Origin of the sequence: Streptomyces sp. NPDC101118, from assembly GCF_044759445.1 — a bacterium.
Lineage (GTDB): Bacteria > Actinomycetota > Actinomycetes > Streptomycetales > Streptomycetaceae > Streptomyces.
The window spans coordinates 1-57671 of sequence record NZ_JBIVZG010000034.1; the positions used below are offsets into that span (position 1 = coordinate 1).

Below are 57671 nucleotides of genomic sequence, written 5' to 3' on the forward strand. Positions count from 1 at the left end.
CGGCTCCACGCACCTCCGGCCGAAAGCCCCTCGCCCTGACCCCGCCCCAGTGTCGATTAAGCGCAACTCCGGCCGGAGCCGGCGGCCGGCGGGGCTCAGTGGCCGGGACGCGGCGGTGGGCCCGTGGCCGGGTTCCGGGGGACCAGGCGGAAGCCGGTGATCAGGTCCGGCTGGATGCGCAGCGTGCCGTGGGTCTCCTCGGCGACCCACGGCGTGAGGGTCCGCGCGTACCGGGCCGCCGTCTCCGGGTCGGCGACCGGGAGCGCGTACCCCGTGGCCACGACGCTCCAGCCGAGCCGGGTGCGCGGGTCGATGACGTCGGCCTCGTAGGCCACCACCACGCCCTGCGGGTCCGACGGGGTCATGAGGGAGGACAGCGCACCGTCCCCGTGGACGCGGACCACGATGGCGTCGCCGTCCATGAGGTGGTTGACCGGGCGCACCATCGGCAGCGCGTGCTGGGTGAAGACGATCCGGCCGAGCTGGACGGACCCGAGCAGCCGTAGCGCCTCGGCGCGGTCGAGTTCACGCAGGCCCCGGGGCCCGGGCCGGTGGCAGACCGGTCGGCTGGTCGTACGGTTCATGGTCACATCCTTCGCTCGCCCGGGCGGCCGGCCCCGCGGCCGCACCCTGCCAGCGTCGCAGTGGCCCGCCCGCCGCGACCAGGGCCGAAAGGTCCCGTCACGACGGCCGGTAGGCCAGGACCCGGTCGGCGCCGAGCAGCCTCAGGGCCACGGCCGTCAGCTGCGGCACGCCGGTGAGCCGGAGGCGTGCCCCGGCGGCGCGGCAGCTGTGGTCCAGGTCCAGGAAGAGGCCGATGCCGGAGCTGTCGCAGAAGGTCAGGCCGGTGATGTCGAGGACGAGGTCGGGCCCGCCGGGCGCGATGCTGCGCGTCAGCGGGCCGCGGACCTGCGCCGCGGTGAGTATGTCGAGTTCCCCCGAGAGCGCCATGCGGGTCATTCCGTCGCGGTCGACGGCGGCTTCCAGAGCGATGAGGTCCGTGATCATGGCAGCTCCTTGCCGTGCCACCCGGCCGCCGTGGGTGGGCGCCGGAGGTGGTTCGTGGGTCTGACGCCGCCCACCCCATCGCACGCGAGGGGGAGTCGAGAAGGACCCCTGGGGCCCGGATACAGGGCCGAAGGTCCCTGTTCGGCCGCGGGGTGAAGAGGGACGTACGGCCCTGTCCGTTCGTCCCGCGGGCCGCCAGGATGACCCCGGGTGCCCGTCCAGGCGGGAGGGGCACCGCCGGAACGGAGTGCTGGGATGACCTACGACGATGGCGCCCCCGGGGCTGCAGCCCCGGTGCGGGTGTTCCTGCTCGACGACCACGAAGTGGTCCGGCGGGGGGTCCTCGACCTGCTGGAGGCGGAGCCCGACCTGACCGTGGTCGGCGAGGCGGCCACGGCCGAGCAGGCACTGGCCCGGGTGCCCGCGCTGCGCCCGGACGTCGCCGTCCTCGACGTGCGCCTGCAGGACGGTGACGGTGTCTCAGTCTGCCGCGAACTGCGCTCCCGGATGCCGGACCTGGCCTGCCTGATGCTGACGTCGTTCGACGACGAGGAGGCCTTGCTCGACGCGATCATGGCCGGGGCGTCGGGTTACGTGCTGAAGCAGATCCGGGGCACCGACCTGGTCACCGCGGTACGCACGGTGGCCTCGGGGAAGTCGATGCTCGACCCCGGTGCGACCGCCCGCGTGATGGCGCGCCTGCGCGGCGAGCGCCAGCGGGAGGAGGAGCCGGTGCCGGCGGGCCTCTCGCACCTGAGCGAGCGGGAGCGGGAGGTGCTCGCGATGGTGAGCGAGGGCCTGACCAACCGCCAGATCGGCGACCGGCTCTTCCTCGCCGAGAAGACCGTCAAGAACGTGATCTCCCGGCTGTTCGCGAAGCTCGGCGTGGAGCGCCGGGTCCAGGCCGCGGTGATCGCCAGCCGGCACCTGGGCGGCGGGGCCGGGGACCCCGGCGAGGATGCCGAGCGCGCGGAGCGGCGTACGGGGAGCATGGGGACCACGGGGACCACGGGGGCCATGGGGATGCGGCCCGGGTCTTGATGCGGCCGATGCGTGCGGGGTGCTGCCCCGGTGCTCTCCGGGTCCTGCCCCGGTGCTCCCCGCGGGGAGCACCCGCGGGTGCTCCCCAGGTCCTCCCGGGTCCTGCCCGTCTTGATCCGCACGTCGTCCGGCCTCGTCGGACCTCGTCGGGCCTCGGCCCTGTTCAGGTGGGCTGACCCCGCCTGAACAGGGGTTTGGGACGACTTCGGGTGTGCGGGGCGGGTCAGGTGTGCGGGATGACGGCCACGGGGCAGTGCGCGTGGTGGAGTGCGGCGTGCGCGGTCGATCCGATGCGCGGGCCGACCGGGGTGCGCCGTACCCGTCGGCCGACGACCAGCAGCGAGGCGCGGCCCGAGGCGGACAGCAGGACCTGGCCGGCGCTGCCGATCTCGACGTGCTCGGTCACCTGGACCTCGGGGAACCGCTCCCGCCAGGGTGCCAGGACGGTGCCGAGCGCCTTGCGCTCGTACGGTTCCAGCCCGCCGGCCTCGTCGGCCAGCGCCAGGGAGCCCGGGCTGTAGGCGTACAGCGGCGGCAGGCTCCAGGCCCACACGGCGCGGAGGCGGGAGCCCCGGGCCCGGGCGGCTTGGAAGGCGAAGCGCAGTACGTCGGCGCTTTCGTCGGCGCCCCCCTGCACCCCGACCACGACCTCGCCGTCCGCACCGGGCCGGAACTCCTCACCGCCGGGCGCGTGACGGCCCGGCCCTTCGGTGCCGGACACCTTGCCGCCCGGCCCCTCGACGCCGGACGCGACACCGCCCGGCCCCTCGACGCCGGACGCGACACCGTCCGGCCCCTTCCCGCCGGAGGCGTCACGGTGCGGGCCCCCACGGCCCGGCGTGGCGTGGTCCGGCAGGTGGTTCATGTGGGCCTCGGACCCGGCGGGGCGGCGGACCGACACCACCGGGCAGTGCGCCTCGGCGATGACCTGCTGCCCGTACGAGCCCAGCAGGAAGCCCAGCACCGCGCCGTGGCCGCGGCTGCCGAGCACCAGCAGCTCTGCGTCGCGGGACTCGCGCAGCAGGGCCGGCACGGCGTGCTCGGGTACGACCGTGGCGGCGACCGCCAGCTCCGGCCGGCGGGCGCGGACCCGGGCCAGGGCCGCTTCCAGCAGCACGCGCGCCCGCTCGGCCTCGGTCTCCGGGTTCTGTACGAGCGGCAGGTCCAGCGGCTCCCAGCGCCAGGCGTGCAGCAGCCGCAGGCTCGTCCCGCGACGCGCCGCCTCGTCGGCGGCCCAGTCCGCGGCGGCCAGGCTCTCCGGGGATCCGTCCACGCCTGCGGTGATGCCTCGGGTGGTCATCGTGCTGCCCTTCGGGTCGTCGGGTGCCCTGCGCCCGTGCGGTCTCGTGCCCGTGCGGTCTCGTGCTCACGCTCACGCTCGCGCTCGCGCCGGGTCTCGTGCGGAGGGGCAGACGGGGGAGGCGCCCCTCCGCACCACCAGCCTGTCGCTCCCCCGCGGTGCGGGCACCGGCCCGAAGGTCCCGGGAAGGGGGACGGTGTTCCCTTGCCGGTGCCTGCGCGCTGTGCGAACCGTGCGGGCTCGCGGGGGGATGGGAGGAGGTGCGGCCGAACGTATGTACCCCAGCCCGGAAACCCCGGCTCCGCTTGCGCGGGAAATCGAACAAGTGGCCTAATTTCGTCATGGCGCGAACCACCTTCCCCGATGACCTCCTGCTCACCCAGATCCATGTGATCCGGACGTACGCCGCCCTCGCGGCGCTCCCCCCGACCGTCGGCGCCACCGCGCTGCGGAGGCGGCTGGTCCAGGAGCTCCGGTGCCTCTACGCCCACCCGTACTGGTCCGAGCCCGGCCACTCCTCCGCGTCCCTGGTGGAACTCCGCCGTCAGGCCCGCGGGCTCGCCTGGACGGTCGCGGCCTGAAACCGCTCCCCTCGGTACCGCCTCCCTCGGTACCGCCCCCTCCGCGGCCCCGGCCCCGGCCGGCCCCGTCCTTCCGCGTCAGCGGCGCGTAAGGAGTCGGGGGGCCGGCGTCAGGGCGGCGTCAGGGGTGCACCGGATGCGGGACCCGGGAGTGCCCGGCCGGGCATGGTGCCGGTTGTGCGCCCCGCACCGCCTCCCCGCGACCGGGACGCCACCCTGCCGTCACCGGCCCCGAGGAGGCCCCCATGTGCACGTTCCGGTACGACGACGACCCCGACCCCGACCCCGACCCCGAGGAACGGACCCCGGCCGGACCCCTCTGCGTTCCGATCCGGCCGGGCACGCGCGAGGTCGCGGTACGCGTGTTCCGCACCCCGCTGGGCGAGCGGACCGCGGTGGGGTTCACCACCCCCGCCCGGCTCGCCGCGACGCTCGGCGCCGGGCAGGCCTGGATCCGGCTCTCGGAGGCCGCGCTCCGCGCGATGACGGAACCCCTCGGCGTCCTCCTTCTGACGCTCGACCCGACGTTCACCGCTCCCGCCGTGACCCCCGCCCCGGCCGCGCGGCCCGTTCCGGGCGGGGCCGCGGGCACGGGTGAGGACGGGCCGCGCGACGGCGCCGTCGCCGCACGGGGAGCCGCCTCGTGACCGCCGGTCTCGTCGCGGCCCCACCCACCGGCACGGACGCGGGGCCCGCCGTCTGGCCCGCGTCCACCGCGCCCCTCCCCCGCGGGGGCCTGTCCGTCGGCGGGGTGGACCTCACCGAGGTCGCGGAACGCTTCGGCACCCCCGCCTACGTGCTGGACGAGGGCGAGGTGCGGGCGCGCTGCCGCGCGTACCGGGCCGCCTTCCCCGACGGCGACGTGCTCTACGCGGCCAAGGCGTTCCTGTCGCGCGCGATGGTCCGCTGGGTCCTGGAGGAGGGCCTGGGGCTGGACGTGTGCTCGGCCGGCGAGCTCGAACTCGCCGTCAGGGCGGGCTTCCCGCCCGGTCGGACCGTGCTGCACGGCAATGCCAAGTCGCCCGCCGACCTCGCGGGCGCGGTGCGGCTGGGGGTTGGCCGGATCGTGGTCGACAGCATCTCGGAGATCGCCCGGATCGCCGCCGCCGTCGGCCCGCGCGGTTGCCAGAAGGTGCTGGTCAGGGTGGTGCCGGGGGTGTCCGCCGGGGGCCACGCGAAGGTCCGTACCGGTACCGAGGGCCAGAAGTTCGGGCTGTCGGCGGCCGACGGGTCGGCCCAGGACGCGGTCGCCCGCGTGCTGGCCCGGCCGGAGCTGGAGCTCGCCGGCCTGCACTGCCACATCGGTTCCCAGATCGCCTCGGCGGAGCCCTATCTGGCCGCCCTGCGCCGCATGACCGGACTGCTCGCCCGGATACGGGACGACCACGGCGTCGCCCTGCCGGAGCTCGACCTCGGCGGCGGGCACGGCATCGCCTACCGGCCCGGTGAACCCGCCCTCGCCCCGGATGCGCTCGCCGCGGCCCTCCGTACGGAGCTGGCCGTGCGCTGCGGTGCCGCCGGGCTGCCCGTACCGAGGCTGACCGTGGAGCCCGGCCGCGCGGTCGTGGGGCCAGCCGGGGTCGCGCTGTACCGGGTGCTGGCCGTGAAGCGCACGGGCGGCACGGTGTTCGTCGCGGTCGACGGGGGCATGAGCGACAACCCGCGGCCCGCCCTGTACGGGGTCCGCTACGCGCCCCGCCTGATCGGCCGCGCCCCGGGGGCCGCCCCGCCGGTCACGGCCACCGTCGCGGGGCGCCACTGCGAGGCCGGCGACGTACTGGCCACGGACGTGGAACTGCCCGGGGACGTCCACCCGGGAGACCTGCTCGGCGTCCCGGCGGCCGGCGCGTACCACCTCTCGATGGCCTCCGCCTACAACATGGTCGGCCGGCCCCCGGTCGTCGCCGTCCACGAGGGCGCCGCCCGCCTCCTGGTCCGCCGCGAGACCCTCTCCGACCTCTGCCTCAGGGACGTGGGCGACTGAGGGTCTCCGGCGGCCGTCCGGATCCGGCCGGTCAGGCCTTGCGGGCCAGACGGGCCGGTCAGGCCTTGCGGGCCAGACGGGCCGGTCAGGCCTTGCGGGCCAGCGGCTGCCCGGCGAAGCTCACGCCGCCCAGGCCGTGGGCCACGAGGCTGCGGATGTTGGCGTGGTCGGTGTCGTCCGGCGTCGCCACCACCTTGCGGTAGTGCTCACCGAAGGCCAGCAGTGCCTCTTCGTCGCTCAGCCCCTCCAGCACGGCGAGTCCGAGCGTCTTGCAGGAGCCCTCGTTCTCACCCGCGGCATTTTCGACGTCGCCGTTGCGGAACGCCTGCGGCTGGTACTCGTAATGCGCGGCGACGAAGGCCAGGGTGTCGGCGAACTCGTGCTCACCCGACGCAAGGCTTGCCCGCAGCGAGTTCAGATCAGTCATGTTGGTTCCCCTGGGTTGAGCAGACGTTCCGATTGCCGTCCGTGACCGGACGACAATACCCGACCGGCTGCGGACCGGTGGGCCCGGGTATCCGCCGCACGCAGAAGGCGCCGGAGAGGAATTCTCCTCTCCGGCGCCTTCCGGCCGGGCCGCTGGTCACTTGCCGAGCTTCTTCTTCACCTCGGCCTTGATGTCCTTCTTGATGTTCTTCACCGTGCCGCCCTTGCCCGTGCCGTCGCCGCCCACGGCGGTGGCGTCGCCGGTGTTCACGGCGTCCGCGCTGGCGTTGCCGCCGGTCGCGTTGCCCGTGGTGATGGTGCACTTGCCCTTGCAGCTGCCGACGCCGCTGTTCGCGTCACCGCCCTTGGCCTCGCCGCCGACGGTCGTGTTCTCGGCATTCGCGTCGCCGCCGGTACCGATGCCGTCGGCGCTGTCCGCCGGGGCGAGCGTGACGACCGACTGCGGGGCGGGCGCGGCCATCGCGGTCGCGGGGAGGGCGATGCCGCCGCCCAGCAGGGCGAGGGAAGAACCGGCCAGGGCAACGCGACGGGTCAGAGAGATCTGGAACATCGGAATTCTCCATTCGGTTTCGGAAGAAGATTTCGAACCGCCCCCGATCGCCGGGGGAAATTCTCCGGCCCCCGGTTTCCCGGGGAGGAATTCCCTGGTGGGGCCGTGCTTCAAATAAACCCCGAACGGGGAACCCGGTCACGCCACTGCAATACGTGGCTTGACGCCGGGGAGCGGTGTTGTTAAATTCCGCCGGCCGCGGGCGGGGACGGCAGCGGGTACCGTGCGCGTATGAAGATCATCGACCTGGAGCCGGGCGACCCCCGGCTCATCGCGGACCTGCTGCCGGTGCTGCGCGAGCTGAGGCCGCACCTCACGGAACCGCTGCTGAAGAGCGTGTACGAGGAGGGCCACCCGCAGGGGCTGCGGTTCACCGCCGCGTACGACGCGGACGGGACGTGCGTGGGGGCGGCGGGCTGGCGCACGATCGCCAACACCGTCGACGTCCGGAAGCTGTACGTGGACGACCTGGTCACCGCCGAGCGGGCGCGGTCGGGCGGGGTGGGGCGGGCGCTCCTCGGCTACCTGGAGGCCCGGGCCCGGGAGACCGGCTGCACCCTTCTGGACCTCGACTCGGGCACGCAGCGCCTGGAGGCCCACCGCTTCTACTTCCGGGAGCGGATGGCCGTCACGGCGTTCCACTTCGGGAAGGATCTGGTCTAGAGGGCCCGGGCCGGAGGGCCCGGGCCGGCGCGGGGCGCCTCAGGGGGCGATGGGCAGCTGCCGCTTGTGCTCGGTGGCGCGGTAGCGGTTCACGATCGTCGCGAAGGCGCGCTCCTCGACCGGCTTCCCCTCCAGGAAGTCGTCGATGTCGTCGTACGTGACGCCGAGGGCGTCCTCGTCGGCCTTGCCCGGGTCCAGGGTCTCCAGGTCGGCCGTCGGGACCTTCCACACCAGCTCGGCGGGCGCGCCCAGGGCGTCCGCCACGGCGCGCACCCGGCGCTTCGTCAGGCCGGTCAGCGGAACCACGTCGGCCGCCCCGTCGCCGAACTTGGTGAAGAAGCCGGAGACGGCCTCGGCCGCGTGGTCGGTACCCACGACCAGGCCGTTCTCGGCGCCGGCCACCGCGTACTGGGCGATCATGCGCTGGCGGGCCTTGATGTTGCCGTGGACGAAGTCCTGGTGGTGGGCGTCGCGGAAGGTCACACCGGCGGCGAGCGTGGCCTCCAGGGCGGCGTCGCTCGCGGGCTTCACGTCCACCGTCAGCACGTGGTCGGCCCGGATGAAGGACAGCGCGAGCTGCGCGTCGCGCTCGTCCGCCTGCACGCCGTAGGGCAGGCGCATGGCGTGGAACCGCGCCTCGTGCCCGGCGGCGCGGGCCCGCTCGACGGCGAGCTGGCAGAGCCGGCCGGTCGTGGTGGAGTCGACGCCGCCGCTGATGCCGAGCACCAGGGAGCGCAGACCGGAGGAGGTCAGCCGCTCGGCGAGGAAGGCCACCCGGCGCTCGATCTCCCGCTCGGCCACGAAGGTCTCGGCGACCTGGAGTTCCCTGGCGATCTCCTGCTGCAGGGCGATGGACGCCGGCTCGCTCACTTCTGCTCCCTGTTCCGGGTCGGGGGTGCCGTGCACCCGGTGCTGTCGGGCCCCACCCTACCCAGCCGTTCCCCGGGGTCGTCGCCGGTCAGAACCAGGTGACCGTGAGGGGGAACGTGGTGGTGGCCGTGGTGGGGGTGGTGTCGGTTGCCGTGGCGGTGACCGGGAGGGTGCCGGTGGCCCAGGGTCTGCCGGTGATGCGTCCGGTGCTGGTGTCGAGGGTGAGGCCGAAGGGGAGGCCGGTGGCGCCGTACTTCAGGGGTGGTGTGCCGCCGGTGGCGGTGAGCTGGATGGTGCAGGGCTGGTTGAAGCGGCAGCTCTGGGGTCCCGGGCTGGTGATCTGCAGGTCGCCGGTGGGCGGGGGCTCCGAGCCGTCGCAGCCGGGGGTGGCCTGGGCGGGCAGCGGGATCCGCCAGAGCTGGGGGTCGTTCTCCGACCCGGCGAGGAGGGTGCCGCAGGCGGCGTACGTGACGGTCTCGCCCTGGGGCTGGGCGGGCAGCGGCACCTGGGCGATGCGGGTGCCGGCGGCGTCGTGGACGTAGGCCGTGTCGGCGCCCAGGGGGCCGCCGCTGCGGATGACGTACGACGTGCCGGTGGGCGCGTACGCGCCGTCGGTGGCGAACACCGGGCCCGGGCGCACGGGGGTGAGGGTGTTGACCTGCCCGGTCAGCGGGGGCAGCGGCGCCTGGTACACGCGGCCGGCCGCGCCGATGAGTTTGGTGGCCACGTGGATGCGGCCGGTCGGCGGGTCCACGAGGAGTGATTCGGCGTCGTGCCGGCCGTCGGAGTAGGCGAAGCGGTACGTGACGGGGGTGACGGAGGCGCTGGCGAGGGTGTCGGGCTCGGGGAAGCTGTGGACCTGGATCTCGGCGCGGGCGCCGAGGTTGTCCCCGATGTCGCCGACCAGGACGACGGGGCGGCCGGCGGCGTCCTTGCCGGTGGCGAGGGCCTCCCAGTCGTTGTTGGCGGTGCCGGTGAGGGTGAGGGTGGCGCGGAGCCGTCCGGTCGGGCCGGAACAGTCGACGGCGAAGACCTGGTTGGTGTTGCCGCTGTCGTTGACCGCGTAGACGACCCCGGGGTGGCGGGCGCTCGTGGCGAGGCCGCTGAGTTCCGCGAGTCCGGGCGGCAGGGTGCAGGCGCGTTCCGGGGCGAGGGTGGGGAGGGGGGCGCGGGCGGCGTGGGCGGGTGTCACGCCGGCCAAGGCGGCGGCCGCGGCGACGGGCAGCGGGAGGGCTGCGGAGACGGCGAGCACGAGGGCCGCGCCGGCCCGGGAGGGGCTCAGGAGTCGGGGCATGCGCACAATGTGCGGGCCCGGCCGTGAAGGGCCAAGCGTCGGTCACGTGCACGGAGCGCATGGCGCCATGCCGATCCGGTATGGCGTGGAGTCGGCCTGGGGTACGCGCGTACGTGCGCCGGCACCACCGGCACCACCGGAACCGCCGGCCTGGCCGGCCCCGTGCGTCACCGGCTCGGTTCCCGTACCGGCGAGTTGTGCCGTACGTGCCGGAGGAAGGCGCGGGCCGCGGGGCTGAGCGGGCGCCGTGCGTGGACCACGCCCACCGAGCGCAGCAGGGGCGGGGTGAAGGACCGCACTTCGGCCCGGCGGCCGAACGCCCTTAACACCACGTCGCGGTACCAGAGCAGGGAGCCGCGCCCGTCGGTCACGCCCGTCACCCACGCCAGCCGCTCGTCGGTCTCCAGGCTGGGCACGGGGCGCACGCCCAGGCAGCTGAACATGGCCTCCAGCTCGGTGCGCCGGCCGGTCCCCGGGGTCGGCAGGACCATGTCGAGGCCGTCGAGGCAGCGGAAGGGCACGGGGTCCGGGAGCCGGGTGCCGGGCGGGGAGATCAGGACGACCTCGCGTTCCTGGAGCTGGTGCGCGGACAGTTCCTTGTCGACCGGCAGGTCGACCAGGCCCAGTTCGGCGTCCTCCTCGCCGATCACCTCCAGCAGGTCCTCCCTGCTGCCCAGTTGGTGCACCCGGACGTCGATGCCCGCGTGGCGTTCGGCGAACGTGGCGACGAGTTCGGAGGCCAGGTCCAGGGCCAGGGTGGGGGTGGTCGCCAGGTGCAGGGTGGCCTGCGTGTCCCAGGTGTGACCCAGCCCGATGTCCTCGATGGCCTCCACCGCGTCCAGCACGGTGCGGGCGAGCCGGACCACCCGGACGCCCTCGGAGGTCAGGCTCACGCCCCGCCCGGTGCGGGCCAGGAGTTCCACGCCGAGGTCCCGCTCCATGGCCTGGACCGCCCGGGAGAGAGCCGACTGGGCGACGAAGACCGAGGCGGCCGCTCCGGTGATGGAACGGCAGTCCGCGACGGCCACGAGGTAACGGAGCTGCGCGAGTGTGGGGGTCATGACCGGACGGTAACCCCCTGGGGCCGTACCTGTAAGGGGCGTTCAGGTGGCCGGCACAGGAATTCCCGTGGGGTGCCCATACCGGGTCGGCGGCAAGTCATGCCCGCCCGGTATGGGTGGATGCCCGGCGGTCTCGGTGCGGCGCCCTGGAGGGGGCCGGGTGCTGCGGGCTTCACCGCAGGTCGGAGGCGTCCCGGGGTGGCCGGGGCTGCGGATTCCGTGGCGCTGGAACGGATTCCGGTTCCGAACGGGAGCCCGTGTCACGTGCGTTGACAGTGCAGGGCGGCGACCGCACGATCTGCCCCCGGCCGGGGACGCGCCGACACCCGTCCCCGGCAGCCGCCGGCCGCCCCGTGGCCGGTGGGGCGGGCCGTACGCCGACGGGTACGGCGGCCCGGGCGCCGAGCCCACCCGGCCCGGCTCCGCACGGCGTGACCGGCACTCCCGATCCCCGCACCCGACGCCCGGACCGGATCCCCGCAGTTCGCAGCTCGCACACGGCAGTTCGTACGACGACATGTCACACGTCACACGGCAATGGCACATGCCACACCGCAGCGGCACATGGCATCCGCACACCGCGCAACCCCCGCGCGGTCCAGCACGACCGCACCCCAGAAGGAGCGCCCGTGACCCCCCAGCCGGACCCCTCCCCCGCCGACCGCGACCTCGTGGTCGCGCTCACCCCCTTCGGGGAACCCCACGCCCGCATCGTCCTCGCCGCCGAACGGGCCGGCGCCCTCGGCCTGCTGGACCTCGGCCGGGACGCGGAGGCGGCCGGAGCGGCCCTGGCCGAGCTGGCCGGACCGGCAGCCGGAGCGGGGCGGCCGCACGGGGTGCGGGTGCCCGTGGGCTGCCCGCTCGGTCCGGACGACCTGCCGCCCGGGGTGGACACCGTGCTGCTGGCCGACCCCGCCGCACTCGACGCCCTGCCCGCCTGGGCGGCCGGCGGGACGCGCCGGGTGTGGGCCGAGGTCGTCAGTCTGGAGGAGGCCCTCGCCGCCCGCGACGCCGGGGTGACCGCCCTGGTGGCCAAGGGCCACGAGGCGGGCGGACGGGTGGGCGGCACCACCACGTTCGTCCTGCTGCAGCAGCTGCTCGACGGGCCGGGTGCCGGGCTGCCGGTGCTGGCGTACGGCGGGATCGGCGAGCACACGGCGGCCGCCGCCGTCGCGGGCGGTGCCGCGGGCGTCGTGCTCGACGCCCAGCTCGCGCTCACCGCCGAGGGGGAGGCGGTGCTGCCCGGGGACGTGGCGGCCGCGCTGCGGGCCATGGACGGGAGCGAGACCGCGGTGGTCGACGGTCACCGCGTGTACGCCCGCCCCGACCTCGACCCGGACCGGCACCGGCCGGACCTCGCCCGCCGGCTCGGCGCCCGCGGCCTGCACCGGCAGCCTCTGCCGGTCGGCCAGGACGGGGCCTGCGCGGCGCGGCTCGCGGCCCGGTACCGGACCACCGGCGGCGTGGTGCAGGCGGTGCGCCGGGCCGTGGCCGGTCACCTGGCGGCGGCGGTGCGGGCGGACGTGCTGCGGCCCCGGGAGGGGGACGGACACCTGCCGGTCGCCCAGGGGCCGATGACCCGGGTCAGCGACCGGGCCGCGTTCGCGGCCGCGGTGGCCGCCGCGGGCGGGGTGCCGTACCTGGCCCTGGCGGTGATGGAGGGTCCGGAGGTGCGGGAGCTGCTGGCGGAGACCGCCCGGCTGCTGGGCGGCCGGCCGTGGGGCGTCGGGCTGCTGGGGTTCGCGCCGCCCGAGCTGCGTGCCGCCCAGCTGGCCGCGGTGGCCGAGGTGCGGCCGCCGTACGCGGTCGTCGCGGGCGGGAGTCCGGCACAGGCGGCGCCGCTGGAGGCGGCCGGCACCCGGACCCACCTCCACGTGCCCTCCCCCGGCCTGCTGGAGCGGTACCTGGCCGAGGGCGCACGGCGGTTCGTGTTCGAGGGGCTCGAGTGCGGGGGTCACATCGGGCCCCGCGCGTCGTTCCCGCTGTGGGAGGAGCAGATCGACCGGCTGCTGGCCTGCGACGACGTCTCCTCCCTCGACCTGCTGTTCGCGGGCGGCATCCACGACGCGCGGTCGGCCGCGATGGCTGCGGCGGCGGCCGCGCCGCTGGCCGAGCGCGGCGCGCGGGTGGGTGTGCTGATGGGCACCGCCTACCTGTTCACCGAGGAGGCCGTGGCCGCGGGCGCGGTGCTGCCGGGCTTCCAGCGGGCGGCGCTGGAGTGTGCGCGTACGGTGACATTGCACACTGCACCGGGACATGTGACACGGTGCGCGGAGTCCCCGTACACGGAGACCTTCGCCGCCACCCGGCGGGCCCTGGAGGAGGGCGGCGCCGCCCCGCGCGAGGTGTGGGAGGAGCTGGAGCGGCTCAACCTCGGGCGGCTGCGGATCGCGAGCAAGGGGCTGCGGCACGGTGCGGACGGGCCGCCCGTGCCGGTACCGGAGGCGGAGCAGGCGCGCGACGGGCTGTTCATGCTGGGCCAGGCGGCGGTGCTGCGCGGCCGGACCACCACCCTGGCAGCGCTCCACCGCGAGGTGACCGAGGGGGCGGCCGACCTGCTGGCCGGCCGGGACCGCGCCCTGCGGGCCGCCGCCCGGCCGGCGCCCGCGCCGGAGCCGCTGGACGTCGCGGTGGTGGGGATGGCCTGCGCGTACCCGGGGGCGCCGGACCTGGCCGCCTACTGGTCGCAGGTCCTCGCGGGGGCGGACGCCGTCACGGAGGTGCCGGCCGACCGGTGGGACCCGGCGCTCCACTACGACGCGGACCCGGCCAGGGCCGGGGAGCGCACCCCCTCGCGCTGGGGCGGGTTCCTGCCGCCGGTGCCCTTCGACGCCCTGGCCCACGGCATTCCGCCGGCCTCCCTGTCCGGGATCGAGCCGGTGCAGCTGCTGGCCCTGGAGATCGCCGCCCGGGCGCTGGCGGACGCCGGGTACGGCCCGGACCGGGCCTTCGACCGCTCCCGCACCTCGGTGGTGTTCGGTGCGGAGGCCGGTACGGAGCTCGCCGGCGCGTACGGCTTCCGCGCCCTGTACCCCGGGTACCTGGGCGAGCTGCCGCCCGGTCTGGACGCCCAGCTGCTCCGGCTGACGGAGGACTCGTTCCCCGGGGTGCTCGCCAACGTGATCGCTGGGCGGATCGCGAACCGGCTGGACCTGGGCGGGGCCAACTGCACGGTCGACGCCGCCTGCGCCTCCTCTCTGGCCGCCCTCGACCTGGCCTGCCGCCAACTGCGCGACGGGGACAGCGACATGGTGCTGTGCGGCGGGGCTGACGTGCACAACGGCATCAACGACTACCTGCTGTTCGCCTCCGTCCGCGCCCTGTCGCCCACCGGGCGGTGCCGGCCCTTCGACGCCTCGGCCGACGGCATCGCCCTGGGCGAGGGGGTGGCCGCCGTGGTGCTGAAGCGGCTGGCGGACGCCGAGCGCGACGGCGACCGGGTGTACGCCGTGGTCAAGGCGGTGGGGTCGGCCAGCGACGGGCGGTCCCTGGGGCTCACCGCGCCCCGTCCGGAGGGCCAGCGCCGGGCGCTGGAACGGGCGTACGCGAAGGCCGGGATCGAGCCGGGCCAGGTGGGCCTGGTCGAGGCGCACGGCACCGGTACGGTGGTCGGCGACGGCACCGAACTGGCCGTGCTGACCGAGTTGTTCGGCGACGGGGAGCGGCGGGCCGGCACCTGTGGTCTGGGGTCGGTGAAGTCGCAGATCGGCCACACCAAGTGCGCGGCCGGGCTGGCCGGGCTGATCAAGGCGGCCCGGGCCGTGCACGCCGGGGTCCGGCCGCCCACGCTCCACCTGGAGCGGCCCAACCCCGCGTGGCGGGCGGAGAGCAGTCCGTTCTTCTTCGACGGCGAGGCGCGGCCCTGGGCGGTGCCGGCCGGCCGGCGGGTCGCCGGGGTGAGTGCGTTCGGCTTCGGCGGCACCAACTACCACGCGGTGCTGGCCGGTCACGAGGGCGGTGCCGAGCCGGCGCACGGGCTTGAGCTGTGGCCCGCCGAGCTGTTCTGCTTCGCGGGTGCCGACCGGGAGGCGGCGGCGAGGTCCATGGCGCGGCTGGCGGCCCGGCTGGAGGAGAACGACGCCGTGGGGCGGCCCTGGGCGCTGCGGGACCTGGCGGCCGAGGTGGCGGAGGAGGCGGCGGTGGCGCCGGCCGGGCCGCTGCCGGTGCAGGTGGCCGTGGTGGCGGCGGACCTCGACGACCTCGCCGCCCGGCTGGAGCGGGCCCGCGCCTTCGAGCCGGGCGAGGGGGTCCACGTACGGGCGGCGGACGCCGGTCCCGGGCGGCTGGCATTCCTCTTCCCGGGGCAGGGCAGCCAGCGGCCGGGGATGCTGGGCGACCTGTTCGTGGCGTTCCCCGCGCTGCGCGGGCTGCTGGACACGGCGCCCGAGGCGGTGACGGCGGCGATGTTCCCGCCGGCCGCGTTCAGTGCGGAGGAGCGTGCGGAGCAGCGGGCCGCGGTGACCGACACGCGGGTCGCGCAGCCCGCGCTCGGGCTGGCCGGTGCGGCCGCGCACCGGCTGCTCACCTCGCTGGGGGTGCGTCCGGACTGTACGGCGGGGCACTCGTACGGGGAGCTGACCGCTCTGTGGGCGGCCGGCGTCTTCGACACCGAGGCGCTGCTGCGGCTGAGTGCGGTGCGGGCCGGGGCGATCCTGGAGGCGGCGGGCGAGGACCCGGGTGCGATGGCCGCGGTGACGGCGGAGGCCGGGCGGGTGCGGGAGACCGCGGAGCGCGCCGGGTGCGTGGTGGCGAACCACAACGCGCCGCGGCAGTGCGTGGTGTCGGGGCCGACCGCCGCCGTCGAGGAGGTCGTCGCGGCGCTGCGCGCGGAGGGGCTGGCGGCCGAACGGCTGCCGGTGGCCTGCGCGTTCCACAGTGAGGTGGTCGCCGGTGCGGCCGGCCGCCTCGCGTCCGAGCTGGCCGGGACGGTGGTGGTGGGGTCCGCCGTCCCGGTCTGGTCCAACACGACGGCCGGCCCGTACGGTTCCGACCCCGCGCGGACGCGTGAGCTGCTGGCCCGTCAGGTGGCGGAGCCGGTGCGGTTCGTGGACCAGGTCGAGGCGATGTACGCGGCGGGGGTGCGGACGTTCGTGGAGGTGGGGCCCGGCCGGGTGCTGACGGGACTGGTCGGGCGGATCCTGGGCGACCGGCCGCACACCGCGGTGGCCGTGGACGTCCCGGGCGAGCACGGCCTGCGGCAGCTGCTGACCGCGCTGGCCGAACTGGCCGTGGCGGGCGTGCCGGTGGATCCCGGGGCCCTGTTCCGGGGGCGGACGCGGGTGCTGCCGCGGCAGGCGCCCCGGCGTCCCGGCTGGCTGGTGGACGGGCACCTCGTCCGTACGGCCGGGGGTGAGCCGGTGCCGGGCGGGCTGGGGCCGGCGCGGCGGGTGGAGGGGGCGGGGGCCTCGGGTGTGCCCGCTGCCGGAGCGGGGGACGGCCGGGACGGTGCGGCCGGGTACGCGGCGGCGCGGGAGGGGGCGGTGCTCGCGTACCTGCGGGGCACGCGGGAGCTGGTGGCCGCCCAACGCGAGGTGCTGCTGGGCTACTTGGGTGTGGCCGACGGTGCCGGGGGCGCGCGGGGGGCCGAGCGTGCCGCGGGGTGGGTGCGGGAGGACGGGGAGGCGGTGGCGCGGGAGTGGCCGCCGGGGGGCGAGGTGGTGCCGGGCGGGGGGCCGGGTGCGGTGCCGGTCGGGGGGCCGGGTGCGGTGCCGGGCGGGCTTCCGGGTGGGGGGCCGGTCGGGCTTCCGGGCGGGGTGGACCGGGTGGCGGCTTCGGCGGGGCGCGGGTCCCCGTACGGACCGGGGTCGGAGCCGGGCGGGGCGGGGTCCGGCGCGGGGGCGGGGCCCGTGGGGGCGCTCGGTGCCGCGGAACTGCTGGACGCCGTACTGGAGATCGTGCACGTACGGACCGGCTACCCCCGGGACATGCTCGACCCCGATCTGGACCTGGAAGCGGACCTGTCGGTGGACTCCATCAAGCGCGTGGAGATCATCGGGGCGCTGGCCGACCGGGTCGGGCTGCCGCAGGAGCCGGGTGGCGGCACCGAGTCGGCCGTCGAGGAGCTGTCCCGGATCAAGACCATCCGGGGCGTGGTGGAGTGGATCACCAGCCGGGGCGGCCCCGCGGCGTCCGCGCCGGAACCCCCGGTCGGCGGGGCCTCCCCGGGCCTGCCCGGTGCGCCGGCCCTCCCGATGGCCGCCGGGACGGCCGTCACGGCGGGTGCGGCCGGGCCGGCGTACGACTCCCCCGCCGTCGACGGCGTCGGGACGGGGGACGAGGGCGGGACGGGGCCGGCGCCGTTGCCGCTGCGGCGGTACGTGGTCCAGGTCGCCCCGGCCGGACCGCCGCCGGCCGCCGAGCCCGAACGGGAGCTGACAGGTGGGCTGTTCGGGGTGGTGGAGGACGGTTCCGGGGTGGCCCCGGCCCTCGCCGCACTGCTGGCGCGGCACGGCGCCCGGGCCGTCGTGCTCGCCGCCGAACGGCTGACGGCCGCGCCGGGGGCCGGTACCGGCGTCCCGGCGCTGGAGGAGCTGGACGGGTTGGTCGACCTGACCGCCCTGCGGTCCGCGCCGGGACCGGTGCTGCCCGGGACCTTCCCGGGGCTGCGCCGGGTGCTGACCGGCCGGGCGCGCCGGCTGCTGCTGGTGACCGGCTCCGGGGGTTCCTTCGGCCGCGACACGGCCGGCGGGCCGGATCCGCTGCCGGGTGCGGGGCTGCGCGGCTTCGCCCGGAGTGCGGCGCTGGAGTTCCCGGGCACGCTGGTCCGGGCCGTCGACGTCGACCCCAAGGAGCGTCCGGAGCACATCGCCGCCCAGCTGCTCGCGGAGCTGTGCGCGGCCGGGGAGCCCGTGGCCGTGGGCTACCGCGACGGGGAGCGGCGGGTGCTGCGCACGGTCGAGGCGCCGCTCGCCGACACCCCGGCGCGGGTGCTCGGGCCGGATTCGGTGGTGCTGTTCACCGGCGGGGCGCGCGGCATCACCGCCCGGACGGCGCTGGTCCTGGCCCGGGCCACGGGCTGCCGGATCGAGCTGGTCGGCCGTACGCCGGCGCCGTCGGAGGGTGGTGAGGATCCCGCGCTGGCCCGTGCCGGGGACCGGGTGGCGCTGCGCGCCGCGCTGATCGCCCGGGGGCTGCGCACGCCGGCCGAGATCGAGGCCGCCGCGTCCCGTGTGCTGGCGGACCGTGAGGTACGGGCCACCCTCGCGGCCCTCTCGGAGGTGGCCGGGTCGGTGCGCTACCACTGCGCGGACGTCGCCCGGGAGGAGTCCGTACGGGCCTTGGTGGCGGACGTCCGGGCGCGGTACGGGCGGCTCGACGGGATCGTGCACGGGGCCGGGGTCCTGCGGGACGGGCTGCTCGCGGAAAAGGAACCGGCCGCGTTCGCCGAGGTGTTCGCGGTGAAGGTGGACGGCGCCCGGCACCTGGCGGCCGCGGCCGCCGAGCACGGCACGGGTCCCGCGCCGGCGTTCCTCGCCCTGTTCGGCAGCGTCGCGGGCGTCCACGGCAACCGCGGCCAGGCCGACTACGCCGCCGCCAACGACGCGCTGGACACGCTGGCGCACGCCTGGTCGGCGGCGGGCTTCCCCGGCCGGGTGCTCACCCTCGACTGGGGGCCGTGGGCGGCCGAGTCGGGCGGCATGGTCACGCCCGAGCTGGAGCGCGCGTACGCCCGGCGCGGGATTCCGCTGATCCATCCCGAGGCGGGTACGGCGGCGTTCCTCGCGGAGCTGGAGCACGGTACGGACCCGCAGGTGCTGCTGCTGGCGCCGGACGTGCGGGAGGAGGGCCGGGCGGATGGCTGAGGCCGGGCGGGGGCCGGTGGCTGGGGCGCGGGGCGGGCCAGGTGCGGCAGGGACCGGGAGCGGGTCGGTGACCGGGGCGGGTCGCGGGCCGGTCTCGGCCGGGGCCGGCAGCGGGGCGATGGCTGGGGCGCGGGGCGGGCCGGTGGCTTGGGCGGGGAGCAGGTCGGTGGCGGGGGCCGGGAGCGGGCCGCGGCCGGACGACGCGGCGATCGTGGGCATGGGGGCGGTGTTCCCGGGGGCGCCGGACCTGGCCGCGTACCGGCGGAACCTCTTCGGGGGCGCCGACGCGATCGGGGACGTGCCGCCGGGGCGGTGGGACCCCGAGGTGTACTACGACCCCGAGGGGGCGACGGGCCCGGCGCGCAGCGACCGTTTCTACTGCCGGCGCGGCGGGTTCGTCGACGGGGCGGCCGTGTTCGACCCGACCCGGTTCGGGATCATGCCGAGTGCGGTGGCGGGTGCCGAGCCGGACCAGTTGCTCGCACTGCACGCGACCGCGGAGGCGGTCGCGGACGCGGGCGGGCCGGACCAGCTGCCGGCCGACCGTTCCCGGATCGGGGTGATCCTGGGGCGGGGCGGGTTCATGGGGGTGGCCACGGCCCGGCTGGACCAGCGGGTGCGTACGGCCCACCAACTGGCCGCCACGCTGCGGGAGATCGCGCCCGAGCTGGACGAGGCGCGGATCGCGGCGGTGCGGGCCGCCTTCCAGGAGGCGCTCGGGCCGGAGCGGCCGGAGGCGTCGATCGGGCTGGTGCCGAGCTTCACGGCGGCCCGGATCGCGAACCGGCTGGACTTCCACGGTCCCGCGTACACGCTGGACGCGGCCTGCGCGTCCTCGCTCCTCGCGGTGGACCAGGCGGTGGGGCTGCTGGCCTCGGGGCGGTGCGACCTGGTGGTGGCCGGGGCGGTGCACCACTGTCACATCGCGACGCTGTGGAGCGTGTTCACGCAGCTGCGGGCGCTGAGTCCGAGCGAGCGGATCCGGCCGTTCGACCGGCGGGCCGACGGGACGCTGCTGTCCGAGGGGACGGGGGTGGTGCTGCTCAAGCGGCTGTCCGACGCGCAGCGGGACGGGGACCGTGTGTACGCGGTGCTGCGGGGCGTGGGTGTGGCGGGCGACGGCCGGGCGGCCAGCCTGATGAGCCCCCTGGCGGAGGGGCAGGTACGGGCACTGGAACGGGCCTGGCGGAACGCCGGCCTGGACCCGGGGCAGCCGGACGCTCTCGGTCTGCTGGAGGCGCACGGCACCGGGACGCCGGTGGGTGACGCGGTGGAACTCGAGACACTGGCGCGGGTGTTCGGGCCGGCCGATGCGCGCACGGGCACTCCGCGGGTGGCGCTCGGTTCGGTCAAGTCCATGGTGGGGCACGCGATGCAGGCCTCCGGGATGGCGGGGCTGATCAAGGCCGCGCTGGCGGTGCACGGGCGGGTGCTGCCGCCGACGCTCCATCTGGAGGAACCGCGTGCGGAGTTCGCCCGCACGCGGATGCGTCCGGTGACGTCCGCGGAACCGTGGGACCGGCCGCCGGGCGGGGCACCGCGCCGCGCGGGCGTGAACGCGTTCGGCTTCGGCGGCATCAACGCCCACGCGATCCTGGAGGAGGCCCCGGAGCCACGGTCCGCCGTGCCGGCCGCGTCGTCCGTGGCGTCCGTGGCGGGGAGCGGGGCGGGGCTGCGTGCGGGTGCCGGGGCGGGTGTGGGTGCCGGGGCCGGTGCGGGTGCCGGGGCCGGTGCGGAGGCCGGTGCGGGTGCGGGTGCCGGGGCCGCTGCGGAGGCCGGTGCGGGTGCCGGGGCCGGCGCGGAGGCAGGTGCGGGTGCCGGGGCCGGCGCGGAGGCAGGTGCGGGTGCCGGGGCCGGGGCGGGTCCGGAGGCGGGCTCGGGCGACGGCTCCGGCCCAGGGCCGGGAGAGGGAGCGTTGCCGGGGACGGGGGCGCGTACAGGCGCCGGTGCGGCCGCGGGTACGGGTACGGGTCCGCGTCCGATTCTTGGCACGGGCACGGGCACGGGCACGGGCGCCGGGGCGAACGTACGCTCCCACGACGGTGATACGGCGGGCGCGGCGGCTGGGACGGGCGGGGAAGCCTGTACGCGTGCCGCCGCCCGGGGGGACGCCCGGCACCGCAAGGCGGCCCTTTCACCGGGCGGCGAGAACGCCGCCTCACCGAACGTTGCCCGGTCGGGTACAGGGGCCGAGTCCGGCGCCAGGCCCCACGGGGACGCGTCGGCGGGGACGGACCCGGACCTGGCGTCGGGTGGTTGCCGCGCCGTGCGTGCGAGCAAGGGCGCCGGCACGGCGGCCCTCGCGACAGCCGCGGACAGGGAGTCCGCCGCGGGCGGCGTGGGCCAGGAGGCCGCCACGGGCCGGGAGGCCACCGCGAGCGGCGCGAGCCGGGAAACCAGCGCAAGCCGCGCGGGCAAGGCGGCCACCGCGAGCGCCGCGGGCCGGAAGGCCACCGCGAGCGCCATAGGCCGGGAAACCACCGCAGGCGGCGTGGGCCAGGAGACCACCACGAGCGCCGCGGGCCCGGAAACCAGCCCAGGCCGCGCGGGCAAGGCGGCCACCGCGAGCGCCGCGGGCCAGGAGGCCACCGCGAGCGGCGCGAGCCGGGAAACCGCCGCAGGCACAACGACCACCACGAGCGCCGCGGGCCGGGAAACCAGCGCAGGCCGCGTGGGCCAGGCGGTCACCGCGAGCGCCGTAGGCCGGGAAACCACCGCAGGCGACGTGGGCCGGGAGGCCACCACGAGCGCCGTAGGCCGGGAGGCCACCGCGAGCGACGCAGGCCGGAAGGCCACCGCGAGCGGAGTGAGCGGCGTGAACCGGGAAACCAGCGCAGGCCGCGCGGGCCAGGCGGTCACCGCGAGCGACGCGGGCCGGGAGCCCACCCCGGGCCGCCTGGGGGCATCGGGCCGAGAGGGTCCCGCGGGCCATGCGGAGGCGGAGGCCTGCACGGGTGCTGCGGGCCAGGGGGCCTCAGAGGGCCTGCCGGGGGCTTCGGGGCTGTTGCGGGCCGCAGGCCCCGGCATCACGGGTGAGGCGGCCGGCCCGGTCGTGCGGGAGTCCGTGCTGCTGCTGTCCGGCGAGAGCCCGGCGGAGCTCGCGTGGCGGCTGGAGCGGTACGTGGCCGGTGCGGGTGGCGGTGCCGGCCACACCGGGCCAGTTGCGGGTGGCGGTGCCGGGGGCGGGCGCGGCGGTGCCGGCAACGGGCCGGGCAGCGCCGCCCCAGGCCCGTACGACCGTCCCGACGGCGGATCCGGCAGCGCGGCTCACGAGGGCACCGGCCGGTGCGGCGGCGTGGGCGGCCCGTACGCCGGACGGGATCTCGGTTCCGTCCGGTCCGACCGTGAGGGGCGGGCCGGCGTACGCGCCACGGAGGCCGGCCCCGGCGGCAGTACGCGCCATGTCGCCGCCGGGCTCACCGGCGCGGTCGGCGCGGTCGGCGCGCTCGGCGCGGTCGGCGCCGGGCCGTACGCCGCGGGCGGGTCGTACTCCGCGGACGGGCCGTGCCGGCTCGCCGTGGTGGGGCCGACGCCGCAGCGGCTCGCGCTGGCCGTACGCGTACTGGAGCGCGGGCGGGCCTGGCGGGGGCGGGGCGGGGTGTGGTTCACCCCCCGCCCGCTGCTCGGCCCGCACTCCGAGGAGCCCGGCGGCGGCCGCACGGCGTTCCTCTTCCCCGGCCTGGAGCCGGAGTTCGCGCCCGAGACCGGGGACGTGGCCCGGCAGCTCGACCTCCCCCGGCCCGCACTGACCGGCGGCGGGGAGCTGATGGAACGCGCCCTCGACGCGATCGCCGCGGGCCGCTTCTTCGCCCGCGCGCTGGACGCCCTGGGGCTCCGGCCCGATCTGCTGGGCGGGCACAGCCTCGGGGAGTGGGCGGCGATGGTGGTGGCCGGCATGTACCCGGAGGAGGCGGCCGACACCTTCCTCGGCTCCCTGCGGCCGGGTTCGCTGAAGGTCCCGGACCTGGTGTACGCGGCGGTGGGCTGCGCGGCGCCGCGCGCGGGCCGGGCCCTGCACGGGCTGGACCGGGTGGTGGTCAGCCACGACAACTGCCCCCACCAGTCGGTGGTGTGCGGCGATCCCGGGCAGGTCGCGACCGTGCTGGCGCGGCTGCGGGCGGAGGGGGTGACGGGGCAGGAGCTGCCGTTCCGGTCCGGGTTCCACACGCCGATGTGGGAGCCGTACCTGGACCAGGCGCGGGCCGCGTTCCGGCGCCTCCCGCTGCGGGCGCCGCGGGTGCCGGTCTGGTCGGCGACGACCGGAGCCCCGTACCCCCCGGACGCCGACGGGGTGCGCGAGCTGGTCGTCCGTCACCTGCTGGAGCCGGTGGACTTCCGGGGGCTGGTGCTGCGGCTGTACGAGGAGGCGGGGGTACGGGCGTTCGTCGCGGTGGGGCCGGGCAGCCTGCCGGGCTTCGTGGAGGACACGCTGCGCGGCCGGGAGCACCTGGCGGTGGGGGCGTCGGTCCCCCGGCTGGGCGACCTGGCCTCCCTCCGCCACCTCGCGGCGGCCCTGTGGACGGAGGGCCTCACGCCGGCGTGGGACCGGCTGGCGCCGCCGCCTGCTCCGTACGGGCCCACGGCCCCCGCCGTGTCGCCGCTTCCGCCGCGCGGCACGGGAGGCGCTCCGTGCCGGTCCCCGCAGGGCGCGGCGGGCCCGGACGCGGCCCCCGCCGGCGGGCCGGCCGTGCGCACGTGCCCGGCAGGCACGCCGCCACCGGCCGTGGACGCCCCGCAGGACCGGGCCGCGAAGTACGAGGCCGCGCAGGACCAGGCCGCGCAGGCCGGCACCGATGACGGCACCGGCACCGGCGCCGGCCTGGCCGACCCGCCACCACCGGGCCCGGACACCCCGCGAGGCAGGGCCGCTCAGGCTCAGGCGGGCACCGACAGCGGGACCGTCGCCGGCACCCGCGCGGCCGACACCCCGCCGCCAGGCCTGGGCCGCCCGCAGGACGGGGCTCCGCACGCAGGCACCGACCGCCGCACCGACGCCGGCGCCCACCCGGACAACACTCCACCGCCAGGCACGCGCTCCCCGCGGGGCCGTGGCCCGGACACCGTGACCCCGGAGCGGGGCCCGGGCGGCGGCACCGGCTCGGGGACCGCCTGGGCCGAGAGCCCTGCGCCGGACGGGAACTCCCCCCAGGACGGAGCCTCGGGCGCAGGCGCCGAGAGCGAGGCGGCCACCGGGCCTCGCCCGGCTGACGGCCGGCCGGCAGACGTACGCACCCTGCTGGAGCGGGCCCCCGAGGCCACCGGCCGGGGCTCGGGCTCCGAGGGCACGGCCGGGGCTGATGACCGACGGGCCTCCACCCTGGCATGGGACAAGGCTTCGCCGGCGTACACGGCCCCGCACAGGGCGGCCACGCACGAGGCGGGCGCGGGCGCCGGGCCGGACGCGAACGCCCGCCTGGGCGCAGGCGGTGCCCCGCACACGGAGCGGGGCACCGGGACCGGCTCGGGAGCGGGCGCGGGCCCGGGCAGGAGTTCGGGAGGACGCCCGAGCGCGCGCACGGACGCGGGCGTTGTGGCACGCGCAGGCGCGGGCCGGGGCGGGGGCGTGACCACGAGCGTGGACGGGGCCCACGCCACGGGCGACAACGCAGGCTCTGGATCGCGTGCGGGTGCGGGTGCGGGTGCGTACGCAGGCGCAGACCTGGCTCCCGCCGCAGGCGCTGCAGAGGATGAACGCCCGGGCTCGGCGACGGGCGCGGAGGAGAACACGGCCGCAGACGTGAGCGTCGGCCGGGGTTCGCGCACGGGCATCGGCACGGGCGCGTGCGGGGGTACGGATGCGGGCGCAGGATCGGGCCCTTGTCCCGGTACGGGCGTGGCCACGGTCGCGGGCACGGCGCCGACGTCGCGTACGGGCACTGCCTCTGGCATCGAGCCGGTTGCAACCGCGCTTGTGGGTCGCGAATTCGCTGCGGGCACCAGCCTGCAGGCAAGGGGCGGGGTGGTGCTGGATCTCGGGTCGCCCCTCGTGCGGCTCGGTGCGGCGGCGGTCGCGCTGCGGGTCACGGTAGCCGCGCCGGGGACCACGGTCGGGACCGGGACCACATCCGGGACCACATCCGGGCCCGGGGTCGGTCCCGGGACCGGGCCCGGGGCCTGGCCTGGGGCCTGGCCCGGGACCGGAACGGAGAACGGCACGGGGGGCGAAACCGGCCCGGTGGCCGACGCGGGCCCGCGTCCCGGCACCGGAGTTTCCGGAGGCGGGCGTCCCGCGGTGCTGGCGGCGCTCGACGCCGTCCTCGACGAAGTGCGGGCCGCGACCGCCTCGGTCGCCGGGGCGTGGAGCCGTACGACCGCCGCCGCGGCGGTGTCCGCGGCTCGACCTGCAGCGGGCGGTGGCGCCGTGCCCGGCGGCCGGTACGGGTCCGGGGCCCCTCCCGTAGCCGGTGCCCCGATCCGGTCGGCAGAGTCATCCGTGCCCGGCGCCCCACCCTGGCCCGGATCTCCCGCGACCGCCCGCTCCCGGCCCGCCGGACCCGCGTTCCCCGGCTCGCCGTCCGCGCTCCCCGGCCTCCGGCCAGCCGGTCCGCCGTGGCCGGGTGCGTCCGTCGCAACACCCAACTCCCTTCCTGACACGCCGTATTGGGCGGAACTGCCGTCCGCGGCCTCCGGCGCCCGGCCCGCCTCGGGACCGCCCACGCCCGGCACGCTCCATCCGCCCGCCCGACGTCCGCCGCCCCCGCCGGAGAGCGCGGAGGGGGACGTGTGGGTCGAGGAGCGGGTGCTGTCGCTGGGGACGCTGCCGTACGTCGTCGACCACTGCGTCTACCTCCAGCCGGAGGACTGGCCGGACGCGGCGGACCGGTTCCCCGTGGTGCCGATGACCACCATGCTGGAGCTGGCCGCCGAAGCCGCCCTGCGCACCGTTCCGCCGGGCGGGCCCGCCGTCGTCGTCGGGTACGACGAGGTCCGGGCGCTGCGCTGGCTTCCCGTGGCCCCCGCCGCCGAGGTACGGATCACGGCCCGGCCCGTGGGCGGTGGGCGGGTACGGGTGCGCATCGGGGACTGCGCGAGTGTGACCGTACTGCTCGCACCCGGGCGCCCAGCGCCGCCCCCGTACGCCGACCCGGCGCCGCTCACCGCGGAACGGCCGGCGCCCGTGGACGCGGAGGCCCTGTACCGCGACCGGTGGATGTTCCACGGCCCCCGCTTCGCGGGCGTCCACGAGGTCGCCGCGGTCGGCGACGACGGCATCCGCGGGGTGCTGCGGGCCCTCCCCGCGCCCGGCGCGCTCTTGGACGCGGCCGGTCAGCTCCTCGGCCACTGGATGCAACTGCGGCTCACGCACGACCGGTTGGTGTTCCCGGCCGCCCTGGAGAGGATCCGCCTCTACGGGCCCGCGCCGCGCGCCGACGAGCTGCTGGCCGCGACCGCCCGGATCCGCGAGGTCCGGGACGGTTCGGTGCGCGGGGACGTGGAGCTGCGGGCGCAGGACGGCACCGTACGGGCCCGCCTGGAGGACTGGACGTACCGCAGGTTCGCGGCCGACGAGCGCGTGTGGCCCATGAAGTTCACGCCCGAGGTCTGCGGCATCGGTGAGCCGCAGCCGGGCGGCTGGTGCGCGGCGGCCAGGCGGTGGACGGACCCGGCCTCGCAGGGGCTGGTGATGAGGCGCTACCTGGGCGGGGCCGAGCGGGCGGAGTACGAGCGGCTGGGGCCGCGGGCGCGGTCCGCCTGGCTGCTCGGGCGGATCGCCGCGAAGGACGCGCTGCGGCAGTTGCTGTGGGACGGCGGGGCCGGGCCGGTGTTCCCGGCCGAGGTGGCCGTCGGAAACGACGCGTCGGGCCGGCCGGTAGCGGGCGGACTCGCCGCCGGCCTGCGGCTCTCCCTCGCCCACAAGGGGCTGCTCGCCGTGGCCATGGCCCATCCCTCCGAGTCCGTCGGCATCGACGTGGAAACGGTGACCGACGACCCCGGCGCGCTGGCCCGCATCGCCCTCACGCCGGACGAACTGCGGCTGGCGGAGGGGTTGGAGGCCGAGATCGGCGACCTCCTGGACGGCGCCGGCCGGGGCGGGGAGGGTGAGGGTGGCCTCGTGGCCGTCGGGTTGGCGGGAGGCACCGGCGGCGGTCTGCCCGGCCGGCCCTCGGCCTACGCCGGACCGGACGGCACTTGGCCGGTCGCCTCAGGAGCAGACGCCGCCCGGCCGGTCGGTGCCGGGCCGGCCGCCGGCGGACCGGACGGCACTTGGCCGGTCGATACCGGGCCGGTCGCTGCCGGACCGGTCAGCGGCGGGCCGGCCGGCTCGGCAGCAGACCCCGACCAGGCGGTCGACACCCGACCAGCCGTCTCAGGAGCAGACGCCACCCGGCCGGTCGGTGCCGGACCGGCCGCCGGCGGACCGGACGGCACTTGGCCGGCCGGCTCGGGAGCAGACCCCGACCAGCCGCGCAACTCCCGGCCGGTCGGCTTCGGAGCGGACGCCGCTGGTCCGAACGGCGGCGGGTCGGCCGGCCCCGGGCCGGACCACCGCCACAGCGTCAGCCCGGACACGCGCCGCTTGGCGGTGGATCCGGGCGGCCCGGTGCGGGCCCTGGCGCTGACCGCCCTGTGGTGCGCCAAGGAGGCCGCCGCCAAGGCAGAGGGCACCGGGCTCCGCGGACGGCCGCGGGAGTGGAGCGTCGCCGCTGCCCCGGGGCGTGGCGAGCTGTACGTCGCCTCGCCCGGCGGGCGCCGTCGCCTCGTACGTACCGCGGTCCTGCACGTACCTGCTCGGCCCGGCGCCGACCCGGTGGCGCACGTGGTGGCGTGGACGGTGGTCCCGTCCCCGTCCCCGTCCCCGTCCCCGTCCCCGCCCCAGTCCGCGCCCCACTCCCCGGCGCCGTCCGCGAGCCCTCCGGCCCCGGCACCGACTCCGCCGGGCCATCCCCACACAGCCGGCCCACCCGGCCCGCTCGGCCTGAGCGGCCCACCCGGCCCACCCGGCCCACCCGGCCCTCTCGGTCAGAGCGGCGCGCTCTGCCAGAGCGGCCCACCCGGCCCGAACCGCCCTGGCGGGCCGAACCCGCCGACCCCCGCCTCCACCCCCCTACCGACGGAGACCCCGCATGTGCCCTGAAGCCGCCCACCCCACCACGACCCGGACCCCCGCCGCACCCGCGCCGGAGTCCGCCGACGGCGCCGCGACCGGCACGCTCGGAGAGATCACCCGCATGCTCGTCGAGGTCGTCGGCGACGAGTTCCTGCTGGCCGACGAGGTGACCATGAAGACGACGTTCAACGACGACCTGGCCCTGGAGAGCATCGAGTTCGTCGCCCTCGCCGACCTCCTGCACCGCCGCTACGGCCTGGAGGTGGACCTCATGGGGTTCCTCGCCGAGAAGGACATGGAGGAGATCCTCGCGATGTCGGTCGGCGACCTGGTCACCCACATCGACCGGGTCACGAGGGCCGCGCTCACCGCCCGTACCGCCCCGGCGGCCCGTCCCGCCCCGGCCGCCGGCACCCGCCCGGCGTCCGCGGCCTGACCGGCGCCCGCCATGGCCGAGATCCTCGTGAACGCCCTGCGCTTCCACGTGCAGCGGCTCCCCGTACCGGAGCCCGAACCCGACGGTTCGGCACCCGGCCCCGCCGTGGTCTTCCTCCACGGCCTCGTCGTCGACAACCTGTCCAGCTTCTACTGCCCGCTCGCGGTGCCCGCCGCCCGGGCCGGCCACGAGGTGGTCCTCTACGACCTGCGCGGCCACGGCATGAGCGAGCGTCCGCCGGAGGGGTACGACAGCCGCACCGCCGTGGCCGACCTGGTGGGTCTGCTGGCGGCGGTCGGGCCGGCGGGCCGGCCGGTGCACCTGGTCGGCAACAGTTACGGCGGCACGCTCGCCGTGCACGCCGCGCTGGCCCGGCCCGACCTGGTCGCCGGACTGACGCTGCTGGAACCGCCGTTGAGCGGTGCGTGGGTCGAGCGGATGACGGACACGCTGTCGGTGGCCGCGCTGAGCCTGGAGGACAGCCGGGTGCCGGCCGAACTGTCCTCGCTGCGGCTGCGCAAGGCGGCCCGGCTCACCGCGATCGCCGACGCGCTGCTGAACCGCACGTCGCTGATCGACGACATCGCCGCCGGGCGGACCTTCGGCCCGCATGACTACGCGCGGCTGCGCTGCCCGGTGCTCGTGGTGTGCGGAGAGCATTCCGAACTCGTACCGGGTGCGGAGGAGTTGGCGCGTCACGCGCCGGACTGTTCGTTGCGGATCCTGCCTGATCTCGGCCACGACGTGCTCAAGGAGAGCAGCGGGGCGCTGCGGGATGCCGTGCTCGGGCACCTCGGGGCGGTCCGGGCGGCCGTGCGGGCCGGGGGCGCCGCCGGCACCGTGGGTGTCGAGGGTGCCGCCAGGGCCGTGCCGTCCGTGGACGCCGTCGGTGCCGCCGGCGACCGCGGTGCCGCCGGCGCCGTGGGGACGGGAGCGATGGTGCCATGAGGTTCCTCTTCGTGGTCCCGCCGCTGGCGGGGCACGTCAACCCCACGCTCTCCGTGGCCGCCGAGCTGGCGGCGCGGGGGCACGAGACGGCGTGGGCCGGCCCGGCGGAGGTACTGTCCCGGCTGCTGCCCGCCCGGGCCGGGCTGTTCGACGCCGGCGGGTACGAGGGCACGCAGACCGGCGGTCGCGGAGGCGGCGGAGGTGCGGGCGCAGCCCCGGGCGGGCCCGCGGCCGGGCCCGCGCCCGCCGCCGGCTACGCCGCGCTCCACGCCCACTGGCGTGACCTCCGCGGCGTGGCCGCGCTGCGCTTCCTGTGGAGCGAGGCGCTGTTGCCGCTCGCCCGCGCCATGGTGCCGGGTGTGGTGCGGGCGGTCGACTCCTTCCGTCCCGATGTGCTGGTCGCGGACCAACAGGCCCTGGCCGGCCCCCTGGTGGCCCGCCGGCTCGGGGTGCCGTGGGCGACCTCCGCGACGACCTCGGCCGAGTTCACCCGCCCCTTCGCGGACTTCCCCAGGGTCGGGGAGTGGGTGGCGGGGCAGGTCGCGGAGCTGGTGGCCGAGTACGGGTGGCCGGCGCCCGCGGGCTGGGACCCGAGGTTCTCCGAGCGGCTGGTGCTGATCTACTCCACCCCCGAACTCATGGGTGTGGACGGCGGGTTCCCGGGCCATTACGCATTCGTCGGCCCCGCCCTCGGCGCGCGGCCGCCCGCCGCGGAGTTCCCGTGGTCCCGGCTGGACCCGGACCGCCGCCGCGTGCTGGTGTCCCTCGGCACCCTCAACCAGGAGGCGGGCAGCCGCTTCTACGCCGGTGTGCTGGCGGCCGCCGAGCGGCTCGGGGACGAGGTGCAGGTGGTGCTGGCCGCGCCCGCCGCCGCCCTGACCGGCCCGGTGCCGGACCACGTCCTGGTCCGGGACTCCGTGCCCCAGCTCGACCTGCTGCCGCACCTCGACGCGGTCGTCGGCCACGGCGGCCACAACACGGTGTGTGAGGCCCTCGCCCACGGGCTGCCGCTGGTGGTCGCCCCGATCCGGGACGACCAGCCGATCGTGGCCCGGCAGGTCGTGGCGGCGGGCGCGGGCGTGCGGGTGCGGTTCGGCCGGCCCCGGGCCGAGGAGCTGTACGGGGCGGTCGCCGGGGTGCTCGGCGATCCCGGCTACCGCCGGGCGGCCCGCAGGATCCAGGCCTCCTTCGCCGCGGCCGGCGGTGCCGCCGCCGCGGCCGACCGTTTGGAGAAGCTGACATGAGCCCTTCGCCGCGCACCCGCTGGGTGTCCGCCGCCGCGTTCGTCGCGCTGGCCGCGGGGACGGTACGGGCCCGGGCGCGGCTGCGCGCCCTGCCGGTGCTGGCGCCCGTAGCGCCGTACGGGGAACCCGCGGGGCCCGCCGGTCCCGGGGACCCCACTCCACCCGGGGAACCCGCCGCACCCGGGGAATCCGCCGCACCCGAGGAGCCCGGAAGGCACTCGGAGCCGGGCGGCTCCGCGTCCGGCCCGTACCGGCTCCTCACCGCCGAAGGCGTGGTCGTGGGCCCGGGGGTGCTGCGGGCCGCGTGCGCGCACGCCGGGCGCGAGGGGCTGCGCGTACTGGAGCTGCTCCCGTGGGACCTGGAAGCGGAGCGGGCCCTGGGGCTGCTGCGCCTGGTGGACCCGGCCGCGTACCGGCGGGACCGGCTCGGCGCGGGGCGGGGTGCGGGGTACGCGCTGCTGGTGACGGAGGAGGTGCTGGGCCGGGCCGGGGCCGACCCCGACGCCGTCCGGTCGGTGCCGGAACTCCTCGCGCTCGGGCGCCGGTTGAAGGGGTACGCCGCCGACGCCACGGACCTGGCCGTCGCGCCCGGCCTCCGCGCGCCCGCGCCCGTGCCGGCACCCGGCCGACGCGTCGAGGAGCTGTGCGCGCAGGGGCTGCCGCCGGGAGCGCTGACCGCCGCGCAGCTGGGCGGCCTGGCGCTGCTGGCCGTCGGGGCCGTCCGGCACGGCCGCTGGGGTGCCGCGGCCGCCGCGCTGTACTGGGCGCAGCCGTACCTGGTCCTCGGCACGGGCGGCCCGCTCCGGCCGGCCGGGCTGGGGCGGGCCACCGCGGCGCGTCCGCTGCGTGCGCTGGGCACCGGTCTGCGTGCGGCCGTCGAGGTCCGGGTGGCCGGGGCGGTGCGGGGTGCGCTGGACGCGCACGCGCGGGCCGGGCGCGCCGCGGAGTACGCGGCCGAACTCGCCGGCGGCACGGGCCGTTTCTTCGAGCAGCGCCGGACGGACTGCCCGTGGTGCGGGCGGGCCGACGGGCTGTCCGTGCGCGTGCGGGTGCCCGACCTGCTCCAGGGCAAGCCGGGCCTGTTCACGCTGGAGGAGTGCGGTGCCTGCGGGCACGTGTTCCAGAACCCTCGGCTGAGCCCGGCCGGCCTGGACTTCTACTACCGCGACTTCTACGACGGGACCGGGCGCGAGGGGGCGGGCACCGTCTTCGGGCGGCTCGGTCCGCACTACCGGGCGCGGGCGGAGATGCTGCGCCCCTTCGCCTCTCCGGTGTCCTGGCTGGACGTGGGGACCGGACACGGCCACTTCTGCCTGGTGGCCGGGGAGGTGTGGCCGGACACCGTGTTCGACGGGCTGGACATGGGCGACGGGGTGCGGGAGGCGGAGCGGCGGGGCTGGGTCGGCACCGGCTACCAGGGGCAGTTCCCGGAGCTCGCCGGGAAGCTGGCCGGGCAGTACGAGGCGGTCAGCATGTACCACTACCTGGAGCACACGCGGGACCCCTTCGCGGAGCTCGACGCGGCGGCGGCCGTGCTGGTGCCGGGCGGGCACCTGCTGGTGGAGGTGCCGGATCCGGGTTCGCGGATGGCGCGGCTGCTGGGGGCGTACTGGCTGCCGTGGTTCCAGCCGCAGCACCAGCACCTGGTGCCGGCGGAGAACCTGCGGCGGGCGCTGGCGGAGCGGGGGTTCACGGTGGTCGCGGAGGAGCACGGCCGGGCCCACCAGCACAACGACTTCGTGGGGGCCGTGGCGCTGGCCGTGAACCGCCTGGCCCCGGACCCGGACGCCCCCTGGGCTGCCGGGCCGGCCCCGGGCCTCCCCCGCCGGGCGGCCCGCCTGGCGGTACGGACGGCCGCCGTCCCGTGCCTGGCCGCGGCGGCGGCCCTGGACCTGCTCCGCAGCGCCGCGGCCCGCCGCACGGACGGAGGCAACGCGTACCGCCTGGCCGCCCGCCTGGACCACCCCGCCCCACCACAACCGTGGCCCCGGGCGGCGGAGGTGAGGGGCACGGCCGATGCGGGCGGCACGGCGGGTGCGGCCGGTGCCCACAGTGCGGGCGGGACGACCCACACCGGCCGTGCGGGCGGCCCGGAGGGCCCGGCGGGTCCGAACGGCACAGCGGGCCCGGCCGACGGTGCCGGTCCCGCCGGCACGGCGAGTTCGCCCCGCACCGCGACTTCCGCCGAACCGGCGACTTCGGCCGGCAAGGCGAGCCCAGCCGACACCACGATCCCCGCCGGCAGGAGGGAGTCGAACGGCATGACAAGTCCCGCCGGCACGCCGGCTTCGGCCGGAAGGGGAGGTGCTGCCGGTCAGGCGAGGCCGGACCCTACGGCGACTTCGACCGCCATGGCGAGTTGCGCAAGCACGGCACGTTCCGCCACCCCGGCGACTTCGGCCGAGACGACAACTCCCGTCGACACTGCAACTCCCGCCGACGCGACGAGCCCCACCAGCACGACGACCTCCGCCGGCGGGGCAGGTCCCGCCGGCACGACGGCTTTCGCCGGCGCGACAATCCCCGGCAGCACGCCGGCTTCGGCCGACAAGGCAGGCACGATCGCTCAGCCGGGGCCGGGCCGTACGGCGGCTCCGGCCGCCATGGCGAGTTGCGCCGGCACCACGGGGCCCACCGGCACGGCAACTTCCACCGCCCCGGCAACTCCCGCCGACACGGCGAGTCCCGCCAGCACGGCGAGTCCCGCCAGCACGGCGAGTCCCGCCAGCACGGCGACTTCCGCCCTCAAGGCAGGCGCGGCAGCCAGCACAGCCGGTCCCACCGCCACGGCAAGTGCCGCCGGTACGGCGAGCGCAGCCGGCACGACCGGACCCGCCGGCACGGCGACTTCCGCCAGCACGGCCGAATCCGCCGGCACGGCCGAACCCGCCGGCACGGCGGGTGCAGCCGGTGCCGCGGGTGCGACGGGTGCGGACGTGCCGGCCGGTGCTGCCGAAGGGCGGGCTGACGCATGAGTCCCCGCCCCACACGGGCCGGCACCGCCAGCACGGAGCGCTTTGGAGCCGAACCGTCGGCCTCGCGAGACGTCGACCCGGATCCGGCCGGGCGCGAGCACGACGACGCCCGACGCACGGAACCGGCACCCGTCGGCCCCCGAGCTGCCGGCATCGGCCTCAACTCCGGGATCCCCAACCCCAGCTCTCCCGGCCGCGGTGTCCGCGAGCCCTGCGTCCCCGATTCCGGTAGCCCCAGCTCCGGCGTCCCCGACGCCGGCTCCTCCGACCCGTGTGCCCCCGACGCCGGCTCCCTCGCCCGGCGGGCCACCGCCGATCCGTTGTTCCGGCTGGTGGCGTACGCGTTGGAGGCCGCTCACGGGCGGGCGCCGGCTGCCGTGTGGAGTGCCCCGCACGCCTTCCACCTCGGTTCGCCGGGGCTGGTGGCCGCTGCCGGGTGGCCGGTGGCGGCGGCCGCCGCCCCGCGTACGGACGGGCAGGTGCGGCTCAGTTCGCTCGGGCACCCCGCGCAGAGCTGCACGCTGCCGCTCGCGGGGAGACGCCCCGCGGACGTGCCGCCGTGGGCGGTCCGCCCGTACGCCGTGCTGCGCGCCCTCGCCGAGGCCGGGTACGGCCGCCACGGCACCGACCTGCACGTGCACGGCACGCTCACCGAGGCCGCCGGCCTCTCCCTCGCCGAACCGGCCGACTGCGCCACCGCCCTCGCCGTCGCGGACGCGCACGCGCACGCGCCGGACGGCGAGGCACCCGACCGGGAGCGGATCGCCGCGGTGCTGCGTGCCCTGGCGCCGCCCGGTGACGAGGCGCTGCGCAGTGCGGTGCTGCACGCCTGGAAGGGCAGCGCGCTGCTGCTCGGTGGCGAGCGGCCCCGCCACGTGCCCTTCGACCCGGCCGCCTCAGGGGCGCGGCTGGTGCTGATGGCTGCCCGGGGCACGGGGACAGCCGAGGAGCGCGCCGCGGACCTGCGCGCGGCCGCAGACCGTGCGCGGCGGGCGGGTGCGATCGGCATCTGGCCGCCGGGGGCGGGGCCGGCCCCGCGGAGCCTGCTGATGATGCTGCCCGAGCACCGCCGTACGGCCGTGCGCGGCGCGGTGGCGGAGGAGTTCCGGTCCCGGCGGCGTCCCGTACCGCGCTTCCTGAACATCTCGGTCGCCGGCGCGGCCCGGCGCGAGAGCTGACCCATGGGCTGGGCGGGGTCCGGCGGAGGTTGTAAAGCCGGTCGCCGTGAAAGCGGGTCCGACGGGGTCCGGCGTCGGTCGCCTCGGGGCGGGTGGTCCCACGGCGGTCCGGCGGTGGCCGCGTCGGTCGCCCTGGCGGGGCCCCGCGGCGGTCCGGCGGGTGCCGGCGCCGGGCCGGCCGGGCCCCCGCCATGCGCCCACCGCCCCCAGTCCCCGCCCCCGCCCAACCCTCCGCACCCCACCCCAAGCCCGGCCCGCACCCCGGTTCACGCACACCCGGAAGGAAGACGACAGGACATGCAGAAGGGAAGGCACCCATGAGCTCCATCCGCCTGCGGCGGATCCGGACGGCCGGCGGGATCATCGCCGCCACCGGCCTGATCACCGCCGTCGCCCTCACGGATTCCCAGGCAGCCTCGGAGGCCGCCACCAGGACCACCACGGCGGCCGCGGCCGCCGCGCTGCCCGCGTACGACCACGTGGTCGTCGTGGTCTTCGAGAACAAGCAGTACGGGGAGATCATCGGCAGCGCGAACGCCCCGTACATCAACCAGCTGGCGAACGGCGGCGCGAGCCTGACCGGGATGAAGGCGCTCACCCACCCCAGCCAGCCGAACTACTTCAACCTCTTCTCCGGATCCACCCAGGGCATCACCGGGGACGGCTGCTACACCCCGCAGTCGATGACCGCGGCGAACCTGGGGCAGGAGCTGATCGCCGCGGGCAAGACCTTCGCCACGTACAACGAGGACCTGCCGGCGGAGGGCTCCACGGCCTGCACCAACGGCCAGTACGCGCAGAAGCACAACCCGTGGTTCGCGTTCAAGAACGTGCCGCTGAACACCGGCAAGACCTGGGCGCAGTTCCCCAAGGGCGACTTCGGGGCGCTGCCGCACCTGTCGTTCGTGGTGCCGAACCAGTGCAACGACATGCACTCGTGCGCGGTCTCCACGGGAGACACGTGGCTGAAGAACAACCTGGACGGCTACGCCCAGTGGGCCAAGGCCAACCGGAGCCTGCTGGTGCTGACGTGGGACGAGGACAACTACCTCGGCTCGAACCGGATCGCCACGGTGTTCCACGGGGCGGACGTGAAGCAGGGCGCGTACAGCGCGGCGTACAACCACCACAACCTGCTGCGGACCTTCGAGGACCTGTTCGGCACCGGTCACGCCGGGAACGCGGCGAGCGCGACCCCGGTCACGGAGGTGTTCGGTACGGGCGGTTCGGAGCCGCCGCCGTCCGGTGACCTGAAGATCACCAACCCCGGACCGCAGACCTGCAGGTTCAACCAGTCCTGCACGATCCAGCTGACCGCCACCGGCGGCAAGCCGCCCCTGAAGTACGGCGCCACCGGCCTGCCCTTCGGGCTCACGCTCGACACGGCCACCGGACGGATCACGGGCAAACCCTGGGCCACCGGAACCCTGACCGTCAACGCCACCGCGACCGACACCACCGGCGCCACGGCCGGCACCACCTTCCCGCTCACCGTCACCTGGTTCTGACCGGACACGACGACCCGGACACGACGACCCGGGCATGACGGCCGGGCGCGACGACCCGGACACGACGACCCGGGCATGACGGCCGGGCACGACGACCCGACACGACGGCCCGGGCACCGCGGCCGGGCACCGCGGCCGGGCACCGCGGCCGGGCACCGCGGCCGGGCACCGCGGCCGGGCACCGCGGCCGGGCACCGCGGCCGGGCACGACGGGGGACGCCGGAAGGGCCTCGGGCCCCTCCGGCGTCCTGTGCCGGGGCGGTTACTTCTTGACCTTCTTCTTCACCTGCTCCTTGATCTCCTTCTTGATGTCCTTCTTCGTCACGGTCCCGCCGGTGCCGGTGCCGTCGCCGCCGACCGCGGTGGCGTCGCCGGTGTTCACGGCATCCGCACTGGCGTTGCCGCCGGTGGCGTTGCCCGTCGTGATCGTGCACTTGCCCTTGCACTCGCCGACGCCGGAGTTGGCGTTGCCGCCGGTGGCGGTGCCGCCGACCGTGGTGTTCTCGGCGTTGGCGTCGCCGCCGGTACCGATGCCGTCGGCGCTGTCCGCCGGGGCCAGGGTCACCACCGCCTGCGGAGCGGGCGCGGCCATCGCGGTCGCCGGGAGGGCGATGCCGCCGCCCACCAGGGCGAGGGAAGAGCCGGCCAGAACGATGCGACGGGTCAGGAAACGCTGGAACATCGGAATTCTCCGTTCGGAAGAAGGTGGTGTGGCGAACCGCCCCGCAATTCCTTTTCGAGGCAATTCCTTTCCCTCTGTTCGCCGGGGTGGGATTCCCCGGTGAGGGCGTACTTCAAATAAACCCTGCGGGCGGTCCCGCGTCACGCCACTTGAATACGTTACTTGACACCGGGAAGGGATCTTGGTTGAATTCGCGGCCGCCTGGCAGGGCACGACTGCCGCCGGGCCCTTTCGGCCGTACGGGTGGGCACCCGGGGGAAACCGCGCGGCACCCCGCCAGATCGCGTCCGGGGCATGACCGGCGCGCTAACGTCGGCAGCACTTTGCCCGAGAACCCCCGGAGAATTCCGATGAACGAGCGTTCCTGGACCCGTCGTCTCGTGCTTGCCGCCGCTTCCGTGGCACTGGCCGGCGGCATCGCCTTCCCGGCGACCGCGATGGCCGCGCCGGTTCCGCAGTACGGAGTCGACCTCGCCCGCATCGCCGCGGTCCACCTCGGCGACCACTCCCCCGGGTGCCTCGGCGCCTGTCACGGCAGCGTCAACACCGCCGCGGGCGACGGCGCCCCGGCCGTGTGCGAGGGCCTGTGCCACGGCAGCGTCAACACCGCCACGGGCAACGGGGCCGCGGGCGTCTGCCGTGGGCTGTGCGGCGACAGCGTCAACACCACGGTCGGGGACGGCGCGTACAGCGAGTGCCTGGGCCTGTGCGACGACAGCACGAACACCGCGGTCGGCGACGGCGCCTTCGACGTGTGCAGCGGCGTCTGCCACGCCAGCGTCAACACCGCCGTCAGCGAGGACGTGCTGAGCCTCGCCCAGGTGGACCGGGTGACGGAGACGGGGCAGGGCGCGCGGGCCGGCCGCGGTGGCGACGGCGACGGCGACGGCGACGGCGGGGAGGGCGGCAGCAGCAGCGCGGACGCCATCGCCATCAGCGGTGACGCCAACGCCGAGAACACCACGGTCGGCGGCACCGCCACCAGCGGCTCCGCCACCTCGGGCGGGGTCGGCACCTGCATCGGCCGGTGCACGATCGTCACCGGGGACGCGACGAGCGGCAACGCCAGCGCGGACGCCGCGAACGCCGGCGACGCGACGGCCGTGAGCGGCGACGCGACGGCGACGGGCGGCAGCGCCTGACCGTCCGGCGGAACGCCCGGACGCAGAAGGACGCCGGAGAGGCCCTGGGCCTCTCCGGCGTCCTTCTGCGTCCGGGCTCGTGGTGACCCGAGGGTCACTTGTTGAGCTTCTTCTGCGCCTTCAGCTCCGCCTTGAGCTTCTTGACGTCCTCCTTGGTCACGGTGCCGCCGGTGCCGGTGCCGTCACCGCCGACCGCGGTCGCGTCGCCGGTGTTCACGGCATCCGCACTGGCGTCGCCGCCCGTGGCGTCGCCCGTGATGATCGTGCACTTGCCCCGGCAGCTGCCGACGCCGGTGTTGGCGCTGCCGCCGGTGGCCGTGCCGCCGACCGTCGTGTTCCCCGCACTGGCATCGCCGCCGGTACCGATGCCGTCGGCGCTGTCCGCCGGCGCCAGGGTCACCACCGCCTGCGGAGCGGGCGCGGCCATCGCGGTCGCCGGGAGGGCGATGCCGCCGCCCACCAGGGCGAGGGAAGAACCGGCCAGAACGACACGACGGGTCAGGAAGCGCTGGAACATCGGAATTCTCCATTCGGGGGAAAGGGATGCGAACCGACCGCCGGAATTCCCGGTGGGCAATTCTCGCGCCGCTCGTTTCCGGGGATCCGTTCCCCGGTGAGGGCGTGCTTCCAATAAACCCTGGTCCGGAGCCCTGGTCACGCCACTGCAATACGTGTCTTGACGACCGGGAGCGATCTTGGTAAAACTCCGCGGCGCGCGGCCGGGGACGGCGGGAACACCCTTTTCGAATCCTGTCAAGTAACGAATAGCCGGGGCTGGGGTCCCCTTCCTTCCGCCGGGCACGGTGGCTGTCCAGGACTGATCCCAGACAAGGAAGACCCGTCATGACCGACATCGCCATCACCGGGCTCGGCTGCCGCTTCCCCGGCGCCCCCGACGTCCGTGCGTACTGGAAGCTCCTGCTGAGCGGAGAGCGGCAGTTCTCCGCCGTGCCGCGCGAGCGCTGGAACCACGGCACGTTCCACACGCCCGACGACCGGTCGGCGCCCCACGGGGCGTACACGGACCGGGTCGCCTTCCTGGACGACGTGGACCGCTTCGACGCCCTGCACTACGGGGTGCCGCCCGCCCGGGCCCGGGCCATGGACCCGCAGCACCGGCTGATGCTCGACGTGTCCCGCGAGGCCCTGGACGACGCGGGGCTGGGCCGGGGCGACTTCGACCGCGAGAACACCGGTGTCTTCTTCGGCGTGTCCGTCTCCGACTACAAGGACCTGATGACGGCCCCGCTGCGGGCCGTCGCCCTGGTCGACGGGACGGCCGGCGACGACCGCAGGCCGGCCTTCGACGCGCTGCGGGAGGAGGCGGGCCGGCTCGGCGCGATCCACGCCTTCACCCTGCCGGGCAGCCTCCTCAACATGGCGGCCGGCACCGTCAGCCGCCAGTTCGACCTCGGCGGCCCCAGCTTCACGGTCGACGCCGCCTGCTCCGGGTCCCTGGTGGCCCTGGACCAGGCCGTCGCCCAGCTCCGCCAGGGCAACTGCCGGATCGCGGTCGTCGGCGGCGTGTACCTCAACCTCACGCCGGACGGCCTGGTCGGGTTCTCCAAGCTCCGCGCCCTCTCGCCCTCCGGGGTGTGCCGGCCCTTCGACGGCACGGCCGACGGCTTCGTCCTCGGCGAGGGCGCCGGCGTCGTCGTCCTGCGGCCCCTCGCCGACGCGCTGGCCTCCGGCGACCGCGTGTACGCCGTGGTCCGGGGCGTCGGCTCCGCCAACGACGGCGCGTCGCCCGGCCCCCTGGTCCCCACCCCCGACGGCCAGCTCCGCGCGATGCGCCGGGCCTACCGGGACGCCGGCCTGCCGCCCTCGTCCGTGGGGTTCCTGGAGGCGCACGGCACGGGCACCAGCACCGGAGACCGGGCCGAGATCGAGGCGCTGCGCCGGCTGCGCACCGAGTACCCCGACGACGACCCGGCCCTGTGCTACCTGGGTGCGGGCAAGGCCCTGATCGGCCACTCCCTGTCGGCGGCCGGCGTCGCGGGGCTGATCAAGACGGCGCTGGTCGTGCACCACCGCACGATCGTGCCGCAGCCCCCGACCCGTCCCGACCCCGGCCTGGGCGTCTCCGCAGCCGGCCTGCGCTTCGCCGACTCCGCGCGGCCCTGGCCGAGCCCGGGCGCCCCGCGGCGCGCCGCCGTCAGCTCCTTCGGGTTCGGCGGCACCAACGTCCACGTGGTGCTGGAGGAGGCGCCCGCTGCCGTCGGCGCCCCGGCCGGCACGCCGCCGGTACGCACGCCCGGGGACGGGACGCCGCCGGTGAGCAGCACCTCCGCCGGTACGCCGCCGGTGAGCAGCACCGCCGCCGGTACGCCGCCTGCCGGCAGCACCGCGGCGGGTACGCCGTCGGTGGGCGCCCCCGCGGCCGGACCGCAGCTGGTGCTGCTCACGGCCGGCAGCGCGGAGCTGCTCGACCGGCACATCGGCGAGGTGCTCGACGCCCTGGACCCCGCCCCGCGCCCCCCGCTCACCGCCCTGGCCCACACCTTCGGCGCCCGCGCGCCGCTCACCGCCCGGCTCGCGGTCGTCGCCGGCGACACGGACGGCTTCGTCCGGCGGCTGCGGGACGCCCGCCGCCAGCTCGCCGGAGGCGCCCGGGGCGACCTCGGCGACGGCGCGTACGCCGCCGACGCGCCGCTGCCCGCCGCCGCACGCGGGATGGCGTTCCTCTTCCCCGGCCAGGGCAGTCAGCGGCCGGGCATGCTGCGGGACCTGCACGACAGGTTCCCGGCCTTCCGGGCGACCGTCGCCCGCCTGGGCGCCGTGGCCCGCCGGGACACCGGCATCGACCTCGCCGACCTGCTGTACGGGGACCCTGCCGGGGACGGAGAGGGGCCGGCGGCCGGCGACCGGCCCCAGGACGGCGGTGTGGGCGAGGCGGCGGCGCGGCGCCGGCTGGCCGCCACCGACGTCTGCCAGCCGCTGCTCGGCACCGTCCAGCTCGCCGTCACCCGTCTCCTCGCCGACTGCGACGTGACCCCCGGCCTCACCCTGGGCCACAGCGTCGGCGAGTTCGCCGCGGCCGCGGCGGCCGGCGCGCTGACCCCGGAGGACACCGTGCGGCTGCTGGTCCACCGGGGCGCCGCGCTGCGCCGGGCCGGCGACGGCGTACGGGGCGGGATGCTCGCCGTACAGACCGACAAGGAGACCTGCCGCCGACTCACCGACGGCATCGACGACGTGTGGCTCGCCTGCTTCAACCAGCCCCGGCAGGTCGTGGTCAGCGGCACGCCGCACGGACTCGACGCGATGCGGCGGGCCTGTGCGGAGGCGGGCGTGGCGACGGTGACGCTCGACGTGTCCGACGCCTTCCACTCGCCCCGGCTGGCCGCCGCCGAGGAGACGATGCGGGAGGACCTCGCGGGGCGGCGCCTCGGCCGGCCCTCGCTGCCGTTCGTCTCCTCCGTGGACGCGCGGGTCTGCACCGACCCGGCGCGGCTGCGCGACCTGTGGGCCCGCCACGCCTCGGCCCCGGTCCACTTCGGCGACGCGGTCCGGACCGCGTACGAGGCGGGCGCGCGCATCTTCCTCCAGGTGAACGGCGGCGGCTCGCTGCTCACGTCGGTACGGCGCAACCTCCCCGGCCTCGACGACGTGTACGTGGTCCAGGCGGCGTCCGCCGACCCGGACGGCGGGCACGGCTTCGTACGGGCCCTGGCCCGCCTCGCCGTCCTGGGCGTACCGGTCGACCCGCGCGTCCTGGTGCCGCGGGAGGCCCGGCGCCTGGTCGACCTGCCGGTGGCCCGCCTGGACGGCCAGTCGTACTGGGTCCCGGGCACCCGCCCGTCCCGTCCGGCCCCCGCGACGGCCGCGGCCACCCCCGCCCCGCCCGACACGTCCCCCACCGCCGGCCCCGCGACGGCCCTGGCCCGGTCGGGCGCGCCCCTCGCTGCCCCGCCGCCCACCGGCACCGCCCCGGCCGGCGCCCCAGCCCCCACCGGTGCGACCGGCCCCGTCGGCACTCACGACACCGACGCGGCCGCCACGGGCACTGCCGCGGCCCCATCGGCCGACACCGCCGGCCCCGTCGGCCCACCCAGCTCATCCCTCGCGGCCGGCGCCTCCGACCCGGCCGGCGCCCTCCCGGTCAGCTCCGCCCCGGCCCACACCACCAACCCGCCCAGCGCATCCCACACGGCCGGCGCCACCGCCCCGGCCGGCGCGTTCCTCGTGGCCGACCCCGGCGACCCGCTCGGTCCGGCCGAACCGGCCGAACCCGTCGACCTGATGTCCCAGCCCGTACCGCCCCTGGAGCACCCGATGCACCTCCCCGAGAACCACCCGATGAACGACCTGCGCCGGCTCATCGAGCAGCAGGTGGCCCTGATGAACCGCCTCAGCGAGGTGCTTCCCGGTCCCGGCCGGGACCCGGAGGCCCGTACGGACGCCACGACCGCGCCCCCGCCCCAGGCCCCGGCCCCGGTCTCCCCCGTCCCCGAGCCCCTCGCTGAGCCCGTCCGGACCCCTGCCCACACCGCCGCGGCGACCGAGCCCGGCCCGGAGCCGGTCCCCGCGGGCACGCCCGGCGTGCCCCGGCACGACCCGGTCCTCGACTCGGTGCTCGCCCAGGTGGCCCGGATCAGCGCCTTCCCGGTGGGGCACCTGCGCCGGGACCAGCTGCTGGTCGACGACCTCGGGTTCGACTCCCTCATGCTGACCGACCTCTTGACCTCCCTCCGGCGCGAATGGCCGCACTGGAACTTCGACGAGCGGGCCGCCGACCTGCCGACCGTCGGGGGCCTCGCCGCCCTCATCTCGGACGGCGCACCGGACGCCACGACAGCGACACCGGCACCGGCAGCGGCACCGGCCCCCGTGACCGCCCCCGCCCCCGTCCCCGTCCCCGCCCCCGTCCCCGTCCCCGTCCAGCGTGCCGCGTACGCGGACCACGCCCCGCCTGCGGAGCCCCGGGACCCCGCGCCGGCGCCCGCCCCCCTGCCCCCCGAGCACACCCGCATCGAGAGCTTCCCCGAGGTCACGGCGCACGCCGAGCGGTTCGCCGCGCTCGGCCGGCTGGGCCTGCCCAACCCGTACTTCCTCGTCCACGAGGGCGGTCTGACCGACACCACCGTGGTCGACGGCCGGCAGCTGCTGTCCTTCTCGGGCTACAACTACCTCGGCCTGGCGGCGCACCCGCAGGTGACCGGGGCGGCGCGGGATGCGATAGCCCGTCACGGCACGTCCGTGTCCGCCAGCCGCCTGCTGTCCGGCAGCCGGCCGCTCCACCTGGAGCTGGAGACCGAGCTCGCCGGATTCCTCGGCTGCGAGGCGGCGCTCACCCTGGCCAACGGGCACGCCACCAACGTCACCGTGATCGGGCACCTCGTCGGCCCCGGCGACCTCGTCGTCCACGACGCCCTCGCCCACGACAGCATCCTCCAGGGCTGCCGGCTGTCCGGCGCCACCCGGCGCCCCTTCCCCCACAACGACGCGGCCGCACTCGACGCGCTCCTCGGGCAGGTCCGCCACCAGTACCGGCGCGTCCTGGTCGTCGTCGAGGGCGTGTACAGCATGGACGGCGACGTCGCCGACCTCACCGCCCTGGTCGACGTCAAGCGCCGGCACGGCGCGCTGCTGATGGTCGACGAGGCGCACAGCGTCGGGACGATCGGCGCGACGGGCCGCGGCGTCGGCGAGTACACCGGCGCGGACCGGCGGGACGTCGAACTGTGGTCCGGCACCCTCTCCAAGGCCCTGGCCAGCTGCGGCGGGTACGTGGCCGGGAGCGCGGCGGTCGTGGAGTACCTGCGGTACACGGTCCCCGGCTTCGTCTACAGCGCCGGCATGACCCCGGCCGACACCGCCGCCGCGCTGGCGGCGCTCCGGGTGCTGCGGGCCGAGCCGGAGCGGGTGGCGCGGCTCGCGGAGAACGCGGCGCTGTTCACCCGGCTGGCGCGCGCGGCCGGCGTCGACATCGGGGAGAGCCACGACACCCCGGTCGTGCCGTGCATCACCGGCGACTCGCAGCGGGCGCTGCGCCTGGCGGAGGCCCTGTTCCGGCGGGGGATCAGCGTCAACCCGATCCTGTACCCGGCGGTGCCCGAGGACCTGGCCCGGCTGCGCTTCTTCGTCACGGCCGAGCACACGCCGGAGCAGATCCGGCGGACGGTGTCCGCGCTGGACGACGAGCTGGGGCGGCCGTCGGCCGTCCCGGCGGCCTGAGGCCGTGCCATGACCGTGGATGCGGCCGGGACCGTGGATGCGGCCGTGACCGTCGACCCGGCCGTGACCGGGGACGCGGCCGTCGCCCCGGACACGGCCGGTGCCGTGGACCTCGGGTTCCCGGCGCTCGCGCCGGGCCGGGTCCACCACTGGGGCGGGGCGTTCCTCGTCGTGGCGCGGCGGTCGGGGCTGCCGGGGAGCGTGCCGTGGCTCCCGCTCTCGCCGGCCGAGCGGTGCGTGGCCGGCGCGCTGCCGGCCTGGCGGCGGGCGGAGTGGACGGCGGGCCGGCGGCTCGCGAAGCACCTGGTCGCCGGGTACACGGGCGCGGCGGTGGACGCGGTGGAGGTGCTGCCGCGGGCGGACGGCAGCCCGTACGCGCTCCTCGGGGGCCGCCCGCTGCCCGCCGTACACCTCTCCATCAGCCATACGGCCCATCAGGTAGCGGCGGCGCTGGCGCCCGGGCCGGTCGGGGTGGACCTGTGCGAGACCGTCGCGGCGGACACCGTACGGCGGATCGGCGACCACGCGTTCTCGCCCGCGGAACTGGAGCTGATCGGCACCGGCCCCCAGGAGGGCCCGGCGGCGGCCTGGGCGCTGAAGGAGGCCGCGGTGAAGGCCGACCGGACCGGCGTCTTCGGGGCCGCTCCGCGGCACGTGGCGCTGCTGGGCCTGCATCCGCCGCGGCTGGGCGGCGGCCGCCGCGCGGCGGCCTGGCACACGGCCGGGGCGGACGCCGACGGGGAGGCGGGGGGTGCCGCGGCGCGGGCGGACGCCGGAGCCGCGCCCGCCCCGGGCGACGCGGTGCTCGCGCTCGTACTGGCACCGGCCCCGTAGCAGGGGCCGGGCAGGCGGGAGGCCGGGAGCAGGCGTCCGGGCGAGCAGGCGTCCGGGGAGGCCGCTCCGGCAGAGCGCTCCGGTGGGCCGGCCCGGTGGTCGGTCCACCGCCCGGCCGCCGGGTTGCGGCACTGCGTTGGTGCTCTTCCGGCCACTGGATCATGCTTGTCAGTGGAGTCCCTGGCCATGCGGGTTTCCCCTGGGACGGCGGCGAAGGAACGACCGAGGGCGAGATGAGCGGCGATGGAGCGAGTTCCCACCCCTCCCGGCGACCGGCCGGAGGAGACGGACGCCTCCCGTGAGCCGGCGTACACGGCCACGGCCACCATCAACGAGCAGGGCATCGTCACCGAGTGGAGCGAGGGCGCCGGCCGCCTGCTCGGCTACTCCCCCGCCGACGTCGTGGGGCAGCCCGCGGCCCGCCTGCTGGCCGACGCCGAAGCGGACGGCGGCGCGGCCCGGCGGCTGCCGCCCGGGCAGCAGCGGTGGAGCGGCACCCTGGCGCTGCGGCACCGGGACGGCCGCCGGCTGGAGCGGGCGCTGCTGGCGCACCGCTGGACGTCCACCGGCGGGAACGCCAAGTGGTCGGTGGTGTCGGCCGTCGCGCCCGACCGCCGCACGGCCCCGGAAGGGCCGCTCCCGGAGTGGGCCTTCGCCCAGTCCCCCTGCTTCCAGGCGATCTTCGACGAGGACCTGCGGCTGGTCCGGGCGAACGCCGGCATGGAGCGCACCCTGTCCCTGACGGAGGCCGAGATGCGCGGGCTGCGGCTGCCGGAGATCGCGCCCGACCCGGCGAGCGACGAGACCGAGCGGCGGATCCGCACGGTGCTGGAGACGGGCGAGGCGCAGCACGCCAACTCGTTCGTCCGTCCCGCCGGGGGCGACGAGCAGGTCTGGTCGACCTCCCTGGACCCGCTGCGCGACGCGGAGGGGCGGGTGCGGGCGGTGTGCCTGACCGCGCACGAGCGGACCGCGGCGGCGGGTGGCGGACGGGCGCTGCCGGACGACGAGTTCGGCGCCCTCATCGGCACGACCACGGACGCCACGCGCACCGCGCAGGAGCTGGCCGACTTCGCGGTGCCGCGGATCGCGGACTTCGCGGCCGTCGACCTGCTGGAACCCCCGCCGCGCGGCGGGGACCCGTCGGCCCCGGCCGTGCCGGGCCAGGTGACGGTGTGCCGTACGGCGGTGCGGTCGGTCCTGGAGGGTAACCCGGAGTCCCGGGTGTCGGTCGGGGGGACGACGGTCTACCCGCCGCTGTCGCCGCCGGCCGACTGCCTGGCGTCGGGGCGCGGCGCGGTGTACGCCACGACGGACACGGCGGTCAGCCGGTGGATGGCCGAGGATCCCGGTGCCGCGTGGATCGGCGAGTACGGGACCCACTCGATGATGGTGGTGCCGCTACGCGCGGACGGCGTGCCGCTCGGCGTGGTGCTGTTCAGCCGCCAGCAGCACCGGGAGCCCTTCCAGCAGGAGGACCTGTGGCTGGCGGAGCGGGCCGCGCAGAGGGCGGCGGCGGTGATCCACGGCTCCCGCCGGCAGGTGCGGGAGCACACGACCACGATGACGCTGCAGCGCAGCCTGCTGCCGCAGACGCTGCCCGACCAGTCGGCGCTGGAGATCGCCTCGCGGTACCTGCCGGCGGCGAGCGAGGCCGGGGTGGGCGGGGACTGGTTCGACGTGATCCCGCTGTCCGGGGCGCGGGTGGCGCTGGTCGTGGGCGACGTGGTGGGCCACGGCATCCGGGCCTCCGCGACCATGGGCCGGCTGCGGACCGCCGTACGGACCCTGGCGGACGTGGACCTGCCTCCGGACGAGCTGCTCACGCACCTCGACGACCTGATCATCCACCTGTCGGCGGACGAGGCGGACCGGGACTCGTCCGGGGGCATCGGCACGACCTGTCTGTACGTGGTCTACGACCCGGTGACCCGGCGCTGCACGCTCGCCCGGGCGGGCCACCCGCCGCCGGCGGTGGTGTCCCCCGAGGGGTCGGTGTACCTCCTCGACGTGCCGGCCGGGCCGCCGCTGGGGCTGGGCGGTCTGCCGTTCGAGACCGTCGAGGCCGAGCTGCCGGAGGGCAGCATGCTGGCCCTGTACACGGACGGCCTGCTGGGGGCGCGGGAGCACGACATCGACGAGGCGCTGGACACGATGTTCGCGGCGCTGGCGCGGCCGGCCACGTCGCTGGACACGGTCTGCGACCGGGTCCTGACGGCGCTGCTGACGCACCGGCCGGAGGACGACGTGGCGCTGCTGGTCGCGAGGACGCGGGCGCTGCACGAGGACCAGGTCGTGGTGTGGGACCTGGAGTCCGACCCGTCGGTCGTCGCGGACGCGCGCCGGCAGGCCACCGAGCAGCTGGCGGTGTGGGGGCTGGAGGAGGCGGCGTTCGTCACCGAGCTGCTGGTGAGCGAGCTGGTCACGAACGCGATCCGGTACGGCAAGCCGCCGGTCCAGCTGCGGCTGATCCACGAGGACTCGACCCTGATCTGCGAGGTCTCCGACGGCAGCAGCACGGCGCCGCACATGCGGCGGGCCCGCACCTTCGACGAGGGCGGGCGGGGTCTGCTGCTGGTGGCCCAGCTGGCGCAGCGCTGGGGTTCCCGGCCTGCCGCGAACGGCAAGACGATCTGGGCCGAGCAGTCGCTGGTGGGGTTCTGAGCGGGTCCATGGGGACGCCGGGGAGGGAGCCGGCGGTTCCCGTGTGACACGCCTGTGACAGTCGGCGGACAGGGTCATGAACTCCGGCGAGCACAGTTTTCGGTAGGGACAAAAAGCGACATTCCGCAATAAGTCCCCTGCTTCCGAGGGTGTGAGCAGCGATGACCGAACCGATTCGTCGGAGGAAATCCCATGAGCCTCACCCTCACCGCGCCGCAGACCCGGTCCCAGACCCCGACCGCCGCTCCGGCCACCTCGGCCGAGGCCCCGGCCCCCTCCCTGGCCCCGCGTGAGGAGGAAGCGCTGCGCCACATCGCCGCCGGGTGCACGTACCTCCAGACGGCCCGCAACATGGGTCTGTCGAAGCACACGGTCGACGCGTACCTGCGCCGCATCCGGGCCAAGCTGGGCATCAGCAGCACCGCCGAGATGACCCGCATGGCCATCGCCATGGGCCTGTGACCCGGCGGGACGGGACACACGGGCGAGGCGTACGGGGGACGGAACCGGCGGTCTACGGACCGCCGGTTCCGCTGTGGAAGACCGGCCGCGCCCAGGCGGGGGGCTCGGGCACCGGACCGGCGGACCCGGGGGGCGCGGCGGGCGGGACGCCGGGGCGCGGTGGGGCGTCGCCCGGAGGGGAGCCGGGGCCCGGAGGGGGATCCGGCGTCGGGCCGGGCGCCGGGGGTGCGTCGGCGGTGGCGATCCGCATCGCCCCGACGAACTCCAGACAGGAGGTGTACCGGTCCTCCGGCACCTTCGCGAGGGCCCTGGCCAGGACGTCGGCCGCGGCGGGCGCGACGTCCGGCCGCTTGTCGGTGAGGCGGGGCGGCGGGTCGTACTGGTGGGCCCAGAGCAGGGCCGCGCTGTCCTCCCGCCGGAAGGGCGGCTCGCCGGCCAGGGTCTCGTAGACCACGCAGGCGAGGCTGTAGAGGTCGCACCGGCCGTCCACGGGGCGCCCCGAGATCTGTTCCGGCGCCATGTAGTCGAGGGTGCCGACGAACTCGCCGGCCGTGGTGAACCCGGTCAGCGACAGCGACTTCTTCGTCAGCCCGAAGTCCGTGAGGTAGACGTGCTCCGGGTGGTCGCTGTCGGTGCCCGCGGCGACCAGGATGTTGCCCGGTTTGACGTCCCGGTGCACGAGGTCGTGCCGGTGGGCGGCGTCGAGCGCGGAGGCCACCTGCGCGGCGATGCGCAGGGCCGTGGTCACCGGGAGCGGGCCCTCGCGGTCCAGCAGGCCCCGCAGGTCGGGGCCGGGGACGTACCGCATGGCGATGTAGAGGACGCCGTCCGTCTCGCCGGCCTCGAAGATCGGCACGATGTGCGGGTGGTCGAGGGAGGCGGCGACCCGGGACTCGTGGGTGAAGCGGCGGCGGAAGGTCTCGTCACGTGCCCGGTCGGGGGTGATCAGCTTGAGCGCGACGGTCCGGTCGAGGCGGAGGTCCTTCGCGCAGTAGACGACGGCCATCCCGCCGCGGCCGAGCAGCCGCTCGATCCGGTAGTCGGCGATCTGCTTCCCGATGAGGCCGGAGGGCCGGCCCGTGTACGTGCCCAGGTTCGATGCCGTGCCCATCAGGCGTCTCCTCGCGCCGCCACCACCTGAAAGTGTAGGCGCGTACGGTCACCGCCGCCCGGGACGGGCACGGGTCCGGGTCCGGGTCCGGGCGGCACGCTCCCCCGTCAGTCCACCGCGGGGCCGACCGGGAAGAGGCCGGTGGTGCCCGTCAGGTCGAGGAGGCGCAGCATCTGGTGGCTGGGAGCCGCCAGGCTCACCGTGTGGCCGCGCTCCAGGGCGGCCAGGCGCCCGTCCAGCAGGGCGTTGAGGCCGGAGGAGTCGCAGAACGACGAGTTGCTGAGGTCGACGACGATCTCGGCGGGCGGTTCGGCGCCGGCGACCAGGGTGTGCAGGGCGTCGCGCAGCTCGCCCGCGTGGTTGATGTCGAGTTCACCGGTCACCCGGATGACGAACCGCCGTCGGCCGGTGCCCCCTTCGTCCTGCCGTTCCGCCTGTACGACCTCGATCAGACTGCTGCCGGGTCCCATGATCCCGTCACCTCCGGGTTCCTCCAGGGCGCCTGCCCCGTGGGCGGCCGTCCATGCGCCGCGGGGCACGGCCGGGGCGTGCCCGGGTCTCGGCCGCACGCGGGACCGGCCGCCGGGGTCAGGGCCGGCCGGATGCCCGGCGGCGGCAGCCCCGGGCCTCGGCGAGGAGCGCCTGCACCCGCTCCCCGACCTCTTCGGGGCCGTGGGCCGGGGCGGCGAAGGGGAGGCGTACGTCGTGCCGTGCGGCGGCGTGCTCGATCCGCAGGGTCAGCCCGCCGCGGTCCAGGGACAGGGGTGTCACCCGCTCGGCGTTCCGCGTCAGCCGCGGGTCGGCGAGCCGGGCGAGGGACGCGACGAGGCCGCCGTGCCCGTCCACGAGGTGGGTGAGCATGCCGGCCTCGTAGGCGGCGAGGGCGTCCGGGCGGGCCAGGGCGAACGCGTCGAGGCCGAGCGGGGCCGGGCCGTTCCCGGTGTCGAGGTCGACGTGGGCGGCGTCCAGGCGCAGTTCGGCGTGTGCCCCGTCGTCGAAGGTGCGGCCGGTGGCGGTGAGCCAGCCGGCGAGGGTGACGCGGGCGCGCACCCGGTCGCGTACGGCGACGGGGGCGATGTCGGTGAACTTGAGCAGCGCGGACAGGCTGCCGCGCGGCGCGAGGGCGACCTCGGCGGCCAGCCGGCATGCGGCGGGCACGCGCAGCAGGACGCGGCCGTCGTCGGCGACGCCGTGCAGCCCGCCGCCGACGAGGTCGCAGTCGTGCGAGCCCGTCACCACGGTCAGCGAGTCGGCCGCGGCCAGCACGGTCCGGGCCCGCTGTGCGGACGTGGGACCGGCCACGAGGACGTCGTGTGCACCCATCCAGAACTCCCTAACTAAGGTAAGGCATACCTAAGTCACCCTAGCCCCTCGGGTCACCGCGCCACCACCCCCACCCGCGGCGCGGCTCGCCTTCCGTGCGCCGTTCGCCCCCACGTCGCGGGCCGCCGGCACTCCGCTCTCGGCGACGTGGCTCACGAGGCCGCCCGGGCGCTAACCTCTCGCTGCACGAGGCGCGTTCGGGATTCCTGCGGGGGTGCGGGTGGGCACGTTGACCAAGGCGCTGGCGGTCGTCGCGGCCGTTCTGGTGGCGGCCGTTGCCGCCCTGGCCTCGCTGGCGGCCAACGCGGCCACGTCCCACGACCGCTGGCCCGGCCCGCTGGACGCCGTACGCGCGGACCCCTGGCCGTGGGTGTACGGGCTGTTCGCCACCGCGGCGGTGCTGGGCGTGCAGGCCGTCGTATCCGGCTGGCGGGCCGGACGGCCGGTCACCGGCGGCAACCCGCCGCGGGTGCAGGCCTGGGTGGTCGGCCGCCGGGAGAGCCGCACGGCCGTCGCCACCGTCTGCCACCGCAGGCGCGGCGGGCCCGTCGGCATCACCACCTCCCTGGAGGGGGCGGGCGGCTACGGGAAGACGACGCTCGCCGGCGTCGTGTGCGCGCACCCGCGAGTGCGGCGCCGGTTCGGCCGGCGCGTCCACTTTTTCACCATCGGCCGCGGGGTCACCGGCCCGGACCTCGCCGCGGCCATCGTGCGGATCACCCAGTACGTCACCGGCGACACCACGCCGTTCGACGACCCCATGACCGCCGGAGCCCACCTCGGCCGGCTGCTCGACCGGCAGCCGCGCACCCTGCTCGTGCTCGACGACGTGTGGGAGCCGGAGCAGCTCGAACCCTTCCTCCAGGGCGGCCGGCGGTGCGTCCGGCTCGTCACCACCCGCAACCCCCGGCTGCTGCCCCGCGACTGCCCGCGCGTCCTCGTCGACGAGATGACCGCGGACCAGGCCTCGCGGGTCCTCACCCACGAACTGCCGGACCTCCCGCCCGGCACCGTGGCCGAACTGCTGCGGGTCACCGGCCGCTGGCCCCTGCTGTTGCGCCTGACGAACCAGCTGATGGCCGAGCAGATCGAGACGGGCGCCGACCCGGCCGACGTGGCGGCCCGGGCTCTCCGCAGGCTCCGGGAGCACGGCCCCGCAGCGGCCGACGGGGGCCCTGCACCCGGCGAACGCGAACTGGACGACCCCCGCCTGCGCCAGGGCATGGTCCGGGCCACCGTCGAGGCCGCGACCCGGCTGCTGCCGGCCGGCGCGGACGCGCGGTTCGCCGAGCTGGGCGTGTTCGTCGAGGACGAGGCCGTGCCGGTCCCGCTCGTCGCCCGGCTGTGGCGGGCCACGGGAGGCCTGTCCGAGGAAGAGTCCCGCGCCCTGTGCGGCCGGCTCGGCAGGCTCTCCCTGCTCACGGTCCGGGCCGAGAACAGGGGCACGCTCACCCTGCACGACGTGCTCCGCGACTACCTGCGCCGGGAGCGGGGCGCCGAGCCGCTGCGCGACCTGCACCGCGCCCTCCTCGACGCCGTCCGGCCCGCGGGTCCGGGCCCGGCCTGGTGGGAGCAGGCCGACCGGTACCTCCTCGACCACCTGGTGGAACACCTGCTGGAGGCGGACCGCCCGGCCGAGGCCCTGGCCCTGGCCGGGGACCTGCGCTGGGTGGAGACCAGGCTGCACCAGCGCGGGCCGACCGCGCCCTGGCGGGACCTCGCGCGGATCCCGGGGGAATCCGCCGCCGCGCTGGCGCGCGACCTGGCCCGGACCGCGCACCTCATGGGCCCGGTCGAGCCGGTCCGCGCCCTCACCGCGATCCTCCACAGCCGCCTGGCCCCGCTCCCGCACTGGGGGGAGCAGACCGTCACCGGCGCCTCAGGCCCCGCCACCCTCCCCGGCCCGTTCCTGCGGAACCATTGGCCGCTCCCCGACACCCCGCCGCGGAGCCTGCTGCGCTCCCTGGACACGCCCGGGGCGGACATCGCGGACCTGGCCGTCACGGCGGACGGCCGGCAGCTCGTCACAGTGGCGGAAGGGGACGGCGTCCGCGTGTGGGACCGCGAGTCCGGAGCGTGCTTGGCATCCTTCGCCCTTGGCCGTACGGGGCGCCGGTCCCGTGCGGCTGCCCTCACGCAGGACGGTGCGTACGTCGCGGCGACCGACGGCCGGTTCCTCGGCGTGTGGGACGTCGCCACCGGAAGGCGCACGTTCCGGACCTGGTCGTGGCGGTCCCACAGCTTCGGCCGGCCGGCCCTCGCGCCGGACGGGACCCACTGCCTGGAGGGCGGCTGGAGCGGGACCCGGCTGCGCCTGTGGGACACCCGCCGCGGGACCTGCCGGCGGCTGCCGCCCAGCCCGGCGGCGTCCGGCTTCGACCCCGGCCACTGCCCCCGCCTGGCCGTCGGTCGGGACGGCGCTTGGGTCGCCGCGGGGGGCCGCTTCACCGTGTACGTGTGGGAGGAAGCCAGTGACACCTGGCGGACCGTCAGCAGCGGGGGCCCCGTTGCAGACCTCGCCGCCTCCACGGACGGGACAGCCCTGGCCATCAGCCACAGGGAGGGACGCCTCCGCGTGTGGCGGGCGGCGACCGGAGAGGTCAGTGAGATCCCCGGCAGCCAGGGCGACGCCGGTCTCCGGGCCGGGCCGGGGGCCCGGCGCGTCGCCGCCCGGTACCCCGGAGCGCTGTGGGTGCTGAACGCGGAGACCGGTGAGCGGCTGGCCACGTTCGACATCGACTCGGCCGACACGACGCTGCGGACGGCCGTCGCTCCGGACCTCGGCTGGGCCGCCACGGTGACCGCCGCCGTGCCGAACGCCGGCGGGGTGGTCCGCGTGTGGACGCCGGAAGGCTCGCCTCGGTCCCGGGGTCACGACCCCACCGGCCCAGTGGCAGTGGATCCGGACGGAGCGTTCGTGGCGACCGCCTCGGAACCCGACGGCCTGCAACTACGAGACCTGGCCACCGGGTCAATCGTGGCCCTCCTCGGCGAAGTGACGAGTTCGTACTACGAGCCGGCCTTCCCCCCTGGCGAGCGGCTGCTGGCCGTCGCCGACCTCGGGAACGGCGCCCGGCTGTGGGACCTGGACACCCGGACGGCAGTTTCCTTCGGCCCTGCCGCGGACGAAATGGGCCGCGCGGTGTTCTCGGCCAACGGCGCCTGGCTGGCCGCCCGGGACCCCTCCGGGATTTCGGTTTGGGACGTCCGGCGACGTGCCCGCTCCGCCGGATTCCGTGGAGCCCCGCGCTTCGACGGCATGGCCGTGTCCTCCGACGGAACGTGGCTCGCCCTCCGCTCCGCAGACGGGCTGCGCCTCCTGGACACGGCGACGGGTCGGCACCGGGCCGTCCTTCAGCAGCCGGGCACCCCGACGCAGCTGGTCGTCTCCCCCGACGACGGCCGGCTGGCGGTCGGCACGCGGGACGGACTCGTCTGCCTCTGGGACGTGGCTGACCGTGTGCTCATAGCCGTGTTCTCGTGTCACGGTCCCGTGGCGGCCGTGGCCTTCTGCCCCAACGGGCGGTGGCTCGCGGGCGCCGACGCGTCGAACACCGTACGCGTCTGGTCCTGCGAGACCCATGAGCTGGTCGCCGCCATGCGCACCGACGGCGCCGTGAACTCCTGCGCCTGGTCGCCGGACGCGCGCCACCTCGTCCTCTCCGGGAACGCGGGGCTGTGCGCCTACGCGTTCGGGCGCTGAGCGCGGGGGTCCTCGCGGGACGGGCGGCGTCGGCGGGTAGGGTCGCGGCGTGATCACGGCCGGTGCGAGCGTCGACCCGCGGACCCGCAGCAGCGCGGGCCCGCTGCGGCTGCTGTGGCTGGCCCTGCTGCTGTTCGGCTTCCTGTACACGCATGCCGCGGGCGCCGACAGTGCCTCCGCGCACGCCCTCGGCGGCCCGGTCACGCCGCCGTCCCTGACGGACGGCGGGCCGCGGACGGGCGACGCGACGCCGCCGCCGGCCGGAGGCGGGCCGCACGGGGACGGCGGACCCCTGCGCCCGACAGCCGCCGAGCCGCACACCGGCCACGGGTACGGTCGCGCCCAGGCCGGCCCGGCCGGGTCCCCCGAGCGCCCCGGACCCGGCGACCGCGCCGCCGTCCCCGCGCCCGGCGGCCATGGTGACGGGGGCGGGCACAGCCATCCGGCCGAGGCCTGCGATGCCGGGCACACCCAGCACGGCGGGGAGCTGAGCCCGCCCGGGCGTGCCCCGCTCGGTGAGCCCGCGTCCCCCGGGAGCGGCGCAGCCACCCGCACCGCGGGCGGCGACCGGGCGCTGCCCCCCTTGCGAAGTTCCGTCGGTTCTGTGGTGCGGCGGGTATAGGAGCGGGCCGGTCTGCCCGTTTCCTACCTTTTCCCCCACGTGCGGCCCCTCCGGGCGCGCGCGGGGTGGTCCACGCCTGCGCAAGGAACCACTCATGTCCCAGACCCAGTTGCCCGACGCCCCCGCCGCGTCCGGCGCCGCACCCTCCGACGACGCCGGGCCGGCCGCCGGCCGCGCCGCCCGGCGCCGGGAACGCTCCCGCCGGGAGCGCCGGCGGTCCCTGTCCGCCCGCTACCTCGGGTACGTCGGCTACTTCGTCGGCGCCGGCCTCATCAGCGGGGCCGTGGTGCACCACCCCCTCGACCCGGCGCGGTACACCCGTGTCGGGCTCTACGGGGCGGCGGTGTTCCTCGCCGCCACCCTCCTCAACGAGTTCCTGCTCACCCGTGAGCGCCCCGGCCCCGCCCGGCTCCTGACGGTGATCGGGGCCTCGCTGACGCTGTCCTTCGGCATCGGCATGCTCTCCGGCGGACTCCAGCACTTCGACGACTTCCCCGCGCGGGGCGCCGTCCTCGTCCCCGCCGGTCTGGTCGTCTCCTTCGCCGCGTTCGTGGTGAAGGACCCGGAGACGCCGGTGAGGCGCGTCTTCGGTCCGGTCGGCCTGGCGGTCCTGGTCACCGCCGTGGTGGCCTTCCTCGGCCTGCGCGAGGTGGCCGCCTCCATGGAGACCGGCACCGGTACCGGCGGCGGTCACGGCCACGGTTCCGAGGAGCATCCGGGGCAGGAGAAGTCCGGGGACGGGGAGTCCGGGGACGGGGAGTCCGGGCACGGGGAGTCCGGGCACGGGGAGTCCGGGCACGGGGAGTCCGGCCGGGAGGGGCCGTCGGCGACGCCGCCGGCCGGGCCGGGCGGGGCGCCCACGGCCCGTACGGGCATGCCCGCCCCCACGCCCACCGGTCCCGCCGCGAAGCCCCCGGGCTCCGGGGACGGCCACGGGCACGGGCACTGACGTACGGCCCGCCGGGCACCGCCGCTGCCGCGGGGCGGAGGCGGTGCCCGGCGCGGGGCCGGCCGGTGGTGCCGTCAGTGCTGCGTGCCGCGCCGGCCCGCGGCGGCGGGCCTCCGTGAGGGGCGGCCGTGCGCGGGGAGCACCACGGCGATCGTCTTCCCGGCGCCCCGGGGCTCCACCGCGACCCGTTCCGCGATTTGGTTGATCATGAGCCAGCCGAAGCGGCCGGGGATGTCGGCCGGGGTGGGCCGGTTCACGGGCAGGTCCGGCCGGGCGTCGGAGACCTCGACCACGGCCCGGGACTCCACGCAGCGGATCCGGAAGGCGGTGACGCCGCCCGCGTGCCGCCGGGCGTTGGACACCAGCTCGGTCACCACGAGGAGCGCGTCGTCGGCCTCGGTGCCCGTGACACCGCGGGCGGCGAGGACGAGCCGGGTGATGTCCCGGGCCCGCTCGCAGGTGAGGCCGCTGGCTGCTCGCGGTCGCACGGTCCTCCTCCTCTCGCCCACGGTCCTCGGGATGCGGTGTGTCGCCCCCCGTTCCCGCGTTCCCGGGCCGCTCCCTTCCGGCCACCCCGTATCGGCGTCTTCCCCGCAGCGCCGTCCGAAACCCCTCCGGGGCGCCCCGGCGGGTCAGCCGCCGCCGGGTGTCCACAGGTCGGTGAGGTGCGCCGCGCCCGGTCCGAGCCGCTCCCACGGGCCGTCCAGGGTGAGCACGACCACGGCCGCGGTGGGCAGGCCGTCCTCCAGGGTCCGCCGCAGCGGTTTCGGGCCGCTGCCGCACAGCGTGACGGCGAGGTCGTGGACGGCCGGGTTGTGGCCGACGAGGAGCACGCCGGTCAGTTCGGGGGCCGAGCCGCGCAGGACGGCGAGGAGGTACTCGGCGTCGGCGTGGTAGAGCTGCTCGGAGTAGGAGGCCGGCGGCGGGGCGGAGAGCCGGGGGACGATCATCTGCCAGGTCCGGCGGGCGCGCACCGCCGTGGAGCACCGGGTCAGGTCGAAGCGGTACCCCGATTCCTCCAGCCATTGCCCGGCCCGGCCGGAGTCGCGGCGGCCGCGGGCGGTGAGGTCGCGGTCCGGGTCGTCTGCGGTGTGCTTGGGCACCGCCTTGCCGTGCCGGACGATCACGATCCGGCGCTCGTGGGTCTCGGTCATGGGGGACCTCCGTCGCGGGCGGTCGCGCGGCTCAGAGTTCGCGGAGTGCGGGCAGGAGTTCGGCCTCGGCCCACTCCAGGAACGGGGCCTGGTGCTTCCCGCCTATCTGGACCAGTGCGATCTCGGTGAACCCGGCGTCGACGAACGGGCGTACCGCGTCGACGAACGTCCGCGGGTCGTCGCCGCAGGGGATCTCCTTGGCGACGTCCTCGGGCCGGGTGTGCCCGGATGCCGCGGCGAAGCCGGCCGGGCCGGGGAGTTCGGCGTTGACCTCCCAGCCGGCGGCGGACCAGCGGAACTGGTCGTGGGCGCGGGCCACGGCCGCGTCGTGGTCCGGGTCGTAGCTGAGGGCGAGCTGGCCGACGACCGGTTTGCCCGTGCCGCCGTGTTCTCCGAAGGCGGTCACCAGGTCCCGGTCCGGCTCGATGGCGACGAGCAGGTCGCCGTGGCGTCCGGCGATCTCGCAGGAGCGCGGCCCCGAGGCGGCGATTCCGATCGGCGGGGGCTCGTCGGGGAGGTCCCAGAGCCGGGCGTTCTCGACGTCGAAGTGGGTGCCGTGGTGGTTGACGGTTCCGCCGCCGAACAGGGCGCGGATGATGCCGGCCGCCTCCTCCAGCATCTCCAGCCGGACGTGCGCGGCGGGCCAGCCGCCGCCCACGACGTGCTCGTTGAGGTTCTCGCCGGAGCCGAGGCCGAGCCGGAACCGGCCGCCGGAGAGGAGCTGCATCGTGGCCGCCTTCTGCGCGACCACGGCGGGGTGGTAGCGGAAGGTCGGGCAGGTCACGTACGTCATGAGCGGGATCCGGTCGGTGGCCTGGGCGGCGGCGCCGAGGACGCTCCACGCGTAGGGCGCGTGTCCCTGGGAGTCGAGCCAGGGGAAGTAGTGGTCGGAGACGACGGAGAAGTCGA

General features: G+C 76.6%; 37 protein-coding genes (1 of these 37 running past the window's edge). 21 read left to right on the forward strand and 16 right to left on the reverse strand.

Going from position 1 to position 57671, the window contains the following annotated elements; translation table 11 throughout:
* Positions 1-95: 95 nt before the first annotated feature.
* On the reverse strand, positions 96-584 hold the full coding sequence (locus tag ACIQUQ_RS33765) for a pyridoxamine 5'-phosphate oxidase family protein (RefSeq protein WP_403983728.1): 489 nt from the start codon (positions 582-584) through the stop codon (positions 96-98).
* 97 nt (positions 585-681) lie between these two features.
* The gene (locus ACIQUQ_RS33770) at positions 682-1008 is read right to left on the reverse strand and encodes an STAS domain-containing protein (RefSeq protein ID WP_403983730.1); all 327 of its coding nucleotides are present in this window, start codon (positions 1006-1008) and stop codon (positions 682-684) included.
* 255 nt (positions 1009-1263) lie between these two features.
* On the opposite strand from ACIQUQ_RS33770, the gene ACIQUQ_RS33775 reads away from it, so the two are divergent.
* Positions 1264-2049: a response regulator gene (locus tag ACIQUQ_RS33775; RefSeq protein WP_403983732.1), complete on the forward strand. Its 786-nt coding sequence runs from the start codon at positions 1264-1266 to the stop codon at positions 2047-2049.
* A 223-nt stretch (positions 2050-2272) separates the two neighbouring features.
* Here ACIQUQ_RS33775 and ACIQUQ_RS33780 read toward each other — a convergent pair whose 3' ends face one another.
* Positions 2273-3349, reverse strand: a complete 1077-nt coding sequence (locus tag ACIQUQ_RS33780; RefSeq protein ID WP_403983734.1) for a universal stress protein — start codon at positions 3347-3349, stop codon at positions 2273-2275.
* 341 nt (positions 3350-3690) lie between these two features.
* Between ACIQUQ_RS33780 and ACIQUQ_RS33785 the strand changes: the two genes are divergently transcribed.
* The 3 genes from ACIQUQ_RS33785 (at position 3691) to lysA (ending at position 5914) form a co-directional block, all read left to right on the forward strand.
* On the forward strand, positions 3691-3930 hold the full coding sequence (locus tag ACIQUQ_RS33785) for a hypothetical protein (protein WP_403983736.1): 240 nt from the start codon (positions 3691-3693) through the stop codon (positions 3928-3930).
* A 245-nt stretch (positions 3931-4175) separates the two neighbouring features.
* The gene (locus tag ACIQUQ_RS33790; RefSeq protein WP_403983738.1) at positions 4176-4577 is read left to right on the forward strand and encodes an SAV_915 family protein; all 402 of its coding nucleotides are present in this window, start codon (positions 4176-4178) and stop codon (positions 4575-4577) included.
* The gene (gene lysA / locus ACIQUQ_RS33795) at positions 4574-5914 is read left to right on the forward strand and encodes a diaminopimelate decarboxylase (RefSeq protein WP_403983740.1); all 1341 of its coding nucleotides are present in this window, start codon (positions 4574-4576) and stop codon (positions 5912-5914) included. The genes ACIQUQ_RS33790 and lysA overlap by 4 nt, the downstream gene beginning before the upstream one ends.
* 85 nt (positions 5915-5999) lie before the next feature.
* Here lysA and ACIQUQ_RS33800 read toward each other — a convergent pair whose 3' ends face one another.
* Entirely contained in the window at positions 6000-6341 is a 342-nt protein-coding gene (locus tag ACIQUQ_RS33800) for a HopJ type III effector protein (protein WP_403983743.1), read from the reverse strand.
* Between the two features lie 156 nt (positions 6342-6497).
* The gene (locus tag ACIQUQ_RS33805) at positions 6498-6911 is read right to left on the reverse strand and encodes a hypothetical protein (RefSeq protein ID WP_399956425.1); all 414 of its coding nucleotides are present in this window, start codon (positions 6909-6911) and stop codon (positions 6498-6500) included.
* A 231-nt stretch (positions 6912-7142) separates the two neighbouring features.
* On the opposite strand from ACIQUQ_RS33805, the gene ACIQUQ_RS33810 reads away from it, so the two are divergent.
* The gene (locus ACIQUQ_RS33810) at positions 7143-7574 is read left to right on the forward strand and encodes a GNAT family N-acetyltransferase (protein ID WP_403983745.1); all 432 of its coding nucleotides are present in this window, start codon (positions 7143-7145) and stop codon (positions 7572-7574) included.
* A gap of 39 nt (positions 7575-7613) precedes the next feature.
* Here ACIQUQ_RS33810 and nadE read toward each other — a convergent pair whose 3' ends face one another.
* The 3 genes from nadE to ACIQUQ_RS33825 form a co-directional block, all read right to left on the reverse strand.
* Entirely contained in the window at positions 7614-8444 is an 831-nt protein-coding gene (gene nadE / locus ACIQUQ_RS33815; RefSeq protein ID WP_403983747.1) for an ammonia-dependent NAD(+) synthetase, read from the reverse strand.
* Between the two features lie 88 nt (positions 8445-8532).
* Complete coding sequence (locus ACIQUQ_RS33820; RefSeq protein ID WP_403983749.1) at positions 8533-9738, reverse strand: putative Ig domain-containing protein; 1206 nt, start codon at positions 9736-9738, stop codon at positions 8533-8535.
* Positions 9739-9905: 167 nt separating this feature from the next.
* A complete protein-coding gene (locus tag ACIQUQ_RS33825) occupies positions 9906-10799 on the reverse strand; it encodes a LysR family transcriptional regulator (RefSeq protein ID WP_403983751.1) in 894 nt (297 codons plus the stop codon).
* 629 nt (positions 10800-11428) lie between these two features.
* On the opposite strand from ACIQUQ_RS33825, the gene ACIQUQ_RS33830 reads away from it, so the two are divergent.
* The 8 genes from ACIQUQ_RS33830 (at position 11429) to ACIQUQ_RS33865 (ending at position 35939) form a co-directional block, all read left to right on the forward strand.
* On the forward strand, positions 11429-18601 hold the full coding sequence (locus ACIQUQ_RS33830; RefSeq protein WP_403983753.1) for an SDR family NAD(P)-dependent oxidoreductase: 7173 nt from the start codon (positions 11429-11431) through the stop codon (positions 18599-18601).
* 217 nt (positions 18602-18818) lie between these two features.
* Positions 18819-27677 (forward strand): beta-ketoacyl synthase N-terminal-like domain-containing protein, encoded by an 8859-nt coding sequence (locus ACIQUQ_RS33835; protein WP_403983814.1) that lies wholly within the window; start codon positions 18819-18821, stop codon positions 27675-27677.
* Complete coding sequence (locus ACIQUQ_RS33840; RefSeq protein WP_403983755.1) at positions 27667-28086, forward strand: acyl carrier protein; 420 nt, start codon at positions 27667-27669, stop codon at positions 28084-28086. Before ACIQUQ_RS33835 ends, ACIQUQ_RS33840 begins: the two co-directional genes overlap by 11 nt.
* 12 nt (positions 28087-28098) lie before the next feature.
* Positions 28099-29034 carry an alpha/beta fold hydrolase gene (locus ACIQUQ_RS33845; RefSeq protein ID WP_403983757.1) on the forward strand — a complete coding sequence of 312 codons (936 nt, stop codon included), beginning with the start codon at positions 28099-28101 and terminating at the stop codon, positions 29032-29034.
* Entirely contained in the window at positions 29031-30278 is a 1248-nt protein-coding gene (locus ACIQUQ_RS33850; protein WP_403983758.1) for a glycosyltransferase, read from the forward strand. Before ACIQUQ_RS33845 ends, ACIQUQ_RS33850 begins: the two co-directional genes overlap by 4 nt.
* Positions 30275-33253, forward strand: coding sequence for a methyltransferase domain-containing protein (locus ACIQUQ_RS33855; protein WP_403983760.1), 2979 nt, complete (start codon positions 30275-30277; stop codon positions 33251-33253). The genes ACIQUQ_RS33850 and ACIQUQ_RS33855 overlap by 4 nt, the downstream gene beginning before the upstream one ends.
* Entirely contained in the window at positions 33250-34431 is a 1182-nt protein-coding gene (locus tag ACIQUQ_RS33860) for a galactokinase (protein ID WP_403983762.1), read from the forward strand. Before ACIQUQ_RS33855 ends, ACIQUQ_RS33860 begins: the two co-directional genes overlap by 4 nt.
* Positions 34432-34748: 317 nt before the next feature.
* The gene (locus ACIQUQ_RS33865) at positions 34749-35939 is read left to right on the forward strand and encodes an alkaline phosphatase family protein (RefSeq protein ID WP_403983764.1); all 1191 of its coding nucleotides are present in this window, start codon (positions 34749-34751) and stop codon (positions 35937-35939) included.
* Positions 35940-36201: 262 nt separating this feature from the next.
* On the opposite strand, the gene ACIQUQ_RS33870 is transcribed toward ACIQUQ_RS33865, so the two are convergent.
* Positions 36202-36621, reverse strand: coding sequence for a hypothetical protein (locus ACIQUQ_RS33870; protein ID WP_403983766.1), 420 nt, complete (start codon positions 36619-36621; stop codon positions 36202-36204).
* Between the two features lie 350 nt (positions 36622-36971).
* Here ACIQUQ_RS33870 and ACIQUQ_RS33875 point away from each other — a divergent pair, with 350 nt between their 5' ends.
* Entirely contained in the window at positions 36972-37763 is a 792-nt protein-coding gene (locus ACIQUQ_RS33875; RefSeq protein WP_403983768.1) for a hypothetical protein, read from the forward strand.
* Positions 37764-37857: 94 nt separating this feature from the next.
* On the opposite strand, the gene ACIQUQ_RS33880 is transcribed toward ACIQUQ_RS33875, so the two are convergent.
* Positions 37858-38280, reverse strand: coding sequence for a hypothetical protein (locus ACIQUQ_RS33880; protein WP_403983770.1), 423 nt, complete (start codon positions 38278-38280; stop codon positions 37858-37860).
* A 326-nt stretch (positions 38281-38606) separates the two neighbouring features.
* On the opposite strand from ACIQUQ_RS33880, the gene ACIQUQ_RS33885 reads away from it, so the two are divergent.
* The 4 genes from ACIQUQ_RS33885 to ACIQUQ_RS33900 all read left to right on the forward strand — a co-directional run bounded on the left by ACIQUQ_RS33885 (position 38607) and on the right by ACIQUQ_RS33900 (position 47900).
* Positions 38607-43940 (forward strand): aminotransferase class I/II-fold pyridoxal phosphate-dependent enzyme, encoded by a 5334-nt coding sequence (locus ACIQUQ_RS33885; RefSeq protein ID WP_403983772.1) that lies wholly within the window; start codon positions 38607-38609, stop codon positions 43938-43940.
* 9 nt (positions 43941-43949) lie between these two features.
* A complete protein-coding gene (locus ACIQUQ_RS33890) occupies positions 43950-44774 on the forward strand; it encodes a 4'-phosphopantetheinyl transferase family protein (protein ID WP_403983774.1) in 825 nt (274 codons plus the stop codon).
* Between the two features lie 243 nt (positions 44775-45017).
* Positions 45018-47438 carry a SpoIIE family protein phosphatase gene (locus ACIQUQ_RS33895; RefSeq protein ID WP_403983776.1) on the forward strand — a complete coding sequence of 807 codons (2421 nt, stop codon included), beginning with the start codon at positions 45018-45020 and terminating at the stop codon, positions 47436-47438.
* A gap of 192 nt (positions 47439-47630) precedes the next feature.
* Positions 47631-47900: a response regulator transcription factor gene (locus tag ACIQUQ_RS33900; protein ID WP_403983778.1), complete on the forward strand. Its 270-nt coding sequence runs from the start codon at positions 47631-47633 to the stop codon at positions 47898-47900.
* 52 nt (positions 47901-47952) lie between these two features.
* Here ACIQUQ_RS33900 and ACIQUQ_RS33905 read toward each other — a convergent pair whose 3' ends face one another.
* The 3 genes from ACIQUQ_RS33905 to ACIQUQ_RS33915 form a co-directional block, all read right to left on the reverse strand.
* Positions 47953-49011, reverse strand: coding sequence for a serine/threonine-protein kinase (locus ACIQUQ_RS33905; RefSeq protein WP_403983780.1), 1059 nt, complete (start codon positions 49009-49011; stop codon positions 47953-47955).
* A 107-nt stretch (positions 49012-49118) separates the two neighbouring features.
* Positions 49119-49481, reverse strand: coding sequence for an STAS domain-containing protein (locus ACIQUQ_RS33910; protein WP_403983782.1), 363 nt, complete (start codon positions 49479-49481; stop codon positions 49119-49121).
* A gap of 118 nt (positions 49482-49599) precedes the next feature.
* Complete coding sequence (locus ACIQUQ_RS33915; protein WP_403983784.1) at positions 49600-50334, reverse strand: DUF2470 domain-containing protein; 735 nt, start codon at positions 50332-50334, stop codon at positions 49600-49602.
* A gap of 229 nt (positions 50335-50563) precedes the next feature.
* Between ACIQUQ_RS33915 and ACIQUQ_RS33920 the strand changes: the two genes are divergently transcribed.
* The 3 genes from ACIQUQ_RS33920 to ACIQUQ_RS33930 all read left to right on the forward strand — a co-directional run bounded on the left by ACIQUQ_RS33920 (position 50564) and on the right by ACIQUQ_RS33930 (position 55608).
* Complete coding sequence (locus ACIQUQ_RS33920; protein WP_403983787.1) at positions 50564-54037, forward strand: NB-ARC domain-containing protein; 3474 nt, start codon at positions 50564-50566, stop codon at positions 54035-54037.
* A 49-nt stretch (positions 54038-54086) separates the two neighbouring features.
* Positions 54087-54659 (forward strand): hypothetical protein, encoded by a 573-nt coding sequence (locus tag ACIQUQ_RS33925; RefSeq protein ID WP_403983789.1) that lies wholly within the window; start codon positions 54087-54089, stop codon positions 54657-54659.
* A gap of 94 nt (positions 54660-54753) precedes the next feature.
* Positions 54754-55608, forward strand: coding sequence for a hypothetical protein (locus ACIQUQ_RS33930; protein ID WP_403983791.1), 855 nt, complete (start codon positions 54754-54756; stop codon positions 55606-55608).
* A gap of 74 nt (positions 55609-55682) precedes the next feature.
* Here ACIQUQ_RS33930 and ACIQUQ_RS33935 read toward each other — a convergent pair whose 3' ends face one another.
* The 3 genes from ACIQUQ_RS33935 to ACIQUQ_RS33945 all read right to left on the reverse strand — a co-directional run.
* On the reverse strand, positions 55683-56096 hold the full coding sequence (locus ACIQUQ_RS33935) for an ATP-binding protein (RefSeq protein WP_403983793.1): 414 nt from the start codon (positions 56094-56096) through the stop codon (positions 55683-55685).
* Between the two features lie 144 nt (positions 56097-56240).
* Positions 56241-56762 carry a SixA phosphatase family protein gene (locus tag ACIQUQ_RS33940; RefSeq protein ID WP_403983795.1) on the reverse strand — a complete coding sequence of 174 codons (522 nt, stop codon included), beginning with the start codon at positions 56760-56762 and terminating at the stop codon, positions 56241-56243.
* Positions 56763-56793: 31 nt separating this feature from the next.
* Positions 56794-57671 carry the 3' portion of an LLM class F420-dependent oxidoreductase gene (locus ACIQUQ_RS33945; protein WP_403983797.1) on the reverse strand. The gene runs 88 nt beyond the window's last position, so the window shows 878 of its 966 coding nt (coding positions 89-966); its start codon lies beyond the right edge, outside the window; its stop codon occupies positions 56794-56796.

Bases quoted from the DNA above. Each gene is read 5' to 3' on its own strand.
- ACIQUQ_RS33765 (WP_403983728.1), bottom strand. From the start codon at position 584: ATGAACCGTACGACCAGCCGACCGGTCTGCCACCGGCCCGGGCCCCGG.
- ACIQUQ_RS33770 (WP_403983730.1), bottom strand. From the start codon at position 1,008: ATGATCACGGACCTCATCGCTCTGGAAGCCGCCGTCGACCGCGACGGA.
- ACIQUQ_RS33775 (WP_403983732.1), top strand. From the start codon at position 1,264: ATGACCTACGACGATGGCGCCCCCGGGGCTGCAGCCCCGGTGCGGGTG.
- ACIQUQ_RS33780 (WP_403983734.1), bottom strand. From the start codon at position 3,349: ATGACCACCCGAGGCATCACCGCAGGCGTGGACGGATCCCCGGAGAGC.
- ACIQUQ_RS33785 (WP_403983736.1), top strand. From the start codon at position 3,691: ATGGCGCGAACCACCTTCCCCGATGACCTCCTGCTCACCCAGATCCAT.
- ACIQUQ_RS33790 (WP_403983738.1), top strand. From the start codon at position 4,176: ATGTGCACGTTCCGGTACGACGACGACCCCGACCCCGACCCCGACCCC.
- ACIQUQ_RS33800 (WP_403983743.1), bottom strand. From the start codon at position 6,341: ATGACTGATCTGAACTCGCTGCGGGCAAGCCTTGCGTCGGGTGAGCAC.
- ACIQUQ_RS33805 (WP_399956425.1), bottom strand. From the start codon at position 6,911: ATGTTCCAGATCTCTCTGACCCGTCGCGTTGCCCTGGCCGGTTCTTCC.
- ACIQUQ_RS33810 (WP_403983745.1), top strand. From the start codon at position 7,143: ATGAAGATCATCGACCTGGAGCCGGGCGACCCCCGGCTCATCGCGGAC.
- ACIQUQ_RS33820 (WP_403983749.1), bottom strand. From the start codon at position 9,738: ATGCCCCGACTCCTGAGCCCCTCCCGGGCCGGCGCGGCCCTCGTGCTC.
- ACIQUQ_RS33825 (WP_403983751.1), bottom strand. From the start codon at position 10,799: ATGACCCCCACACTCGCGCAGCTCCGTTACCTCGTGGCCGTCGCGGAC.
- ACIQUQ_RS33835 (WP_403983814.1), top strand. From the start codon at position 18,819: ATGGGGGCGGTGTTCCCGGGGGCGCCGGACCTGGCCGCGTACCGGCGG.
- ACIQUQ_RS33840 (WP_403983755.1), top strand. From the start codon at position 27,667: ATGTGCCCTGAAGCCGCCCACCCCACCACGACCCGGACCCCCGCCGCA.
- ACIQUQ_RS33845 (WP_403983757.1), top strand. From the start codon at position 28,099: ATGGCCGAGATCCTCGTGAACGCCCTGCGCTTCCACGTGCAGCGGCTC.
- ACIQUQ_RS33850 (WP_403983758.1), top strand. From the start codon at position 29,031: ATGAGGTTCCTCTTCGTGGTCCCGCCGCTGGCGGGGCACGTCAACCCC.
- ACIQUQ_RS33855 (WP_403983760.1), top strand. From the start codon at position 30,275: ATGAGCCCTTCGCCGCGCACCCGCTGGGTGTCCGCCGCCGCGTTCGTC.
- ACIQUQ_RS33860 (WP_403983762.1), top strand. From the start codon at position 33,250: ATGAGTCCCCGCCCCACACGGGCCGGCACCGCCAGCACGGAGCGCTTT.
- ACIQUQ_RS33865 (WP_403983764.1), top strand. From the start codon at position 34,749: ATGAGCTCCATCCGCCTGCGGCGGATCCGGACGGCCGGCGGGATCATC.
- ACIQUQ_RS33870 (WP_403983766.1), bottom strand. From the start codon at position 36,621: ATGTTCCAGCGTTTCCTGACCCGTCGCATCGTTCTGGCCGGCTCTTCC.
- ACIQUQ_RS33875 (WP_403983768.1), top strand. From the start codon at position 36,972: ATGAACGAGCGTTCCTGGACCCGTCGTCTCGTGCTTGCCGCCGCTTCC.
- ACIQUQ_RS33880 (WP_403983770.1), bottom strand. From the start codon at position 38,280: ATGTTCCAGCGCTTCCTGACCCGTCGTGTCGTTCTGGCCGGTTCTTCC.
- ACIQUQ_RS33885 (WP_403983772.1), top strand. From the start codon at position 38,607: ATGACCGACATCGCCATCACCGGGCTCGGCTGCCGCTTCCCCGGCGCC.
- ACIQUQ_RS33890 (WP_403983774.1), top strand. From the start codon at position 43,950: ATGACCGTGGATGCGGCCGGGACCGTGGATGCGGCCGTGACCGTCGAC.
- ACIQUQ_RS33895 (WP_403983776.1), top strand. From the start codon at position 45,018: ATGGAGCGAGTTCCCACCCCTCCCGGCGACCGGCCGGAGGAGACGGAC.
- ACIQUQ_RS33900 (WP_403983778.1), top strand. From the start codon at position 47,631: ATGAGCCTCACCCTCACCGCGCCGCAGACCCGGTCCCAGACCCCGACC.
- ACIQUQ_RS33905 (WP_403983780.1), bottom strand. From the start codon at position 49,011: ATGGGCACGGCATCGAACCTGGGCACGTACACGGGCCGGCCCTCCGGC.
- ACIQUQ_RS33910 (WP_403983782.1), bottom strand. From the start codon at position 49,481: ATGGGACCCGGCAGCAGTCTGATCGAGGTCGTACAGGCGGAACGGCAG.
- ACIQUQ_RS33915 (WP_403983784.1), bottom strand. From the start codon at position 50,334: ATGGGTGCACACGACGTCCTCGTGGCCGGTCCCACGTCCGCACAGCGG.
- ACIQUQ_RS33930 (WP_403983791.1), top strand. From the start codon at position 54,754: ATGTCCCAGACCCAGTTGCCCGACGCCCCCGCCGCGTCCGGCGCCGCA.
- ACIQUQ_RS33940 (WP_403983795.1), bottom strand. From the start codon at position 56,762: ATGACCGAGACCCACGAGCGCCGGATCGTGATCGTCCGGCACGGCAAG.